At 29.3% G+C, this 48,478-nt stretch carries 77 protein-coding genes and 1 riboswitch (1 of these 78 running past the window's edge); of the genes, 5 read left to right on the top strand and 72 right to left on the bottom strand.

Annotated features, from left to right (window positions below):
- Positions 1 to 166 precede the first annotated feature (166 nt).
- The 62 genes from KGF36_RS16250 to KGF36_RS15960 all read right to left on the bottom strand — a co-directional run bounded on the left by KGF36_RS16250 (position 167) and on the right by KGF36_RS15960 (position 37,043).
- Positions 167 to 460: a hypothetical protein gene (locus KGF36_RS16250; RefSeq protein WP_227854893.1), complete on the bottom strand. Its 294-nt coding sequence runs from the start codon at positions 458 to 460 to the stop codon at positions 167 to 169.
- A 13-nt stretch (positions 461 to 473) separates the two neighbouring features.
- The gene (locus tag KGF36_RS16245) at positions 474 to 2,168 is read right to left on the bottom strand and encodes a glycine rich domain-containing protein (protein WP_227854892.1); all 1,695 of its coding nucleotides are present in this window, start codon (positions 2,166 to 2,168) and stop codon (positions 474 to 476) included.
- Between the two features lie 14 nt (positions 2,169 to 2,182).
- The gene (locus KGF36_RS16240; protein ID WP_227854891.1) at positions 2,183 to 3,184 is read right to left on the bottom strand and encodes a phage tail protein; all 1,002 of its coding nucleotides are present in this window, start codon (positions 3,182 to 3,184) and stop codon (positions 2,183 to 2,185) included.
- A gap of 1 nt (position 3,185) precedes the next feature.
- Complete coding sequence (locus tag KGF36_RS16235; protein WP_227854890.1) at positions 3,186 to 3,803, bottom strand: putative phage tail protein; 618 nt, start codon at positions 3,801 to 3,803, stop codon at positions 3,186 to 3,188.
- The gene (locus KGF36_RS16230; RefSeq protein WP_227854889.1) at positions 3,803 to 4,852 is read right to left on the bottom strand and encodes a baseplate J/gp47 family protein; all 1,050 of its coding nucleotides are present in this window, start codon (positions 4,850 to 4,852) and stop codon (positions 3,803 to 3,805) included. The genes KGF36_RS16235 and KGF36_RS16230 overlap by 1 nt, the downstream gene beginning before the upstream one ends.
- The gene (locus KGF36_RS16225; RefSeq protein ID WP_077710344.1) at positions 4,845 to 5,273 is read right to left on the bottom strand and encodes a DUF2634 domain-containing protein; all 429 of its coding nucleotides are present in this window, start codon (positions 5,271 to 5,273) and stop codon (positions 4,845 to 4,847) included. Before KGF36_RS16225 ends, KGF36_RS16230 begins: the two co-directional genes overlap by 8 nt.
- Complete coding sequence (locus KGF36_RS16220) at positions 5,273 to 5,599, bottom strand: DUF2577 family protein (protein WP_077710345.1); 327 nt, start codon at positions 5,597 to 5,599, stop codon at positions 5,273 to 5,275. Before KGF36_RS16220 ends, KGF36_RS16225 begins: the two co-directional genes overlap by 1 nt.
- Positions 5,600 to 5,612: 13 nt before the next feature.
- Positions 5,613 to 7,112, bottom strand: a complete 1,500-nt coding sequence (locus KGF36_RS16215; protein WP_227854888.1) for an NlpC/P60 family protein — start codon at positions 7,110 to 7,112, stop codon at positions 5,613 to 5,615.
- 258 nt (positions 7,113 to 7,370) lie between these two features.
- Positions 7,371 to 7,613, bottom strand: coding sequence for a hypothetical protein (locus tag KGF36_RS16210; protein WP_227854887.1), 243 nt, complete (start codon positions 7,611 to 7,613; stop codon positions 7,371 to 7,373).
- Positions 7,614 to 7,634: 21 nt separating this feature from the next.
- On the bottom strand, positions 7,635 to 7,916 hold the full coding sequence (locus KGF36_RS16205) for a hypothetical protein (protein ID WP_227854886.1): 282 nt from the start codon (positions 7,914 to 7,916) through the stop codon (positions 7,635 to 7,637).
- Positions 7,917 to 7,921: 5 nt separating this feature from the next.
- Positions 7,922 to 8,560 carry a LysM peptidoglycan-binding domain-containing protein gene (locus tag KGF36_RS16200; protein ID WP_227854885.1) on the bottom strand — a complete coding sequence of 213 codons (639 nt, stop codon included), beginning with the start codon at positions 8,558 to 8,560 and terminating at the stop codon, positions 7,922 to 7,924.
- Positions 8,561 to 8,571: 11 nt separating this feature from the next.
- Positions 8,572 to 8,769 carry a hypothetical protein gene (locus KGF36_RS16195; protein WP_227854884.1) on the bottom strand — a complete coding sequence of 66 codons (198 nt, stop codon included), beginning with the start codon at positions 8,767 to 8,769 and terminating at the stop codon, positions 8,572 to 8,574.
- A 51-nt stretch (positions 8,770 to 8,820) separates the two neighbouring features.
- A complete protein-coding gene (locus KGF36_RS16190; RefSeq protein ID WP_077710280.1) occupies positions 8,821 to 9,621 on the bottom strand; it encodes an SHOCT domain-containing protein in 801 nt (266 codons plus the stop codon).
- Positions 9,622 to 9,695: 74 nt separating this feature from the next.
- Positions 9,696 to 12,530, bottom strand: coding sequence for a phage tail tape measure protein (locus KGF36_RS16185; RefSeq protein WP_227854883.1), 2,835 nt, complete (start codon positions 12,528 to 12,530; stop codon positions 9,696 to 9,698).
- Between the two features lie 3 nt (positions 12,531 to 12,533).
- Positions 12,534 to 12,680: a hypothetical protein gene (locus KGF36_RS16180; protein WP_227854882.1), complete on the bottom strand. Its 147-nt coding sequence runs from the start codon at positions 12,678 to 12,680 to the stop codon at positions 12,534 to 12,536.
- A 26-nt stretch (positions 12,681 to 12,706) separates the two neighbouring features.
- Positions 12,707 to 13,177 carry a phage tail assembly chaperone gene (locus tag KGF36_RS16175; protein ID WP_227854881.1) on the bottom strand — a complete coding sequence of 157 codons (471 nt, stop codon included), beginning with the start codon at positions 13,175 to 13,177 and terminating at the stop codon, positions 12,707 to 12,709.
- A gap of 27 nt (positions 13,178 to 13,204) precedes the next feature.
- Positions 13,205 to 13,636: a phage tail tube protein gene (locus tag KGF36_RS16170; protein ID WP_054271802.1), complete on the bottom strand. Its 432-nt coding sequence runs from the start codon at positions 13,634 to 13,636 to the stop codon at positions 13,205 to 13,207.
- A 15-nt stretch (positions 13,637 to 13,651) separates the two neighbouring features.
- Entirely contained in the window at positions 13,652 to 14,722 is a 1,071-nt protein-coding gene (locus KGF36_RS16165; protein ID WP_227854880.1) for a phage tail sheath subtilisin-like domain-containing protein, read from the bottom strand.
- On the bottom strand, positions 14,723 to 15,178 hold the full coding sequence (locus KGF36_RS16160; protein ID WP_227854879.1) for a DUF6838 family protein: 456 nt from the start codon (positions 15,176 to 15,178) through the stop codon (positions 14,723 to 14,725).
- Positions 15,179 to 15,185: 7 nt separating this feature from the next.
- The gene (locus KGF36_RS16155; protein ID WP_083289659.1) at positions 15,186 to 15,596 is read right to left on the bottom strand and encodes an HK97 gp10 family phage protein; all 411 of its coding nucleotides are present in this window, start codon (positions 15,594 to 15,596) and stop codon (positions 15,186 to 15,188) included.
- Complete coding sequence (locus KGF36_RS16150; protein ID WP_227854878.1) at positions 15,597 to 15,947, bottom strand: hypothetical protein; 351 nt, start codon at positions 15,945 to 15,947, stop codon at positions 15,597 to 15,599.
- Between the two features lies 1 nt (position 15,948).
- Positions 15,949 to 16,293, bottom strand: coding sequence for a phage head-tail connector protein (locus tag KGF36_RS16145; protein WP_227832191.1), 345 nt, complete (start codon positions 16,291 to 16,293; stop codon positions 15,949 to 15,951).
- 28 nt (positions 16,294 to 16,321) lie between these two features.
- Complete coding sequence (locus tag KGF36_RS16140) at positions 16,322 to 16,543, bottom strand: Rho termination factor N-terminal domain-containing protein (protein ID WP_227854877.1); 222 nt, start codon at positions 16,541 to 16,543, stop codon at positions 16,322 to 16,324.
- 13 nt (positions 16,544 to 16,556) lie between these two features.
- Positions 16,557 to 17,495 carry a hypothetical protein gene (locus KGF36_RS16135; protein WP_227854876.1) on the bottom strand — a complete coding sequence of 313 codons (939 nt, stop codon included), beginning with the start codon at positions 17,493 to 17,495 and terminating at the stop codon, positions 16,557 to 16,559.
- A gap of 22 nt (positions 17,496 to 17,517) precedes the next feature.
- Positions 17,518 to 18,117, bottom strand: a complete 600-nt coding sequence (locus tag KGF36_RS16130) for a phage scaffolding protein (protein WP_227854875.1) — start codon at positions 18,115 to 18,117, stop codon at positions 17,518 to 17,520.
- 117 nt (positions 18,118 to 18,234) lie between these two features.
- The gene (locus tag KGF36_RS16125; protein ID WP_227854874.1) at positions 18,235 to 18,429 is read right to left on the bottom strand and encodes a hypothetical protein; all 195 of its coding nucleotides are present in this window, start codon (positions 18,427 to 18,429) and stop codon (positions 18,235 to 18,237) included.
- 21 nt (positions 18,430 to 18,450) lie between these two features.
- On the bottom strand, positions 18,451 to 19,095 hold the full coding sequence (locus KGF36_RS16120) for a hypothetical protein (protein WP_227854873.1): 645 nt from the start codon (positions 19,093 to 19,095) through the stop codon (positions 18,451 to 18,453).
- 67 nt (positions 19,096 to 19,162) lie between these two features.
- Positions 19,163 to 20,206, bottom strand: a complete 1,044-nt coding sequence (locus KGF36_RS16115; protein ID WP_227854872.1) for a minor capsid protein — start codon at positions 20,204 to 20,206, stop codon at positions 19,163 to 19,165.
- Between the two features lie 9 nt (positions 20,207 to 20,215).
- Positions 20,216 to 21,799 (bottom strand): phage portal protein, encoded by a 1,584-nt coding sequence (locus KGF36_RS16110; RefSeq protein WP_227854871.1) that lies wholly within the window; start codon positions 21,797 to 21,799, stop codon positions 20,216 to 20,218.
- Between the two features lie 16 nt (positions 21,800 to 21,815).
- Positions 21,816 to 23,225, bottom strand: coding sequence for a phage terminase large subunit (terL, locus tag KGF36_RS16105; RefSeq protein WP_227854870.1), 1,410 nt, complete (start codon positions 23,223 to 23,225; stop codon positions 21,816 to 21,818).
- On the bottom strand, positions 23,218 to 23,922 hold the full coding sequence (locus KGF36_RS16100) for a phage terminase small subunit-related protein (RefSeq protein ID WP_227854869.1): 705 nt from the start codon (positions 23,920 to 23,922) through the stop codon (positions 23,218 to 23,220). The genes terL and KGF36_RS16100 overlap by 8 nt, the downstream gene beginning before the upstream one ends.
- 33 nt (positions 23,923 to 23,955) lie before the next feature.
- Complete coding sequence (locus KGF36_RS16095; protein ID WP_227854868.1) at positions 23,956 to 24,588, bottom strand: queuosine precursor transporter; 633 nt, start codon at positions 24,586 to 24,588, stop codon at positions 23,956 to 23,958.
- Positions 24,582 to 25,349: a hypothetical protein gene (locus tag KGF36_RS16090; RefSeq protein WP_227854867.1), complete on the bottom strand. Its 768-nt coding sequence runs from the start codon at positions 25,347 to 25,349 to the stop codon at positions 24,582 to 24,584. Before KGF36_RS16090 ends, KGF36_RS16095 begins: the two co-directional genes overlap by 7 nt.
- 2 nt (positions 25,350 to 25,351) lie before the next feature.
- The gene (locus KGF36_RS16085) at positions 25,352 to 25,843 is read right to left on the bottom strand and encodes a ParB N-terminal domain-containing protein (protein WP_227854866.1); all 492 of its coding nucleotides are present in this window, start codon (positions 25,841 to 25,843) and stop codon (positions 25,352 to 25,354) included.
- Between the two features lie 60 nt (positions 25,844 to 25,903).
- Entirely contained in the window at positions 25,904 to 26,038 is a 135-nt protein-coding gene (locus tag KGF36_RS20280) for a hypothetical protein (RefSeq protein ID WP_255626206.1), read from the bottom strand.
- Positions 26,039 to 26,483: 445 nt separating this feature from the next.
- Entirely contained in the window at positions 26,484 to 26,984 is a 501-nt protein-coding gene (locus KGF36_RS16080) for a hypothetical protein (protein ID WP_054270880.1), read from the bottom strand.
- A gap of 153 nt (positions 26,985 to 27,137) precedes the next feature.
- Positions 27,138 to 27,566, bottom strand: a complete 429-nt coding sequence (locus KGF36_RS16075) for an ORF6C domain-containing protein (protein WP_227854865.1) — start codon at positions 27,564 to 27,566, stop codon at positions 27,138 to 27,140.
- Between the two features lie 51 nt (positions 27,567 to 27,617).
- On the bottom strand, positions 27,618 to 27,974 hold the full coding sequence (locus KGF36_RS16070; protein ID WP_227854864.1) for an ORF6N domain-containing protein: 357 nt from the start codon (positions 27,972 to 27,974) through the stop codon (positions 27,618 to 27,620).
- A 298-nt stretch (positions 27,975 to 28,272) separates the two neighbouring features.
- Positions 28,273 to 28,680 carry a RusA family crossover junction endodeoxyribonuclease gene (locus KGF36_RS16065; RefSeq protein WP_227854863.1) on the bottom strand — a complete coding sequence of 136 codons (408 nt, stop codon included), beginning with the start codon at positions 28,678 to 28,680 and terminating at the stop codon, positions 28,273 to 28,275.
- Between the two features lie 128 nt (positions 28,681 to 28,808).
- Positions 28,809 to 29,048: a hypothetical protein gene (locus KGF36_RS16060; protein WP_162274273.1), complete on the bottom strand. Its 240-nt coding sequence runs from the start codon at positions 29,046 to 29,048 to the stop codon at positions 28,809 to 28,811.
- Positions 29,049 to 29,061: 13 nt separating this feature from the next.
- Positions 29,062 to 29,256: a hypothetical protein gene (locus KGF36_RS16055; protein WP_227854862.1), complete on the bottom strand. Its 195-nt coding sequence runs from the start codon at positions 29,254 to 29,256 to the stop codon at positions 29,062 to 29,064.
- Between the two features lie 76 nt (positions 29,257 to 29,332).
- A complete protein-coding gene (locus KGF36_RS16050; protein ID WP_021370629.1) occupies positions 29,333 to 29,656 on the bottom strand; it encodes a DUF1827 family protein in 324 nt (107 codons plus the stop codon).
- 17 nt (positions 29,657 to 29,673) lie between these two features.
- Positions 29,674 to 29,847: a hypothetical protein gene (locus tag KGF36_RS16045; protein WP_227854861.1), complete on the bottom strand. Its 174-nt coding sequence runs from the start codon at positions 29,845 to 29,847 to the stop codon at positions 29,674 to 29,676.
- Positions 29,844 to 29,978, bottom strand: a complete 135-nt coding sequence (locus KGF36_RS20275; RefSeq protein WP_255626205.1) for a hypothetical protein — start codon at positions 29,976 to 29,978, stop codon at positions 29,844 to 29,846. The genes KGF36_RS16045 and KGF36_RS20275 overlap by 4 nt, the downstream gene beginning before the upstream one ends.
- Positions 29,921 to 30,568 carry a phosphoadenosine phosphosulfate reductase family protein gene (locus KGF36_RS16040; protein WP_227854860.1) on the bottom strand — a complete coding sequence of 216 codons (648 nt, stop codon included), beginning with the start codon at positions 30,566 to 30,568 and terminating at the stop codon, positions 29,921 to 29,923. Before KGF36_RS16040 ends, KGF36_RS20275 begins: the two co-directional genes overlap by 58 nt.
- A 4-nt stretch (positions 30,569 to 30,572) precedes the next feature.
- The gene (locus tag KGF36_RS16035; protein WP_227854859.1) at positions 30,573 to 30,812 is read right to left on the bottom strand and encodes a hypothetical protein; all 240 of its coding nucleotides are present in this window, start codon (positions 30,810 to 30,812) and stop codon (positions 30,573 to 30,575) included.
- A 97-nt stretch (positions 30,813 to 30,909) separates the two neighbouring features.
- Complete coding sequence (locus tag KGF36_RS16030; RefSeq protein WP_227854858.1) at positions 30,910 to 31,263, bottom strand: hypothetical protein; 354 nt, start codon at positions 31,261 to 31,263, stop codon at positions 30,910 to 30,912.
- Complete coding sequence (locus KGF36_RS16025; RefSeq protein ID WP_227854857.1) at positions 31,263 to 31,427, bottom strand: hypothetical protein; 165 nt, start codon at positions 31,425 to 31,427, stop codon at positions 31,263 to 31,265. The genes KGF36_RS16030 and KGF36_RS16025 overlap by 1 nt, the downstream gene beginning before the upstream one ends.
- Positions 31,420 to 31,608, bottom strand: a complete 189-nt coding sequence (locus KGF36_RS16020) for a hypothetical protein (protein ID WP_227854856.1) — start codon at positions 31,606 to 31,608, stop codon at positions 31,420 to 31,422. The genes KGF36_RS16025 and KGF36_RS16020 overlap by 8 nt, the downstream gene beginning before the upstream one ends.
- Entirely contained in the window at positions 31,608 to 31,931 is a 324-nt protein-coding gene (locus tag KGF36_RS16015; protein ID WP_227841834.1) for a hypothetical protein, read from the bottom strand. The genes KGF36_RS16020 and KGF36_RS16015 overlap by 1 nt, the downstream gene beginning before the upstream one ends.
- Positions 31,924 to 32,049: a hypothetical protein gene (locus KGF36_RS20270; protein ID WP_255626204.1), complete on the bottom strand. Its 126-nt coding sequence runs from the start codon at positions 32,047 to 32,049 to the stop codon at positions 31,924 to 31,926. Before KGF36_RS20270 ends, KGF36_RS16015 begins: the two co-directional genes overlap by 8 nt.
- Complete coding sequence (locus KGF36_RS16010; protein ID WP_227838816.1) at positions 32,033 to 32,482, bottom strand: hypothetical protein; 450 nt, start codon at positions 32,480 to 32,482, stop codon at positions 32,033 to 32,035. The genes KGF36_RS20270 and KGF36_RS16010 overlap by 17 nt, the downstream gene beginning before the upstream one ends.
- A gap of 103 nt (positions 32,483 to 32,585) precedes the next feature.
- A complete protein-coding gene (locus KGF36_RS16005; RefSeq protein ID WP_162274272.1) occupies positions 32,586 to 33,164 on the bottom strand; it encodes a sigma-70 family RNA polymerase sigma factor in 579 nt (192 codons plus the stop codon).
- Between the two features lies 1 nt (position 33,165).
- Positions 33,166 to 33,465: an NUMOD1 domain-containing DNA-binding protein gene (locus KGF36_RS16000; RefSeq protein WP_077745236.1), complete on the bottom strand. Its 300-nt coding sequence runs from the start codon at positions 33,463 to 33,465 to the stop codon at positions 33,166 to 33,168.
- A 14-nt stretch (positions 33,466 to 33,479) separates the two neighbouring features.
- A complete protein-coding gene (locus tag KGF36_RS15995; protein WP_227854855.1) occupies positions 33,480 to 33,737 on the bottom strand; it encodes a hypothetical protein in 258 nt (85 codons plus the stop codon).
- 73 nt (positions 33,738 to 33,810) lie between these two features.
- Complete coding sequence (locus KGF36_RS15990; RefSeq protein ID WP_227854854.1) at positions 33,811 to 34,218, bottom strand: single-stranded DNA-binding protein; 408 nt, start codon at positions 34,216 to 34,218, stop codon at positions 33,811 to 33,813.
- A 17-nt stretch (positions 34,219 to 34,235) separates the two neighbouring features.
- Positions 34,236 to 34,409, bottom strand: coding sequence for a resolvase (locus KGF36_RS15985; RefSeq protein WP_227854853.1), 174 nt, complete (start codon positions 34,407 to 34,409; stop codon positions 34,236 to 34,238).
- A 59-nt stretch (positions 34,410 to 34,468) separates the two neighbouring features.
- Positions 34,469 to 35,353: a DnaD domain protein gene (locus KGF36_RS15980; protein WP_227854852.1), complete on the bottom strand. Its 885-nt coding sequence runs from the start codon at positions 35,351 to 35,353 to the stop codon at positions 34,469 to 34,471.
- A gap of 14 nt (positions 35,354 to 35,367) precedes the next feature.
- Positions 35,368 to 35,979 (bottom strand): ERF family protein, encoded by a 612-nt coding sequence (locus tag KGF36_RS15975; protein WP_227854895.1) that lies wholly within the window; start codon positions 35,977 to 35,979, stop codon positions 35,368 to 35,370.
- Between the two features lie 352 nt (positions 35,980 to 36,331).
- Positions 36,332 to 36,646 (bottom strand): hypothetical protein, encoded by a 315-nt coding sequence (locus tag KGF36_RS15970; protein WP_227854851.1) that lies wholly within the window; start codon positions 36,644 to 36,646, stop codon positions 36,332 to 36,334.
- Positions 36,647 to 36,657: 11 nt separating this feature from the next.
- A complete protein-coding gene (locus KGF36_RS15965; RefSeq protein WP_227854850.1) occupies positions 36,658 to 36,885 on the bottom strand; it encodes a hypothetical protein in 228 nt (75 codons plus the stop codon).
- Positions 36,885 to 37,043, bottom strand: a complete 159-nt coding sequence (locus KGF36_RS15960) for an Arc family DNA-binding protein (RefSeq protein ID WP_227850566.1) — start codon at positions 37,041 to 37,043, stop codon at positions 36,885 to 36,887. Before KGF36_RS15960 ends, KGF36_RS15965 begins: the two co-directional genes overlap by 1 nt.
- Positions 37,044 to 37,186: 143 nt before the next feature.
- Here KGF36_RS15960 and KGF36_RS15955 point away from each other — a divergent pair, with 143 nt between their 5' ends.
- The gene (locus tag KGF36_RS15955) at positions 37,187 to 37,357 is read left to right on the top strand and encodes a hypothetical protein (RefSeq protein WP_021362432.1); all 171 of its coding nucleotides are present in this window, start codon (positions 37,187 to 37,189) and stop codon (positions 37,355 to 37,357) included.
- Between the two features lie 140 nt (positions 37,358 to 37,497).
- Here KGF36_RS15955 and KGF36_RS15950 read toward each other — a convergent pair whose 3' ends face one another.
- The 4 genes from KGF36_RS15950 to KGF36_RS15935 form a co-directional block, all read right to left on the bottom strand.
- On the bottom strand, positions 37,498 to 37,686 hold the full coding sequence (locus KGF36_RS15950; protein ID WP_227850567.1) for a hypothetical protein: 189 nt from the start codon (positions 37,684 to 37,686) through the stop codon (positions 37,498 to 37,500).
- A gap of 101 nt (positions 37,687 to 37,787) precedes the next feature.
- Positions 37,788 to 38,117 (bottom strand): helix-turn-helix domain-containing protein, encoded by a 330-nt coding sequence (locus KGF36_RS15945; RefSeq protein WP_227850568.1) that lies wholly within the window; start codon positions 38,115 to 38,117, stop codon positions 37,788 to 37,790.
- A gap of 67 nt (positions 38,118 to 38,184) precedes the next feature.
- A complete protein-coding gene (locus KGF36_RS15940; protein WP_227854849.1) occupies positions 38,185 to 38,991 on the bottom strand; it encodes an ORF6N domain-containing protein in 807 nt (268 codons plus the stop codon).
- Entirely contained in the window at positions 38,984 to 39,220 is a 237-nt protein-coding gene (locus KGF36_RS15935; RefSeq protein WP_054629052.1) for a helix-turn-helix transcriptional regulator, read from the bottom strand. The genes KGF36_RS15940 and KGF36_RS15935 overlap by 8 nt, the downstream gene beginning before the upstream one ends.
- Before the next feature lie 144 nt (positions 39,221 to 39,364).
- Between KGF36_RS15935 and KGF36_RS15930 the strand changes: the two genes are divergently transcribed.
- Complete coding sequence (locus tag KGF36_RS15930; protein WP_227838825.1) at positions 39,365 to 39,730, top strand: helix-turn-helix domain-containing protein; 366 nt, start codon at positions 39,365 to 39,367, stop codon at positions 39,728 to 39,730.
- A 14-nt stretch (positions 39,731 to 39,744) separates the two neighbouring features.
- On the opposite strand, the gene KGF36_RS15925 is transcribed toward KGF36_RS15930, so the two are convergent.
- Entirely contained in the window at positions 39,745 to 39,885 is a 141-nt protein-coding gene (locus tag KGF36_RS15925; RefSeq protein WP_227838826.1) for a hypothetical protein, read from the bottom strand.
- Positions 39,886 to 40,361: 476 nt separating this feature from the next.
- Here KGF36_RS15925 and KGF36_RS15920 point away from each other — a divergent pair, with 476 nt between their 5' ends.
- From KGF36_RS15920 to KGF36_RS15910, 3 genes are read left to right on the top strand one after another with little or no spacing between them, the layout of a single operon-like run.
- Positions 40,362 to 40,514 carry a type II toxin-antitoxin system HicA family toxin gene (locus tag KGF36_RS15920; protein WP_227854848.1) on the top strand — a complete coding sequence of 51 codons (153 nt, stop codon included), beginning with the start codon at positions 40,362 to 40,364 and terminating at the stop codon, positions 40,512 to 40,514.
- A 4-nt stretch (positions 40,515 to 40,518) separates the two neighbouring features.
- Positions 40,519 to 40,920 carry a type II toxin-antitoxin system HicB family antitoxin gene (locus KGF36_RS15915; RefSeq protein ID WP_074179295.1) on the top strand — a complete coding sequence of 134 codons (402 nt, stop codon included), beginning with the start codon at positions 40,519 to 40,521 and terminating at the stop codon, positions 40,918 to 40,920.
- Positions 40,921 to 40,979: 59 nt separating this feature from the next.
- A complete protein-coding gene (locus KGF36_RS15910) occupies positions 40,980 to 42,098 on the top strand; it encodes a site-specific integrase (protein ID WP_227850570.1) in 1,119 nt (372 codons plus the stop codon).
- Positions 42,099 to 42,248: 150 nt separating this feature from the next.
- Here the strand turns inward: KGF36_RS15910 and KGF36_RS15905 are convergent, their stop codons facing one another.
- The 5 genes from KGF36_RS15905 to pepF all read right to left on the bottom strand — a co-directional run.
- Positions 42,249 to 42,929, bottom strand: coding sequence for a response regulator transcription factor (locus KGF36_RS15905; RefSeq protein WP_227433687.1), 681 nt, complete (start codon positions 42,927 to 42,929; stop codon positions 42,249 to 42,251).
- Between the two features lie 49 nt (positions 42,930 to 42,978).
- Positions 42,979 to 44,994, bottom strand: coding sequence for a sensor histidine kinase (locus tag KGF36_RS15900; protein ID WP_227850571.1), 2,016 nt, complete (start codon positions 44,992 to 44,994; stop codon positions 42,979 to 42,981).
- A gap of 78 nt (positions 44,995 to 45,072) precedes the next feature.
- A complete protein-coding gene (locus tag KGF36_RS15895; protein ID WP_227841187.1) occupies positions 45,073 to 45,750 on the bottom strand; it encodes a response regulator transcription factor in 678 nt (225 codons plus the stop codon).
- Positions 45,751 to 46,325: 575 nt separating this feature from the next.
- A riboswitch (cyclic di-GMP riboswitch) is annotated at positions 46,326 to 46,409 on the bottom strand.
- 253 nt (positions 46,410 to 46,662) lie between these two features.
- Positions 46,663 to 47,496: a phosphate ABC transporter substrate-binding protein gene (locus KGF36_RS15890; protein ID WP_227828306.1), complete on the bottom strand. Its 834-nt coding sequence runs from the start codon at positions 47,494 to 47,496 to the stop codon at positions 46,663 to 46,665.
- A 256-nt stretch (positions 47,497 to 47,752) separates the two neighbouring features.
- A protein-coding gene (gene pepF, locus KGF36_RS15885; protein ID WP_227850572.1) for an oligoendopeptidase F crosses the window boundary here: on the bottom strand, positions 47,753 to 48,478 show its 3' end. The gene runs 1,059 nt beyond the window's last position; 726 of the gene's 1,785 nt are visible here — the last part of the coding sequence; the start codon falls outside the window, past its right edge; its stop codon occupies positions 47,753 to 47,755.

Raw genomic sequence — 48,478 nt, 5'->3', positions numbered from 1 at the left:
TCTTTTCCTTCTACTACTCCACTTTCTTTAATTATATAATCTTCTACTGCTTTTCTATACTCTGTATTAGTTACATCGTCTAATTCAAATTCTCGATTTTTCAAAGGGTTCAATCCTTTGTTTAGAATTCTTTCTGCTAGTATTCTTACTACAACATTATTTATCATTATAATAATCCTCCTACTTTTTCATTTTCATTGAGTAAAATCTGATTTTCTAACTCTTGCATTCTCTTTTCTTCTTCGCTTAAATAGATTGGAATATCTTTTAAAATAAGTTCTTTTGTTGTTGGATTTATAGATTCTATATATTGTTTACTATAATCTATACTTCCATATTCAATATCAATACAATGTAATTCGGTTATTGTATCATGCTCCAATACATCCCCTGTTGCTTCTCCTGTTTGCAAGAGTATTTTACCTGTTTGGTCACATATAATTCTATTTGCTCTATTCATTTTATCACCTCTTTTATATAAATTTTATAGCATACCAAGAAAAGCCATAAGTTGAAAGAGAGGTTCTACTTGCAGGTATATTAATTCCATTATTATTAATATAAGCATCTTGTTCATTGTTTATATAAAATCCTGCAGTACAATTAAAATCTCGGTCATCCATTTTGCCTCTAGTAAGCAGGAGATTAGCTACAAAATCCCTTTTATTTGTAGACCAAGACATGTTACAAGTAGCAATAATAATATTTTTCTCAATTACACTACCAGTGCTAACAGTTTCATTTTCTGCAATAAAAATATTAGGTACAAATCCTAAATTATTAATATTAATCCAATGATATGGTTCTCTAATATATGTTTGTCCATATAACCCACCATATAGATTAACACGCTTAGAACTTTGAATAACAGTGGTAGTGCCACTTGCGACTTTATATTTAGTATTTAACTGTGTTATAGTGTTATTAGCTTGTGTTAATTTATTTACTAAGTCCTGCACACTAGCGTCTGAGCTGTCAAAACTCGTTTTAATTTTCTCTGATAACTCGACTAATGTATTATTTAAACTTGCTTCTATATTTTTAAGTGCTAAAGTATTTATAATACTTGTTTTTCCAACTTTAAATCCTGTATTAACTTCTGTTAATTTTATTGATATATCATTTAAATTTACATTTTCAGGTAGTGGCATTATATTCTTACTTATACTTAACACTTTTTCTGCTGTAGCATTATTACTGTCTGTAACAACTATTTTAAGCGTGTGTAGTGCATTATCTTCTAATGTGTAGTTAATTGTTTTCTCTGTTGTTAAATCTGTTGTTATAGTTTCTTTTAATACATCATCTATAAATACTTCTACCTTAGTTAATAGTGTAGGGTCTGTGTGGTCAGCTTGGAATGTAGCCTGTGTGGAGTTATAAGATGATACATTTAAAAACGGTAATGCTTGAAGTAGCGTTATTTTAGCATAACCATGTCCTTTAGTAGTATTATTTCCAGTTGCTAGGTTAGGATTTATCATATAATATTCAGAAGTTGGTGTATATCCAGCAGGTTTATAACTATCTTTAGTTAATACATAACCACTTCCGCCGCCTGCACTACTACTAACTTTGCTACCTGCACCACCAAACCAGCCACCACCGCCACCACATTTACAATATTGAGAATAAGTAATCGTACCTCCACCTAAGCCAAACGAACCATCGCTATGGAAATCCGCACCCCTACCACCATCGTATTGTGTAGCCCCTGGCGCATGATAAGACAACGTAGAAGTACCATTATTACCCTTAGTGCCACCACCTGCACTACTATAACCGCCTGTTGGCGTATCAGAATCATGTCCACCACCACCGCCTGCAACAATTATACGAGTTAATAAACCTTTTTGAGAATCCCAATCACCAGCAATAAGTCTTATATCAGTAGCTCCACCACCAGTTGAAACTCCACCAAAACCACCACCATTAAATATAGTCCATGCATTAGAACCATCTCTACCCTGTTCACCAACATAAACACTAAGAATAGTTTCTTTTTTTAATGTAAGCTCACCTTTAGCATAACCACCTAAACCACCATTACCAGCAGTTACACCTTTTTTACCACCACATGCCCCCCAACATTCTAGCTTGTATTTGCCAGGTTTAAACCGAGTATATTGCGAGCCTCCTGTATAATTAAAATTCCATTCAGTTTGCATTTTCTCACTCTCCTTTAACAATAAGTTATCAACTCATTTACACTTGTTGCAATATTAGATAACCCACCATTTACTTTTTCTTCTATATTAACCAATCTATCTTCAATTTTCTTAGATGAATAAGTAGTCATTTCAGACACTCTGTTATCATCTACAGTTGCATTTATAAAATGAGTTTCTGCATTTCCATTTATCACATAGACATTTAATTCTGACCTTGTTTCACTTCTAATTTCTATAGAATTATCATCTATAATTTTAAAGTTTGTAACTACATTTTCTTTTGTAGTAGCATCTATAATATTTACAACTATTCTCTGTGTTAACAAACCATGTGTTACAGTTGCTTTGAATCCATTTTCTGCATCCTCCACCCAATCATCAATTGTTATCGTTTGAGTAGATGCCACATTTGAACCACCTGCGATTAATTGGTCAATTTTAATATTTTGTTTCTCATTTTCTGTGTCAATTCTAGTGTTCAGCTCTGTTTTAGCAGTTTCTAAATTATTTGTTAATTCTGTTTTAGTTGTATCTATTTTAGTGTCTAACTCTTGTATGTCTTTTAAAGTTGCTAAAATTACTGTTGGGTCTACTTTCAAATTTACACTTGAAGTATTAGAAACTACTAAAATAATTTTTATAACTAAGTCTTTTACACTCCCCGAGTCAGCAGTTGGTTTGTACGTTTCTGGATATTTAGATACTGCAATTAGTTGTTCTTTTGAATCAAATATCCCTACTTCTCTTATCATAAAGCCACCCACACTACCTGGGATTACAGTTTCTATTACTATCCAGTTTGGATTTTCTTCGTCTATCTTTACATTATTTATAGAACCTTCCCAAACTACGTTTTTTAGAGAAGTTTGTTCTTCCGTTGGATTATATTCTGCCCCTGCTCCGTCACCAAGCTGTAATTTAACTAAATCTACTTTATTGCCTAAAGCTGTCGCATTTGCAATAGATGCCTTTCCTATCGTTGTCAAAAGTGTATAATATTTTTGTTCTGCCAACCTATACCACCTCCTGTCTAGGATATAATGTTACTTTTTCCATACTTCTATCATTACCTGTAGCTATTGTTAATTCTCCAAAACTTTCAAAGTTTGTTGGAGTATATGGATATATAGTAACTGTTTCACCTGTATTCATTGTAGAACCTGTAAACATAGAGTTTTGGTTAAATAAAACCATCTCAAACCTATGTTCTAAATGTGCAGGTTTTATTTCTTCTATTTTCTTGTCTAATTCTAAAATAGTGTTATAACTACAATTATTTGTTATAAAGCTAAGTGTAAAACTAAATAGATTACTAAATACTTCTACATCAACATTAGTCTTTGTATAAGCCTCTCCTATAGCTTTTATAACTTCTATAGTAGTTGTACCCTTACCACGCATTTTCGCTTTTATATTACTTCTTCTATCTTCTATACTTAAATCAAATCTATTTTTAATAGATAAAATATTTTCCCAGTAATCAAGTCCCCAGGTGGCTGTATCAACAAAGAATTGGTCAAAAGTATCGTCATACGTTTCTCTAAGCGTCTCCAGTTCTATGTCATAAGCTTCTTGTATTTTTCTAGTAATATCATTGTTATAAAAAGAAGGTAGCTTATCAATTAATTTCATTAAACCACCTCGCTAAATTCTAAAGTTGTCACACTTGGTACTTTGTCCTCTTCAAATACTATATTTTCAGCTTTATTATTTAAAATTAAGTTGCTAAAGTCATGTAGACCTTCAATAGATGCAAGTATTGCACTTACTTTAGTGTAAATTATTTCTTTATTAACATTTATTAAATAGCCATTAATGCTTTCTAAAAAACTTTCTTTTACAAAATCTAGTGTGTATCCTGCTTCTAGTTTTATAGTTGCACTTATGCTTATATTAAGTGGCGAAGGTGTTGCGACTGTTAATGTACATCCTATTGGCATTTCTGCCTCGATATGTTCTCTACATCTCTCGATTATTTCTGCGTCTACTGCTTGATTATTTTGACCAAATAAAAGAACTTTAACTGTCCCAGCACCATTCCATCTTGGATATACCTTTGCATTATATACACCTTCAACTTCTAAAGCCCACGCTTCATAATGTGCCTTATTTCCACTTGTAGCTTGATTTTTCTGTATTTTATAGAATCTCTCTTTTAATTCCTCATCTGTTTCTATTTCTGTACCACCTTGAAATGCTAAATTATTATAAATTCTTGTTACTCCAGCTATTTCGTCTTGTAACTTAAATTCAGTACTTGCAGGCATATTATATCTAATACCAATTTCTAAAGCCTGTACAGGGCTTGTATTTTGTTCGATTTCCGAACTAATTTCTATATCTTTGATTACTACAAATAATAACTCATTGTAAGAAATTATTGTTCCGTTTGGAATAATTGTTCCAGTTTTTCCTTCAAATATTACCTCACCTATTGCCTCTGTTCCAAGTTTTCTATATACTCCAAACTCATTTACTCTCTTATCAAGAAAATCATCGAAGTTATCTTCTATAAAAGCTTTCTTATGAAGATATGAAAGTTCTATATAGAATTTTGCTAATTCACTATTAACAGGAGATATCATATCACTTAAAAAAGAGCCTTCGCCCTTATAAACATTTAGGTCTATATTGGATAGAGTTCTGTTTTTAACAACATCATATGTTTGACTACTATACATTAACTTCCACCTCCCCATAAATCGTTGAAATTTGTATATCTACACTTAGTAAATCATCTATGAATTTTGTATTTGCAACACTAACATCTAATATATATGGATTAACTAATAAAGACTCTTTTATATATCTACTAGCTTCACTTTCTGTAAGACCTTTACTATATTTCTGCCCTATTAGTTCAGATAATTCAGTTCCATAGCCCCAGCTATAAATTTCATGTTCATACCTATTGGTTTTAATACATTTGTACACCCAAACTTTAATAGCTTCATTTCCTTCAACAATCTTAAAATCTCCATTTTCTAAAACAGGCTCATCTTTTTCAAAATTCCAAGCCACTTCACGAAAAATCGGTAATTCTTCAGTTTTAGGTAAGATATAATCCTCTGGAACACCTATAAAAGGAAATATTGTACTCATTATAAGCTCACCAACTTACTTACAACAGCAAATTTATCACCTATTTTAAACATTATAACCATGTTATCTTCCTCAAAGGTATCTATAAATGGATTTTTTACTTTATGTTGGTGTTCTTGATTCGTTTCTGTGTTAAATGTTTCTATCTGTCTATCAAGCATCCAACTATCTATCAAAATATCTTCTTTTTCTAATATGATGCTATTTGTCTCTATTTTTAAATCTGGTAATTTACTTTTAATTTTTCCAATAAAAAAAGAAGGTTGATTGTGATATTTTCCTTCTTCTCTTATTATTCCTATAAATTCATTTATTGGATTAGCCACTATATCACCATCCTTATAATACTCTCCTTGCTGTATTAAAATCTTTTCTACTGCTTAATTTTCGTATTCTAACATTTTTTCCGGTTTCTGGAGCCTCAATAAACTCTCCGTTTCCAATATAAAGTGCAACATGGCTTATAGGATTTTTAAAGAATATTAAATCTCCCGCTTGTAGATTATTTTTTTCTACTTTTTTACCTTTTGTTGCTTGCTGTCTTGATGTTCTTGGCAGATTAACATTAACTTTCTTAAAGCAATATACCATTAACCCCGAACAGTCAAAATTACTAGGTCCATTTCCACCCCATTTATAAGGCTTCCCTAGGTGTTTTTTAGCTTCTGCTATTACTGTACCTGCTTTTCCTGTCGCATTTGTATATCCTGTGCCATCTCCAATTATTATGCTTCCTTTTCTTCTTCCAAAATCATAACATTCTTTTTCGCTAGACATTAGTATATCTATTTTATATACTCCATTAACTACTTTAATGACTCCTCCTCTATCCGTTACTGTATAGGTTTTACCATCTATTTTTGTCCCTGCACATTTTGCTTGAATTTTTGTCTTAAATTTAAGTTGGCTAGGTGCAGCACAAGTGTTATTACTTGGTACAAGCTTTTTATTGTCCATTGCTTGATAATAACCGCCTTGAAGCGGGTCATTTGAAGGATAATAAGCTGTAAATTCTGCTTTTACTTCTTTTCCATTCAAAGTACCTTCGCCACTACTAAAATCTGAACTTTCTTCCTTTTGCTCGTCTTGTCCTGCTGTCTTTTCATCCATAATATTTTGGAAGTTTAAATCTAAGTCTATCTCATAATTTCCGTTGCTATCCCAATTATGTTTATCTGTGTCTATATAAAATAATCCAACTAAACCAGTATAAGAATCTTTTACTTTTACCCCTCTACCAGTTATACAACTTACGTCACCATATCCTTTCAGATTGCAAGTCTGCTCTATTCCTTTAAATTCGCTTTCTATATCTACAGTACTATTTTCTTGTTGCTGTATAACTTTTTGCATGATTACTCCAACATCTTTAAAGATTTTATCGTCTACCTTTTCACTAATCTTATTACCATACTGGTCTACAACTAATACCTTGTTTTTTACATTCTCCATACTTTCTGAGAAGCTTGTGTTAATAAGATTAGCCCCTTCTTCAAACATAACATTTAGTGTAATAGTCCCTTTTTCAATGACATTAAATTTATCTATATTAGCTTCTATCATGTACTTTTTCTTAGTTGTCTTACTAGCTTCTGTATATGCACTCATTATAGTGTCATAACCAGTTACACCAATAAACATCTTAGTGTATTTAACATTAGTCTTAGGTATGTTTCCGACTGCAAGTTTATTGTCATTAAATACTTGTTTCGCAATGTCTTCAACTAACTTGTCTTTAAAGTTATATGACACTTCGCTTTGAGTAAGTAAAAACCCCATATCTTTAGATACAAAACTAATACTATTGTTGCTAGAGTCTTTAGACCTATTAATTATCATTCCTCGATAGATTTCTTTCTCATCTACGTAGAAACAAACTGTACTAGCTATAGGTATATTAATTTGCTGAAAGTTAACATCAGAAGCTGACTGTACTATAGAAAACTCTAATGTCCTTGATGGGGACTTATAATCACCTGACCAAGTTACCTTTTCTACTATGTCAGTTATATTATAGATAGCTCCATTTTTTATATGGACCTGTAATTTTATATTATTAATCTAAATCACCTTCTTGTCTTTTCGATTTATAAGTGATTAATTTATGTTAAAACCTTTAAATGGAGATAATTTTAAATCAGTCAATTTACTTAACTTTAAAAAAGTATCCCAAAAATCTGATTCTCTATTATCTCCAAAACATTTATCTAAGTATTTGCAATCTGTACAAGGGAAATCTAAGTCTTTTTCATTGTGCATGAAGCTTTTTATAGCTCCAATTTGTATAAACTTACCTATGCAATACAAGTCTTTTTCTGAAAGTTTTATTTCTTCTTGCATAATAACACCTCTTTCACATTTCTAATCTGTAAAACCTGTACCTGGACATATTCTTACTCCTGTAATTTTTGATAATTTTGTGAATGTGTCCCAGTGCGCATAACCATATCCACTTTTAAAACATTCTCTTTCATACTTGCAAGTTTGGCAAGGGTCTAATATATCATGTTCTTCTCTAAAACATCTCTTTATAACGTTTATTTGAATATGTTTTGCCATACAATATAAGTCTTTTTCTGTTAAATCCTCTTTCGTTAGACCATAGTTTTCTGGTATTATTCTTACTTTCTGCAACTCTATCACCTCGCTTAAGGAATTGTTAACACCCAACCGTCCTTTATTAAGTCAGGATTTTTAATTAACTTTTTATTAGCATCATAAATTTTCTTCCACAAATCCCCATTTCCATAATATTTTTTTGCAAGTGACCAAAGACTATCTCCTTTACCTACCTTATGAGTTTTTTGTTTATTTTTAACTTCAAATCCTTTTGTGATTGGCACATCTCTTACTGATGTTATTTTTCCATCTGAAGATTTTATGCTAGGTATCTGTATTCTTTTGTATTCTTTTAAGCTTAATGTAAAATACACATCTCCTGTACAATCTTTTTCTTCATATTGAAAATCTGTTATAATACATTCAAAATTTATATTTGTTTCTGTAACTGTAAACCTTAATATAAAACCTTCATTCATCCATCTTTGAATTTTATTTACACAGTCATATGGTGATGGGAAGCCTGTATAATCACAGTAACTTGCTTCATTCTTAGGAAAGAAACTAGATATTTCTGTAGTTCTTAAGCCTACACCTCCAAACACTGCAATTTCCCCTGTTTTCAAGACATTTGAGGTATTTACTATTGCTTTACTGTTTATTTCAAAAGAAGATGGAAAAACAGGAAATCTAAAGGTGTCATTTGCTTGTCTAATCCATATTTCCAATTACATCACCTCTATATCTTTTCTAAAGATATTAAAAACTTAGCTTCATCAATTATAGTTTTTTCAAAAGCTTTATCCAAATTTTCATACCTAGAAATATCTTCTTCATTTGAATACTCATGTATATCTTCAATTAAATCTTCTTTTGCTTGTATTAAAAAACTTAATCGTTTTAATGAGTTAATAAACTCTATATCTTTGCCTATCATAATCACCTCATAATAAAAAGCACTTACATGTTTGCAAGTGCTTTCTGTATATTATAAATTTAATAATTCTTTTTTCTTAGCATTAAATTCTTCTTCTGTTATTGCTCCCATGTCCAACAATTCCTTTAATGTTTTTATTTGCTCTAATGAACTATTACTTTCTGTATTTTTTTCTATACTATTTTCATTATTTCCATTTTGAATTATAGATAACATAGATAATATTTGTTGTGCAGAATCATATGCATTTTTATATATAAAAGAATCTGTTTTTGTTTGTGTTGTAATCAAATTGATATATACATTTGGATAATTTAAGTTATTAAGTGTTATTTTTATTTTGAGACTATTTACAACTGTCTTTGTCTTCTTTTTCCCTGTTACACCTCCAACTACAGCTCCTACTCCTCCAAATAACACTCCCCCTGCTATTGCTTTGCCTAAACCACCTTTTATTATACTTTCTTCATCTTCTACTAGTTCATATTCTACAATCTCATCAAAAGAAAAAATTTTAGGGTTTATTTTTTTCCCTATAGAACCATCTGGTATTAGACATTTTCTTTGTACTTCATCAATTTCTAAATAAACAGATACTTGTTTTGTAGTGTTGAAGTTATCTAACTCATCTAGATTATTACCTCTTTTTTCAAGAAGACCTAGAATGTCCTCCTTTGTAACTTCTTTATTTTTTTTATTTAAAAATGCTGAACCAAAAGCAGGATTAAGGACATACTCTATTCCTGTACATCTTTGCAAACATTTTTTACATACATATCCATCTTTAATTTTCAGATTTTTAGTTTTTTCTCCACATATTACACAATTTTCTTTAGAACTAAATAATGCCATATATTTATCCCCCTAAAATATAATGATATACTACGATTATAGCACATACTCACATATTTTAGAGTTCTATGTTTCTATACACCACCTGCTAAATTTAACTTTATTTCATTAACTAACATCTTAGTTAATTTAGTCATATCAGCTTCTTCTTTAACTGTAACACCACCCCAATTTATATTTATGGTAATATTATTACTTTCTTTATTATTAGTAGTTTTACTATCAGTTTTATTGATGGTATTTTGCTGAGTTCTTTGTGTTATAGCTTCTTTATACTTACTTGTATAGTCACTTTCTTCAATTTCTTGTGGTTTATACATTCTCTGAGTTAAATTACTAACTACATTGTCAATATTGCTCTTCAAACTTGGTAATTCTACTTTTATACCTTCCCAAATTCCTAAAGGAAGGAATCTACCTACTAAATCTCTTAATTTCCAAGAAGGGGAATGTACTCCAAATCCATTTTTAAATCCATCTATTACACCCTTTGCAAAATCATTTACTTTTCCTTTTAACCAGTCACCAGCTCCAGTTATACCATTCCACAACCCTTTAACAACATTTTTCCCTATGTCCAAAACTTTTTTAGGTAGTGATTTTAAAGTGTCCACCACTGTGTCAACTAACTTTTTAGCTCCTTCTCTGCCCTTAGTAGCCATTTGACTTCCCCAGCTTGCTACTTTTTGTACTGTGCTTACTAGCCAAGTCCAGATACGGCTAGGCAAAGTTTGGAAAAATACTACTATATTGTTAATAATCATTCTAGCGTAGATTTGAGCATATGCTATCATAGCCATACCCCATTGACCTATTTTTTGTACTGTGCTTACTAGCCAAGTCCAAATTTTATTAGGTAATTGTGCAAAAAATGTGCCTATATTATTAATCCATATAGGCACATTTGTAACTAGGTAAGTCCAAACAGAAATACCCCAAGATATTATTTTCCCTAATGCAAATCCTAATCCATAACCAATTTTTGCAGGTAATTGTCCAAACCACACTCCAATGCTATTAATCCACATTGGAATTGTTTGCGTGAAGAAAGCTACAATAGCATTCCAGCCATTTATAAATGCTTGTTTTATATTATTCCACATTTCTCCAAACCATTGTCCTGCATTTGAAAAACTGGTACATAAATCATTCCAAGCTTGTGGAATAGTTTGTGTAAAGAAATTACATATACCACCCCAAACTTTTGTGGCTGTTTCTTTTATATTATTCCAAGCATTTATAACAAAATCTCTAAAACCCTTGTTTGTATTCCACAAGACTACAAGACCTGCAACTAATGCGACTATAGCAATTATAGCAACACCAACTGGTCCTCCTAGTGTAGCTAAAGTAGCACTCCAAACTTGTGTTACACCTTGAGCTATAGTCATCTCTCCAGTTAAAACTCCAACTAAAACTTGAAATCCACTTAATACTGTGCCTGCTTCTGCCATGCCAACCATGTAAACCCGCACTGCCAATTTAGCCGCAACCCAAGCTTTTTTTAATGCTACAATACTTTTAACTGCACTAGTCATTATGGAAGCTGTTTTTATACTAACAAAAATACTAGCGATAGTAGGTCCATTTTTAAGAACCCAACTAAGACTCTTAATCATAGTTGGCAATGCCTTTGTTGCAACTTTTATAATCGTAGATGTTAAATCCCCAAAAGATTGTGCAATTTGAGAAACACCTGCTTTAAGTGACCCACTTGAAAATTGTTTATCTAAGTCACTTAAACATTTTATTCCTGTTTCAGTAGCATTTTTAAGAGGTTCTTTTAGTTTACTATATATCTCTATACCTAGATTTTTAAAACTTTCTTTTAATATTCCCACCTTAGATTCTAATGTATTAGACATCTTTGCATATGCACTTCCAACAACATCAGCTTGAGTGGACATAGCTTTTAAATTGTTCGTATATTGCTCTGAATTTTGACCACTAAGTGCGAGTGCAGCTTTCCCTGCTTCAATACTGCCAAACATATCTATTAAACTTTTTTTATTCTTTTTAGCACTTCCATCCATGAGATTTAAGATTTCATTAAGCGGCACTCCTGCTTGCATTAATTCTTTAAAAGATTTTCCTGCGTATTTAGTTCCTTTTGTAGCATCTAATAAAGACTTATTTGCTACTGTACCAGTTTTTCCAAGTTCCGCAAGTAAACTATTTAATTGTGTTGTAGCTTGTGCTGTTGGTGTTCCTTGTGCTGTCATATTGGCAAGTGATGCTCCTACCTGTTCAAAACTAAAACTCATTGCAGATGCAGTTGGGGTTACTTGTGCTAATGTTGCTCCTAATTCTCCAACCGTAGTGATACCTTTATTTTGTGTCTGCATCATAATTTTGTGAACTCTATCAGTTTCAGATACATCCATCTTGTAAGCATTTAATACTTTTGCTGTTGCTGTTAGAGCTGTGTCTATATCTGTAAATCCTGATTTAGATAATTTAGCATTTTTAGTCATGAAGTCCATTGCTGAACCCATATCTTTTGTAACAGGAATGCCCGAAGATAAAGCATTATATAGACTTTCTCCAATAGAAGATGCCGCAATTCCTGTATTTTTAGATAACTCTAATACTTTATTATTCAAGTTTTCTGTATCTACTTTAGTGTCTCCAAACATTGTCGAAGTTTTTGTCATTGCAGTTTCAAATTCTGCACCTGCTTTAGATGCAGAAACTAATCCTGCTCCTATTCCAGTCACAATCCCTACTCCTGCTATTTTAGCTGCATTGCTTACTTTTCTAAATTGTTCTTGTAATCTTTCTTGTGCTTGTGATGTTGTATTAGTTTGACTTTGAAGGGCTCTAGTAGCATCTCTAACTTGTCTTAGCGTCCTACTAGCTTCATCTCGCATTCTTATAACAGCTTCTAAAGCTCTACTACCTGCTGACATACTCTACAGCCCCTTTCCAAAACTCTCTATTTCTTCTATTTTTTCATCTATTTCTTGGTGCATAAAAGCTTTAACTATGTGTTTTTCTCCATATTTAACTCTATAAAAAACAGATGGCATCATTCCTTTGTACTTAAATAATAAGTACATTAAATTAACTTCACCATCTGTTTTTATTAGTTTTTTATTTTTTCTTCTATTCTTTTATCTTTTTCAGAATTAGATTCGCTATATCCGTTTAACTCACATATTTTGTTATATAAATCATTTATTTCACCTGCCAACAACATTTTTCTTAGTAATTCTCTTGGTGTTGGAGATTTAAAATGTTTTAATAATTCTTTATCTTTAAATGTTTTGCAAGAAGCTAATATAATATTTGTTTTCATTTTAAAGTTATCCAAATCCTTTAACGAACCATTTTCTATTTTTAATCCACTTGACTGTAATTCGTCAAACGTTTCGGGTTCTAATGCTGTGCATTCAAAAGGTAACTCTATACCTACTTTTTTGCAAAATATTTTGTATGTCATGCTTGGCATTTTAATTTCGCCTGCATCCATTTTAAGCAGTAATTCTACTATATTTTTTACTTCTGCTGCTTCTTTTTTATCTACCATTTCTTTTTCTAATTTATTTTCACTCATATCTTTTTCTCCTTATTTAATAATTTTTTATATTTCATCTAAAAATTCATAATCCTCAAATGTGAAAGAAAATTCTTTTTCTCCCTCTTTTCCTAATTCCCAATCTATAAGTGGTAGGTTATCAAAGCTTACACCAGTTACACAAACTCTTTCTGCTCCTTTTGCATCTGGGTCAGCAAGTTTACTAATGACAGTGAATTTTAATTCTTTTCCTTCTTTTATAACTTGAGTCCCATATTTTAATAACTTTGAGTCTACATGATGCATAGTTAAAGACCCTTCTGCACTAGCATCTATTACTTTTTGACCTTTAATCATTTTTCGTGGTTTAGCTATTTCAGCTTTATTAAACTTTATCTCAGCTTTCATACCCTTACATTCAGCTAACTGCACATCATCCAACCAAACCTCTCCATAAGTCCCATTTATAACATTTTTACTTTCAAAACTTGTAGCCATATTTTCACCTACCTTCTACATTTGAACTCTTATATTTATATCTTCCATTGCATCAACCAGTTTTAGATTTATTAGGTAAAATCCGTTTGAGCCAGTATTAGCTTCTTTTATTTCATTCTCTTTCATTTTACTAACATCTACTTTTTTGCTTTCTAAGTATTCTTTTTGCTTCTCTAAATCAATTTCAACAGTAAAGTTAGAGTCAATTAACTCTTGTTTTGCTAATTCAGTTAAATAAGATTGTACAGCAACAATAAATAAACATTTGTTGTCATAAGTGTTTGGACATTTACGCAAATACTTTTCTACATAAATATTTTTTATATCTTTGCTTATTAAATCTTTTATATCAACAAGTTTGATTTTTTGAAACATTTCTCCTTTTTCTGCTGTTAGAGTTGTAAGAGAATTTACACCTCTAGCAACCCTTATAGCCCCTGACAATCTTCTTAGTATTAATTCTCCCGATTGTACTTTAGCGTCTGCACTAGCTTTGTCTATCTTTGTAATAGATTCAACTTCATCAAGAGGTGCATAAGTAATTGACTGCGTACTTGGAGTAGATGCTATAAGAGAAGCGATACGTGGTGTATATTTCTCTGCTGTTATTTCCTCCCCACTAATTGTTACATTTTCAGTAAAATTTATGACTGCTTCATTATCAGCTTTAATATTTGCTAATACTGCCTTAGCTTCTGTACTTTCTTCTTCTCTTATCTTCTTTATCCAAGTTACAATTTTTGTTTTTTCTGCTTCTTCTGACTCGGGCATACATAAGTAATTAAATTCTACAGATTCTAATTCTTCTAGTATATCCTCAACTTTTCCATCCTCTGTGAAAGTACTTATAATAACTTTACTTGGTCTTAACACCTTCTCATTATCAGTAGCCCCTACAAATCCATATTTAACATATTTTTTATTATCATCACTTAATGAAGTTGGTATATCATCTTCGCTTGTAAGCTCTTTATACATCTTTGTTGTATCTTTCAATATAATTGCTACTATTCCAGCTCTGGAACGCTGTATAAAGCTCGTAGCCAGTTCTTTAAATTCTATATTTATATTAACTAATCCAGCCATTTAATCACTCCTTCCTTTAAATCTCATATTTAGTTCTTCCATTAATTCGTGTTTTTCTTCTTCAAAATAAATTTGTTCATAATAATTTATAGATATAAGAAATTGAACATAATTTCCTATTTCATCTTTTTCTATACTTCCATTTTTCTTACTGAAAGTTAAATATCTATCTTTTATTTTTATATTTCTAGTGAATATGTTCTCTAATTTATTTAAAATATCAAATAAATGTGTTTTTTTCTTTTTCAAATTAGGTAAATATTTTATATCAACTAAAAAGCTTTTTATATCAGTTCTTTTAGTCGCTATTTGTGTTTCTTCAGGTATTATCTGCACAAAAAAATAAGGCTCTTTATTGTCTTTTATGTTATATTCTCCTGCAACTATAGTTTCTTCAAAATTATTATCTATAGTTTTAGTAAATGAATCTAGTATTTCATTATAACTTAGCAACACACCACCTCTAGTTCCAAAAATCTATTATTATCTGATTTAATTCATCATCAATTATACTACTCATTTCATCAACGCTTCTTGCCAACATAAATACACCTGGTACAAAGCTAATTCCGTTAGGCTTAGGTCTATAGTTTTCGCTAGTTCCTGTTCCTTGCCTAGTTCTATGACCATATTCTAAATGATAAATGTATTCAACATTATTTGATACTACACCCTCAAATAGATTAAGCTCTTTATACTTCCAGCTCTTTCTAGCTGTTCCTCCATCAACTTTAGCAACTGGTGTTTTAGGTTTTACTTTTCTAAGCAGTTTATTACCTATATTGTTCTTAGCCCTTCTTAAGTTCTTTGACATTTCCCTTCCTTCTCTTTCTAAATCTCTTATTAATGTGTCTAGACTGTTAAATTCTATCATTTAATATCTTTCCTTTAGGGTCAAATTGACTTGCAAGTGGCTTGAATAAGGAAATGGTTTAGATGCAATAAAAGTTTCTACATTTCCATTTTCTAAAGTTATATCAAGTATATCTCCAACTATCAAATCTACTTCGGGTCTGCAATATAATTCAAACGCTGAAATAGAATTTGTTATATCTGTATCCACGATATTAGGTATATTTCCATTTAAGCCACAAGGCACACCTTCTGCAATTACAACATTCTCGTTAAAATCTGTAACTCCTGTGTCTTCATTTTTAATACTTATACATCTTCTTATTGTCATTTTACAAAAGTAAGTCAATGCTAATATATCTGCTTCTGCCATGTTACCACTTCACTTTTCTAAAATTATTTAAAATATTCTTATCCTTTTGAGATAGTTTTATTTCCATTAATTCATCTGTTGTTTTAGCTGTTGCAACATTATAATTTACAGAATAACCACCACGAGAAATTGAGCTGATTTTTCCATTATCAGCACTACTAACTAATACAGTCTCTTTTAACTTAACAATAACTTTATCCTCTACAATACCTTCAAGAGTAGAATTAAGTGTTTCTATATTGCAGTATGCAAGAACTAGAGTAGTGTATTTTTTAATGTACAACTCTATTAAACTATCATAAGTATCATCTTTTAAATTTAAAATTAATTTTATATTATCTAGCATTTAATCACCTCAAAATAAAATAGAGAAACTAAATACTATTTAATTTCTCTATTAATTCATCTTTTTTTAGTTTTGAATAACCTTCTATGCCATTTTCTTTTGCTATGTTTCTTAATTCTTCAAGAGTTAAATTTTCTGTATTAATACTTTTCTTATCTTCTAGTAACTTAAATCCATCATACATTAACTTTTCTTTTTCAGATGTATCATTAACTATTCTTTCTATGTTATCTCTTATTAATCTATACATAATTTATCTCCTTTTAGGCTGTTGGTTTAGCATCCTTAAAGTTAGCATATACTAAATTAGAATTTAGATTAGTAACCCATAACTCGTGGTATCTTCTATAATCCATAGCCCAAGAATTACCACCTTGATAAGTTAAAGGGTCAAATATTCTCATTTGGTCTTGCTTTGTAACAGCGATAGGTACATCTCTTCCTGCTATTATAAAATTACAATCTAGTGCTTTGCTACCTTTTACATATCCACCTTGCTTTTGACCTTCTGATTTTCCATCATATAATGTTATTGATGAATACATTCTATTCTGAGGAGTCGCTATAAGCGGACAAAAATCTATTGTTGGTACTTTTGTAGTTATTCCACCTTTGCTAAAATCAATAGCCATTAATTTTTCTAATGTTTTTTCTTCAACTGCTGTTAATGTATCATAAGTTAAATGAATTACAAGTTCACCAGTATATCCCGTTTCCCTTATTGTTGTTATTCCTTTTTTTATTTTACTTATAACAGTATCTTTATGTGGTGCATATCCATATTCTACATTAGTATCATTTTCTACATTCATAGCTACAGTAGCTAGTTTACTTAATCTATAAGCATCAACTTCTGGAATTACTTTTGTCCTTTGGAATTTTCCCATAATTTCACTTGCAGTTAATGTGAAATTAGTTTCATCAACATCGTTTGGGTCTATTGTAAATTTTCTTCCTCTATCTTGTGTCATTGTTTTTGTTTCATAACTAAACTTTATATCTCCATTTGCATATCCATCTGATGAACCTCTGTTATAATCCCCTAGTCCATCAACTTCTAGAGAAGGTATTTTTATTTCCTTACCTCCATTATATATCGCTTTTCCCGCATTAGCATCCATCCACCCTGTTAGAAGTGTTTGTATTGCTGAATCATCAAGTGCTTGCTGTATAATTGGTGCATATTCTATTGTATTTGCCATTTTAACATCTCCTTTATTTTAATTATATTTGTCCTTTTACTGCTGCTTTTATTTGTTCTGCTGTAATTTCTGATGAAGCTTCTCCACTACCACCTGGTACATACTTGTAAAAAGATTGTGCATTTGTTTGTTTAGTAGTTTCAGTAGTGCTAGTTTCAAACAAATCTTTGTAACTCTCTTGTAGTGTTTTTAACTGTTCTTCTATACCTGCTACCTTCCCATCTTCTCCTACAGTTATCTTTTCTAAATCAAACTTATTTGTTAATAAATCAACGTGTTTGGCTTTGTTAGTTAACAAGGTTTTCTCAACAGCACTTAATTTTCTTGTCTTTAAACTTTCATTTTGCATTTTCTCAACTTCTATCTTATGATTTTCTTCTATTTTTTTTATTTGTGCTTGATGTTCTGTTTTTATCTTTTCTAAATCTTCTTGAGTCATTTTACTATTAAAGCTTTCAATAGCTTTGTTAGCTTCTTTCAATTGTTCATTTGCTTTGTTAAAAGTTTCTTTAGGTACTGCATACTTGGGAAATTCAGTATTAACACTTTTTAATATTTCATCAACATCAATTTTATTTTCTTCGATTTTAATACTTTCTAATATTTTTCTTAACCATTCCATTTAATCATCATCCCTTCTTATTTCTCCATAGATTTTTATAGTTGCCCTCCAACTAAAGGAGTTACTTTGTTCTTTATGCTCTGCAACTTTTTTAAAAAGAGCAAAATAAAAAAGTCCTTATAGACTTTTATCTAACGATTTATTTAGTTCTTCTTTTACCTTCTTTAAAATTTCATCATAAACTTTATCTATATTAGCTTTATTTTCTTTTTTTAATTTATTGCAAAGAATACCTACATTAACATTAGCAATACAATTAATAACGATTTGTACTACACAAACTACAACTATAACTTGAGTTAATATACACATTAAAATCACCTACTTTTTTATCTAATAATTTATCTTAATTTTCCCTTCTTTAGCAAAACGTTCTTTTATATCTTTAGATGCTATCTCTCTTATATACTCCAAATCCTCATCAGAAAGTTGTTTTGTAGGACTTTTTATTTTTATTTCATTAATCTTTTCTCTTCCAAATACTCTATTTAAATTTTCTTCTAATCTATATACTACTTCATTAAATGTTTCAATTTCTTTTGTAGCACTTTTTATATTTTCTTCAAAATCTTTTGTATCTAGCTCCAACTTAGCTGAAAGTTCTAATTTACTTTCCTCATCCTTTTCTTCATCAACACATCTATGCCCTTGTTCTAAATTTTCAGCATAGTTTCTTGTATTTTCAATAGTTACAGTATATTCAACCCTTTCATATAATTCCTCAAATTCTCGAGCATTATATGGATATATTCCACCATCTTCTCTTTGCACAATGTAATCACCTATATTAGCTTGGTGTATACCTATAATAGTTTTTACAAACATTATAGGTTTTTTATCTTCATTACTATCAACTGCAAACCAAATATCTTGACTCATAATTGCTTTTATTATCCAAGTTGGTAACTTTGTTTGTTTTGTATCACCAATCCATTTAAAAGCTTCTACTTCTTCTGATTTCTTTTTAAACTTAGCCATATTATTTATTCCTCCTTAAATTTTTACACAATAAAAGCACTTACCATTTAAACTTAACAAGTGCTCCCTATACAACTTCTATATTTTTTATTACATGTTCCTTGTACCATTCATTATAAGTCAAGTTTGCTGGAACTTCATAGGTTTTACCTTTTGGCAGTCGTGCTGTTCTTGTTTCCTCTTGCTCATGTGGGAAATATGGTATAGTCGTACACCTGCAACGTGGATGCATTGGAGGATAATTTTTTGTTTCTATAGCGTCCTTAACTAAAAATACTTTCATATCTACATTTCTACATTTTTCACAAGTATTCCCCTGTAATGTAGCCAAGAATTGATATTTATCTACGTTTTGACTTTCGTATGCTCTTTTATCAGCTTCCCCCATAAAATGTCCATGTTCAGTTTGAACTAATCTTATTGCATTTTCATAGCTAGAGTCCATTCTCTGAGATACTCTATTAGCAATATTTTTCATGCTTTCCCCTCTTATGGTCATCTGAGTAATTTCTTCTTTGATAACTTCACTTAATAAATCTCTGTTTTTCCATATCCTTTGAGAAAAGTTTTTACCACTCCAAGGATATGTAATTATATCCTTTAAAGCTTCTCTATCAAGCTTAGTGAAGCTTACCCCAACACCAACGTGTTTTTGAGTTTCATATATACTCTTATAGTAACTATCTTTCACAGATTCTTCTAATAGCTTTTCTACTCTATTATTTTGAATGTCGAATGTATTATTTATCTCTTTAGATATTTGGTAGAATAGTTCTTCTAACCTGTTTATTCTGCTTTTCATAGCTAATGTATTAAGCTCTAACAGTAATCTTTCATCCTTTGTTTTTTCTATTAACTTAATATATTGCTTAATGTCCATACGCCATGCTTTAAACTCATTGTTAGTTAAATATTTTTGCGTTTCTGCATATGTTAATTTATTCTGTTCAGCATATTTATAAAATAAATTAGCAATTTCTTTCTCTATATTTTTCATTGCAATTTTATATTGCTTATCCAGCTCCTTCAAGACTTCTTTTTCATCTTTCAATCTTGCATTTAGCCTTTGTTTTTCTCTTTCTTTCCAATATTCAACATTATTATTTTTCATATTAAATACCTACAATGAACCTTCAAGTATTTTTTTAGCTTCATCTTTTGTTACACCTATAGCTATAGATATTACATTTATAGCTTGACCTAGTGTTAATGTTCCTGCTGAATATTGAGACAATACACCTACTAGCGATTGCGTCTGAGCACCATTCAAAGTTTTTCCTGCAACTTCTTCTGCATTGTCTATAGTGTCATTTACACTTTCTTTTTCTTCGACATTCTCTTTTTTATCTGGTAAATCGTCAAAGTTATAATCATCAGAAACCGAAGCTGCTTGTGCTTGTTTTTCTTCTAAATAAAGTTTCTCAGCTTCCTCAGGGTCGTCGACCCAAGGATGATGTCTAAAAATAAGTTTAGTTGGTATTATTCCCATGCTTTTTGTTGCTATATCTGCATCCTCTAAATCATTTGACATCATATTTCTTGTATATGTCTGTTGTATCTTTTTATAGTCTGTAACTCCTAAAAAATATAGTATAGTTTTTATTAGCTTATCAAAAGAGGTTCTAAACTCGGTTTCAAGAAGTCCAGACTTTAATTCTAGCTTTCTATAAAAGAATTTAAGTGCTACACCACTTGCATTCCCAAAGTTTTCAGTATCCTGTTGTAACCCTTGACCGCTTTCATATATTTGTTTTTTCAAGATTTCAAGTATTATTTTTCGAGCTTCTGTAGGTATCTCTATTTGCATAGTTTTAAGACCACCAGAATCACCTTCTGAATCTGTTTCAGTCTTTATAGTTTTATATCTCTTTAATTCCTTCAAGAACTCTGATGTATCTTCTCCACCAAAATTTTCAAGTATATAGATTATTTGTTGTATATCTTCTAAATCATTGGCAAAACCACTCATAACTCGGTCGTATAGGTCTAATATTTTTTTATACTTAGATAAGTCACTTTGTTTTTTTATATTGTTAGCAAATTCTATAAAAGGAACTGAATTAAATCTGTGCAATATTGTTATATGCTCGATTTGAGAACCACAACACGATACTCCAAAAAATTTATATTTATCTAATATTTTATCTGTCCAAAATTCAACATAAGTATATGCCTGCTTTTGTATTTGACCTTTTACATCTTCTAACTGAACATAATATCTTATAACAGCTTCTAACTCTCTTTCAATTCCATTTCGATATATAGGAATAATTTCTTCTGTATTCACTACACCATATTTAAATGTTTGAGCAATTATCTGTTCCTTACTATATTCTTCATCTATCCAATAATGGAGCCATGCAGTACCACAATTACTCGCTTCTATTGCTAAATTCTTAGCTTTTCTAGTAAACTCATTCCCTAGAATATCTGTTACCTTCTCATTCAATTCTTTGTTATTATCAATGTCGAACAAAGTTGGATAAGTAAACATATAAGAAGCTTTTTCATCTACTAGTATTTCATGAAAGTTATGACTAATTCTATTGTCAGCGTTCCTAAGCGGGTTCTCATCTCTATTTTGGACAACTACTCCTTTTTTCAATATATCATTTTCATTATAATAATATGATTTAGCCTGTAATATCTCTTGCCTTCTAGCTATATCAGCACTTATTATTGCTCTTATTTTTTCTAACTCCACATCACCACCACCTATATTACTTAAATACTGATAATCCTTGACCTTTTAGTGCCTTTTCTGCAACTCCTGTTATAGCATCTGGCGCATCATCATGTTTATTCTTACCTTCTCTCTGATAAGATGTCATAGCCTTATAAAACTCTGTCCATTTATCTCGCCAATTCGACGGAAAATATATATGTTCCATTACCCAACTGCTATTAGATAAGATTCTAGCATTTTTATTTTTAGACTGGTGAAACCATTTTATTGTTGTTTTATTGCTGTTAAATTTCTCTTTTAATATTCTTTGAACACTTCTTGCAAAAGCTCTGCCACCATTATTTGACTCTATATCTGCTTTATTAACTTCATTATCATAGAACATCTTAGCCGTTTTATACTCTGTTATTTCCATGCTTTCTTTTGTATATAAAACGTCTAATACATATACTTCTTTGTTATATACTCCATATACAATCGAACATAAATAGTCTGCCCCTTCATCTGCCGTATCCACATAAGCTTTAATAGATGTAAATAGTAGATTGCCTTTATCATCAGCAGGAAGCTTGTTATATGTCTTAAATCTAGTGTATAGGCATCCTTTAAGGTCAATAGGCTCTTGTTGATAGTTAGCACTTGCAATGTCTTCGCCCATCGCTCTTACTTTTGACTTATAACTATTTAGAGATAAGACTTCTTCACAAAGCATGTTACCATCTTCCTGTAATGCTTTCATATTAATATGTTTTACTTTCTTACCTTCTTCTTTGTAATGTTCTAATGCTCTGCCAGCTAAGTCCTTACTAGACCATCTAGTCATTATAATTATTATTTTCCCACCTTCTTCAAGCCTTGATAGCATAGTATTAGTAAACCAATCCCAATGTTTTTCTAAAACATTCTCATTATAAGCTTCCTCTGCATTTTTAATTAAGTCATCTACAATCATCAAAGAACATCCAAAGCCTGTTGCTGTACCACTTGGAGATGTTGCCAAATAATTATTATAACCACCTTCCAATGACCATAAATTCATAGCTCCATCACCATGTTTAATTTTTGTGTTAGGAAATATATCGTTGTAAATGATAGTGTCTATATCGGCTTTTTCTTCTTGAATAGCATTTCTAACATTCTTTGAAAACATCGTTGAAAGAGTCTCATTATAACTACCAGTCATTATTTTTTCATTTTTATTTTTACCTAAAATCCATTCTACGAATAAACTTGCACTTCTACTTTTCCCATGTCTAGGTGGCATATTTATAATTAAAACTTCATCATCCGAATAATAAAAATCTTGAAGCTTATTGCAAGTCTCAACTAAATAATTTCTATCTTTTTTATAAAAGTTTGGAGCTAATAAATTGCAAAAATAAAAGAACTCACGTCTTGCAAGTTCCTTCTTAGCTTCTAGTGCTATTAACTTATTATCAATCATCTAAATTCGCCAACTTTTTCAACTCCTCTAAAGACAGCTCTTTAAACATATTTTCACTTTCATTTTGACCTAGATTATTATTTTCTAATTCAAATTTCTTTCTATCTATCTTCATTTTCTCTAATGTCTCAATACACTTTCTTTTTTTATCTTGAATTTTAGTTAATTCAGCTTCTAGCTTTTGCACTCTTTCAAATATAGAAACAGCCCTTGTGACAGTCTCTGTCTGTGTCTGTTCATTATCTTTAAGTAAATTACCTTCTATCTTTAAAGTTCTTTTGTCTATGCTTTCTAATGTAATTTTATCAGCTTTTTCTTCATACTGCTTTATTCTTTTCATATGTCTATGTTCTCTAACTGTAAGTAAACTTATTTCTAATTCAAGTCTGTGTATTTCATCTTTATTTTCACTTTTTATCAATTCAATTTCTTCATCTGTTAGAGTGTTAAAGAATATTTTTTCATATATACCATCTTTTAAAGCATTTTTATTATTCTTTTGACCACCCTTTTTCTTTGTAGTACTACATTTATTTGTTTGCAGTACTACATTCCAGTTATCTCTACATTTCCAATTACTTATTGTTTTCTCATTTTCATTTAATAACTCTGCTATCTCTCTATTTGCAATATTTCCATTATGCTCTTTAAATATATCAAAAGCTTTATCTCTGTTTGGACTTCTAGCCTTTGCCACATCACCACCTCGTTATTCGTTTTTACTTTTTTATTATGAAGCTTGTTTATCTACTTTTGTTTCTTCTCTTGTCAATAAATAAAAGAATGGAGTATCTAATAAAGCTAAGAAGAACTTAACTACATATTGACTCATTATCATAGTTATTAAACTTGGTACAGTACCCCAAAACCCGATTGTAATAAATATAGCTGTATCTATTAGTTGACTCAACATAGTACTAGCGTTGTTTCTTAACCATTTATGCTTTCCTCCAAACTTTTCTTTTAGCTTATGAAATATAAATACATCATTTGATTGAGCTAATATATAAGCGGTTAAACTAGCTAATACAAATCTTACATTCTGCCCTAATACTGCTTTTAGATTGCTTGAATACTCTGTTGCAAAACTTGCACTTGGAAGGGCTATCGCTATTGTAATCAATAAAAGACTAAATAACTGCATTAAAATACCTCTTTTGACTGTTCTGTTAGCTTCTTCTTTGCCCCATATTTCTCCAATGACGTCTGTACATAGAAAAGTAATAGGATATGCTACTACTGCGGCAGGAACAATTAATCCAAACACATCAATCACCTTTCCAGCAACAATATTAGAAATCACTAAACTTGTTACAAATACACAATTTAATAATGTTAAATTTCTTTCTGTCCTTTTCACCATCTCACTCCATCCATGAATTTTTGATATTTAACCCATTCGCACATACTATGAGCTACTAATTTTTTTAAATCTGTTTTCTTATTACCTTCTTTTTCTAACCTTCTTATATGTATGTCTCCATCTTTAAATGTATATAATTGTTGTCCAATACTTGCTCCTATAGTCCAACTACTGCTATCAACACTATAAAATTTAAATGACTTTAATATCTTTGTCTTAGTAAAGCCTAGTCCATGTACTTTTACATTTCTAGCATAAGCATAAGCAACCATTTTTCTTATCAAATCATATTCCTGTTTTTTTATATCATTTATTGCGAATCCACCAACTGCAATATATTTATATGTTGCACATAGCTTTTTCCAGTATTCCACTCCCCGACTTTTATGCCATACAGGAATACATTGTCTACCTACTTCACTTTCTATTTTTTTAGTCCACTTCTCCACCTGCTCTAGTCCAAATATCACATCTACATCAACTTCAAAGAAATATTTTATATTGTAGTCTTTAATAAACTTTATATATCTATCAATATAGTTTTCCATTTCTTCTTTCGAGATTTCTGTACCATTCATAAAAGAAAAAGCCCCCGAATCTAATAAGAAATTCTCATTTCCTACTATTTGCAAAGCTTCCAAACACGCTTTTTCTTTATTAAAAAAAGTTTCTAAGATGTATCGAGGTTTACATTTTTCTATTGTTTCTAATCTTAATTCTTTATTCATTCCACTTTTTGTTGCTGCTAAAAATATCCTCATTTTTACATTTCAAACTCCTCGCCACAACATGGGCATTTTACTGTTTTTTCTTTTTTCTCTTTTTCTTCTAATTCTTCATCTAATATAAAATCTGAATCCATTACTCCTAAATCTTCGAATGTTAATACATTAAATCCAAAGTTGCTCATATCAATATTTTGTATCTCAGCCAACTCTTTTGTTAATTTGTCAAACTCCCAATCTGAAAACTCTCCTGTTTTATTATCGGATAGCCTATATCCTCTTATCTCTTCCTCTGTTAAATCTTTTAAAATTATACATGGTACTTGCTTCAAATCAAGTATTTTGGATGCTTCGTACCTTGTATGTCCTGTTACAATTACATAGTTTTTATCAACTGTTATCGGATTATTAAAACCAAATTTTTTGATTGAATTAACTACTTTTTCAATAGCATTGTCATTAATCCTCGGATTATTTTCGTATGGTTTTATATCTTCTAAATTAAGATAAACAACTTCTCTTTTGTTCAATTTAAGACCTCCTTTTTTATTTTTGAATATAATAAAAGAGCCACCTACAAAGATGACTCTTTAAACTAAACACTCATATTTTTCTTTAAACTCTTTTACAGCTTCATTCCATGCCTCTTGCTCTGTTACGCCTTTTTCTCTTGAAATTCTCTGCGCTATATCTCTAATTAATTGAGCACCTTCTAATATCCCCATATTACCTCACATCCTTTTTTTATTAATTTATACGACAATTAAATTCATTTTCCTTCTTTTAAAAAATAAAAGGCTAAGTTTACCCTAACTCAGCCTTTTTATGGGGGAGGTATATATTATGTTGCAAGTTCTAAGAATCGAACTTAGATTAAACACCAGTACCTGCATGTTGAGTGAGGTTACCAAGCCCCACTCCTTTAGACATTTGAATTAAATTCCGTTTTAATCCAGCATATCTACATATAGTGTATTAATACCTTTTGAACATAGTTAGAATTGAACTAACAGCGTCCTCACGCCCTACCTAGTCTGTTCATATAAGCTAGAGTAATCCCTTAACCCTAGCCTAATATATATTTAGTTTTGAGAGGGAAATCTTTATTTCCACAATATTATTATCTCATGTTTCAAGACTTCATGTCGGACATAAAACGGACATAACCTCTTATTGTATTTCTAATAAATTGAATATTGGTTCTTGTTCTGTAAGTGCTTGTCTGCCAAACATAGCTATTGAAATAGATGCTATAGCTATATCCCTTCTTCTTCTTAATTGTCTTTCTTCCATAAACAATTTATCTGATATTTGAAACCATTCAAATTTATTTATATATCTAAATTTTATTATCTCTCTTTCTACATATCTTAAATTATTTATAGCTATGTCTAAAGTCTTTTTTATTGCCATCATTGTATATAATTCAATTTCCTTTTCAGTTTTTTTATCTTCAATAGAAACTAATTTATCCTCAATTTTGTTATTTATATTATAAGTTTTGCTTGTAGGAATGCTATCATAGCTTATTGCCTTGGTTAAATCTCCAACAGAACATTTATCTAAATTATAAATATCCCCTTTCAGTTTGTTTATATTAGCATCCATTTGATTATATTCTTCAAGAAACTTCTTAGTTGCATTAAAAAACTCTTTTTTAGTTTTAGACATACTCACACACTCCTATCAATTATTTATGTTATAATAATATTTGCATATAAAAGTTTTATATTTTTGACAAGTGGAGTGTGAAAGCACTCCTTTTTCTTTTTTAATTAACTATTGAAGGTTTTACCTTTTAAAAGATAAAAGTCAATTCATTCTTTAACTCACTATTGATAATTGACTATTTAAAAGTCTTATTTCATCCTCAAACACTATAGGTAACTTATAATTGTTTACAATCTCTAATACTTTATCTAACTGGCAACGCTTTATAGCCTTATAACTTTCTACTCCAAACTCTCGTTTAATCTGATGATATATATCACTGTATACTTTACCTCTTAAAGATTTATTTTTATAAGCCTTACTTCCATGCCCACCAAGTGATTTTGTTGCTACCCTCTTAACCTCTTTAACAATACACTCACACTCAACGTTAAAAAGTGGTGCATCATCCATAAAATTCTCTAATTTTTCATTGACACTCTCTATTTTAGTTTCTAAGACTTCTTGTTTCTTATCTAGCATAAATATAGCTTGTAACTCTTTTGATGCACTTAAAAGAGGATTATTTAATTCTTTTCTCATAGAAAAATATCCATCAACTATCTTTTCATATTGCTCCTAAGCTTTATCAGCTTATAATATCTTTAGTAGTTTTGAATAACCTCTTTCAGATAACAAATATATGTTATTTGCATTTGCATAAGATTGATTAGAGTATCCCATTTCTAAGCTAAGTGATTTTAAATAACTTGGTCGCTCTGAACGACTCACTTTTATATCTAAAATATCTATACCATCTTTAAATCTTTTTATATTATTATTTATAAGCTCATTTACATGTTTAAGTTCTCTATTATGTATCTTAGCTATATCTTTTACTAGCATTGCTTTCTTATGTTCTCCAAATCCACCCTCTATATCATGAAACTTCATTCCCTCAACTTCTAAAGTTCCAAGTACTGTTATTTCTTTATTTATATTTTCATTCATAATCTATCTCTCCTTTTCTTTTTTGAATAATTCATTTCAATTTATTTACAGTTCTGAAAAATCTATTGTTATTATTAATATCTCATAGTATCCTAACCTTAGGAGGAATTTATGGGGAATTTAATAGTTTTCTTAATAAAGCTTTGTATTTATTTTTTACTGGCATTTGCTGCCCAAAAACTCAATAAGACATATCCACTCAAAAAACATATATTTATATGGGTCTGTTTAATTATCTTAATATCATTTTTTATAGAATATATTAATAATTTTCTTGTGACTTTTATTTAGATTCTTTTTATATAATATCCTCTAATATAACCTCAACCCTTGGCTTATCACTATAATATTTACTAGCTACAACCTCAACAATCTGTGTATCATCCTTATAAGCTATCTCATTGAGTGAATCAGCTATAATCTTGACTACATTATCAATATCGGGTTTCTTGCTAGGTCTTAACACATTATTTCTTTTCTGCTCTTTAACCTTTTTACTGTTACTTTTAGCTATAGAATAATAGCATCTTAAAGTCATTTTTATATAGCCAGTAAAATGATACTTAACTTTAGATTGATATAGCCATTTTATTAGGTCCTCATAATTTTTAGTCTTATTAGGTGTATAGGTCCTTTTAGTTATAGAGTTCATTCTAGGTCTTTCTTTACCAACCGGTTCTCCATCTATTACAAGAAAAACTTTCATTTTTTCACCTTCTTAGCCTTTTTCCTACATTCCTTACAACAATAAATATCCTTAGATTTTTCATCAAGATAAAATAATTTGCCACACCAATTACATCTTCTTCTTTTCACAGAATCACTTCCCTTGATTTACTCAACTACTCTCATATTCACTTTTCCATTTTTAAAAAGTTTTATTTGATATTTTTTTCCACAATGGGGACAAGTAACTATCATTTTTTTAAACTTAGCTAATGTATAGAAATTCCTACCACATCCACCAAAACATTTACCTCCATTAAATATTTTAAATTCTCCATAGTCTCTATCTAACTCATCTGCTTCATCTCTATGTTCATTAACTATATATTTATATATCAGAGTATTCATTAAAAACACCTACCTAATCTATTTCGATTTCGACTATAGCTCTACTTAAAAGCTTCACATTATAATTTTCTTTTATATTTTCCTCATCTTTTTTAAAAGCTCTTGCTTCTTCTAAATCAGTAAATATAGAGCTGTATACGTTCCCTTTTTCCCATTCTCTTGTTGTCTGCCAAGTCGCTTTAAATTCTGTAATAACTATATTGACCACTCCTTTTTATAAGTCAAAGTAAGTCTATAACATTCTAGTTTCATTCATAAACTTACTTTGACTTTATTTTTATAAATTACTTAGTCGGAACTGCATTATCTTCTATCTCCCAAAGATGAAAGCAATTTTCATGCAAATTTATATATTCTTCTTTTGGTGGTAGTATTTGTACTATGGTCTTATTTGGTTTCATGAGTTTGTATCTAACATACTTAATTTCATTCCAATTAGGAAATCTTTTTTCATTTGATATAGTTAAATGTTCTTTGCCATTTTCTACTGAATATATAACATTACTCCCAGTATCCATGTTGTATATTTTTACATTTTTAGCCCCTAATTTTTCAAGTGATTCTTTTGCAAGAATAGACCTATCATTTTTATTCTCAACTAATAACATTTTATTCCCTCCAAATTTTATAAATAATTTTCTGCTTCCTTCTTCAACCATATTTTATGTGCTGTATCACAATCTTTACTTTCACAATCTCCTTTATCATTTATACAACTAGCACAAATCTCTTTCCCAAAACTCTTATATACTTCTCTTTCATCAAGATTCTTTGACTGACACATTTCTTTATTAGTCATATACTCACCTTCTCTGTTTGAAAGAAACTTATCTGTCTTTCATTTTCTATATCTTCATTTCTAAATCGCTTTTCTAAGTCATGTACTGTAGTTCCATCAGCTTTAAAAGGTACTGGACTATCCTTATCCAATTTAAGCATCCCCCCCACAAATCTGGATAATATCTTCTTAGCGTTCTAAGGCTTTGTAAGTTTTGTTTAGGACATAAGTAGCAACCAGTTCGCTTAAATCTATGATGAATCTCATAGTAAAAACCTTTTTCTTCTAAATACTTTAAGCAATCTTTTTCAGTCATTTTCTCATTGTAAAGTGGTGCTATAAAGTTTTTTTCTAGTCTTTTATATCTATTAGGTTCATCATAAGCAATCCCAATGTACCTCTTATGCTCTCCTAATTTATTAAAATATTTATTAGCAGGAGCAATCTTTAATCTACTATTACACCATGCCCCTAGAGTGTATGGAAAACCCCATATCTGCCCCTTACGCTTGCCTTTTTCATTTACTGTATAAAAGTATTCTTCAAAGGTTTTTTCTGCTTTAATTCTTGTTATTTTAAAGTTTATTCTTTTCTCAAAATCATCTATTATGTCATAAATTTCTTTAAATTCTAGTCCTGTGTCTATGAAAACAATCTCATTTAATGGAAGCTTTTTTTCTAATATTAGAAGGAGCATTGCAGCAGAATCTTTTCCTCCACTAAAACTTGCAATATGCTTCATAAAATCACTCCTTGCATTTTCTAAATGATTCAACCACCATTTCAGTCTCTCCACAAGTATCTTCTGTAAAATCTATTTGTCTCCCATTAAATTCTCTTATATAATCTGCTATATCATATATTCTTTGGCATTTATGTTCTATACAATAGCAAATATCTTTTATATTTATTTCGTTTGGAATTTCAACTATAACTTCATGTTCTAAAATTACTTTTTCTTCAAATTTAATTTTATATTTCTGCAATTTAATTCCACCCCTTATTTTCATTTTCAAGAGTCACAAAACACTTCAACAATAATTCATACTAAAAGACATTTTGCAACTCTCTAAACTGTTTTAATTAGATATTTTGCATATCTTTCATGTATTTACTTGTAAGTTTGCAAAGAACTTCATGCAATGCTCTTCTTGCTAATTCGAACTCTTCTTCTGTCGCTTCTTCATGTATGCTAAAATTTGTATATCCTTCTGTAAAATTAGAAAAAACTATTTTTATTACTCCATCTCCATGTGTTCCTGCATAAAGAAATTGACTTTGCTTAAATGCATGCTCTTTTTTATGTTTCAATTCTTCATATTTCTCAATTTTTTTCGTTATATTTTCTTCTGTACGCTTTAATTGTTTATACTCCTCAAGTTTTTTTATTATATCCTCTCTTTCGCACTTTAATTGTTCATATTCTTCTTCACACATTATTCTTCAACCTCCATATCAAGCCACTTTTTGCATCCATCAAAACATTTATAGCCACAATGTTCAATTTCATAAACACAATACTCGCAAATACAATCAGTACTTCCAAGAAAATCAGCCATTCCGTCCTCATCCAAACTTTTTATCATTTCAAAATTAGTCATTCTTAGCACCTTCTTTATTTTTACAATAGTTTTTTATTCCAAGATTCCAACAATCCTCACAAACGCGTATGTCTATATATCTAAGTAAGCTTGTATTACCCTGCTCTTTATTAATAAAATATTTTTGTTTCTCAACATTAATTGTCTTCTTACAAAAATCGCACTGTATGAGTTCGTTCATTACTCTTCCACCTCATTTTCAACCCATTCTCTAATTCCTGCCCTGCATTTTTTTTCGTCATCAGAAACAAACATACAATCACAAGCACAACAGTCACAAATCTCATGTTCAAACAAAAAGTCTATTAATTTATCCTTAAATCTTTTAGCATTTTCTACTTTCTCTATTTTCCCTTTAATGAATTTTTCATAACAAGTTGGGCATATGTGTTTATCCATCCCAAGTACTCCTTTGCTACAATCCTTTTTATATAGCTCAATACATTCTCCATTATATTTTTCAAATATTTGCTTACAAAAATCACATTGTATAACTTTACTCATTTTTAAATCCCCCCATATTATCGCAATTTTCACACTCTTTTAGGTTCAATCTATACTCATAAACTCTACCAGCTATAAAACTTCCTATTACTAATATCGCACTAGCTAAGACATTCATTCTCAAGACTCTCCTTACGTTCTAAGAACTCTTTTCTAATTTCCTCTAAATTCTCATATTCATTACCAACTACTTTGTAATCTCTACTATGATATATTTCTGTTTTATCTATAATCTCTATCCATTCTCCTTCAAACTTCTTTAAATAATGCCATTCCAAGTATATTTTAATACTGTCAACATCCCTTTTTACAACTCCATATTGGCTTGTGTCATGGAAATTATCATATCCTTTCAATATATCCCCTTCACAAATTTCTTGATTGTTTCTAGCCCATTCTCCAGAGCATACCCCAACATTAGATACTCTTTGCCATTCACAATTCTCTTTTAGCATAAATAAACAATCTACTGCATCACTCCACTTTATAGTATTTGAATAAATCCATTTCTCATTTTCAAAATCATAACCTCTGTATTTAATTAGACTCATTTAATCATCCCCTCATATTCATACCTACTCAATATTTTTATAGCTATATCAATAGCTTTATTTACAGAACACTTTTTTCTTATTTAATATCTTTTCAGCTAATTTAATTACTTGCTCCACATTTGCTAATACCATTTACGACCCCTTCTTTAGTAAGAATATTTCTATATTGTTGTATTCTTCTACTCACTTGAACTTGGGAAATACCAAGTATACTTCCTAATTCCAATTGTGAATATCCTGCTATATACATACTGATTATAAATTTTAAATCTTTAATATTAGATGTTTCAGCTTTTTTTAAATAGTAATTTAAATCAAATCCTATGTTTTTGTCTTTTATTGCAATGTTATCTTTTAATGTTATGTCATTATTATCACTGCTCTCATATATAGTTTGTTCTAAGCTAACAATGTTTTCTTTATAATGCTTTCTGGCATATCTACTTGCAAACTTATACAAACTATTATGTATACATTTACATGCTATTGTTGTAAATTTCCCTTTTTCTGAATCATAAACTTTAGCTGCTTCAAAAATCCCAATACATCCTTCTTGAAATAAATCTTCTCTCAAATATGGATATTTCAATAAGAATCTTTTAAAATTTCTATTTATATAATAATGTACAAGATTTATATTTTCTTCAACTAATCTATTTATTTCTTCTTTACTATTCAAATTAATTTACCCCCTTAACATCCTCTAGCTTCCATATTTTTTTATAAATTTTATTATTTTTTAACAAAAGAGTTATATAACTTTGAGCTGTATTTAAATACACAGAAGCTTCTTTTCTACTCTTAAATGTTTTTACTTCTCCAGTTTTCATGTTTTTAAGTTTTATGCCTTTACGTTTTGACTTATTTTCAACTTCATCTATTCTAATTTGCATGTTTTGAGCTAAATTATCTATAAACATATCCTCTAAATCATATATTTTATTCAAGTTTTCTCCTGCATCCATCCAAACTTTAGCCATGTTAAATCTCTCCCTTATTTTAAAATACCTAAAATTTTATATCTCATTGATTTTGCTACACCTGCTGATAAATGCAATATCTTAAGCCACAACATTTCTCTTTGTAGATACTCCCATCCAGATACTATTTCAAAAGTCCCTTCATATTTTACTCGCTCAAACGGATTGTCTATTTCTGCACTCTCGAACGTTACTTCTTCAGTTCTTGTATCATTTATCTCAAAACTTCCCTTATCGCATTCCAAGAAAGCTTTCTCGCATTCATATTTCACTTTTAGACCTCCAATATTTTTTAACCTCTAGGAAGTAATATTGTATAATTACTCCCTAGACTATTTAACTTAATTAAAAAGGTATATCGTCATCATCTATTGCTTGAAAACCTTGAGGGTCTAATCCTGGTGGTACATATTCTTGTTTAGCATTATTATCATTTTTACTAGAAAGTAGTTCTAAAGCATTTACATTAACCTTAGTAATAGATTTCCAGCAACCATTTTCATCTTTGTAATTATCTATATTTAACTCTCCAACAGCATAGACAGGCTTACCTTTAACAAGATATTGCACTAGATTCTCTACATGTTTTCCTAATTGCTCACATTGAATAAAATCAGTTATTTTATTTCCATTTTTATCTTTAAACCTTCTATCTACTGCCATTGAAAAGCTTATTTTTGGAGTACCCGAATTTGGAAGGTACTTCAATTCTGCATCTGCAACTAATCTTCCAACTAAAGTTATTGTATTCATTTAACTAAACCCCCTTTTTATTTTTCTTTCTGTTCTTCTGTGTACTCAACAAAATAAGTATAAGTTGTCTTACTATTTTGTTTCTCCTTACCTATTCTTACTGTATATCCAGCCTTACCAAGTAATTTCAATAATTCTAATCTATCTTGAATATCTAAACTCCCACATTTCTGTGCATATATTCTTGCCATTTTATACCTCCCCTTTCTAGGAAGTGATAATATAGTATTTACTTCCTAGAAGTTTAATTTTATTTAAATTTTTCCTTCTGACTTTTCTTAATAATGTCGTCTAGCTCATCACTTGTATACTTAGTAAATGTTTCATCAAAATTATGAAAGTTAGTTTTTTTAATTTTACTAGGAGCATTAACAACCTTATTACTAGACTGTTTCTTTTCCTGTTTACTCTTTTTCTTCCTCTCAAATTCATTTTGATACTCTGTAAGTTCTAAACTAGTTTTTACACCTGCTTCTATCCAGTTATTTAATATTGTTTTGATATACTTATAATTCTTAACTCCACTGCCTACAGCTTCATCAACAGCTCTTATGATAACCTCAGCTTCCATTCCGTCATCTAAATAACTTGTTAGTTCTATGAAATTATTAGGTGTAATTAAACCTATATAAGTTTCATAGTATTTTTTTATCTTTATGTAAGTATCCTGTTGTGAGTTAGGAAGCTTATCAATAGTAGTAGTAATATTACTTAGTTTAAGTTCATTATTTAGTAGTGACGGGTTTTCCGTATATCGGATTTCCCGTATATCGGGTTTTCCGGTTTCCGGAGAATCAGTTTTTCGAGATTTTAATTCTTGTGGGTGCTCAAGTGGTATTTCATAAACTTCATAATCATGCCCACCTAGCATTTCATTAGTTTCATTATTTCTACAAGCTGTTCTTGTAATATATCCAGCCTTTATAAGTTCTCTTAGAATGTTAGCTGTTGAATCTCTCCCATTTTTACTCCTGTTTTTTAAATCAGCTATATAAATCTTCCAATCGTCAGGCTTACTTATTAAGTATGTGTGCAATCCTTTTGCTTGCCAACTTAACTTTTCATCTTCCAAACAAGTTTTATTAAGTATTACGTATGGATTATCTTTATCCTTACTCACTCTTATAATTCCCACAATATCACCTACCTTTATTGCTTCTTATTTTCATAAGCATTGCATATTGAGTCATATTCTTCTTTAGTTAAATCCCTTATTTCCTTTCCATATCGTTTAAATACTTTATCCTTTAACTCATCTTTGCCAACACCTGCGCTATTAGCTATTGCATATACTCTGCTTAATTGTTTATCTGTCAAAGTTTTATTATTAGTACTTTTATTTTCTTGAGCATTCTTATTATAATTATTCTTAGCTGTTTCTTTTCCACTTACTGCGTCAAAACTATCATTCTCAGTTATGTTAAGTAACTGAATGTATAAATATCTAGTCTGATAGGTTTCTATCCCTCCTAGTGCTTGTAATTCATTAGAACCTTTAAGTTGCAAGTCCCTCATTGGAGAAGTGAATACAATCTGTTCTGTTGGGTTTTCTCCATTGATTAGTGTTAATGTAGCATAGTCATTTGTAAAGGTTATTATAGGGCATAATTTAACTTCTTCAAGTAGTTCAGTTGCTTGTGGTAAAAAGTCTGCTAACTCAAAATATTTAAAGTTAGAGTACTTATTCTCTCCGCTTTTCTTTAAATTCAATTTACTTAATTTGACTCTAACATCCATTAATTTAATGTAAATATTATTCACTTCCAACAAGTTCACCCTCCATTTCCCTTATATTTCTTTTTAAAACTCCTTCCCATCCATCTATATAATCTCCATATAATCCATCTGATTTTTGTTCTTCTAAATCTTTTTTAAACTGCTCTATTGTCCAATTTTCTTTATGCCTTTTTATACAATATTCTAATCCTGCAATACTTCCTAAAGCTTGCTCTGCTTCTATTCATTCAAATCTAGTAAACTTTAATATAAATAATCTATCTTCTAAATCCTTAATTATTTCATTTCTTGTTTTCATTTCTTCCTCCTTGTGCTATAATATAGCTACATAAATTTGATTTACCTTTTGATTAGAGCCAGTCGTAATGGCTCTTTTCTATATCTGAACATCTATAGGTCTATCTCTTTCAATCTCTTCTAAAAACAATTCAAATCTCTTGTAATCCTCGCTTTCCTTATGTTCTTTTGTTTCAATCTCTGTATTTATACCGCCTAGAATATTTTCAACAGCATACTTTACTCTTTGCCATGCAACTATTTCTCTTAGATAATCTCTCATGTGCATATCATCTATTAAATCTCTATCCTTATTTCTAAGTTCCTCATAAAGCTCATTATTTTTGCTTATCTCTAATTCAGCTAAATCTAATTGGTTTTGCACCATTTTTTTTACTTTTTTTAAACTTTCCATAACAAAGCCTCCTAGTTTAAATTTTCAACTTCATAATCATTATCTTTAATATCTTCTGTTGTTAATGCTTGATACTCCATGCAACCTCTTTCTTTGTCATAGTATGCTAAATTTAACTCATTTTCTGTTGCTACTACTACAATGCAGTTAATTTCAAACTTAAATCTTTTACAATTTACTTTTACTGCATTCCCTACTTTAATTGTTTGTAAATCAAATTTTTTTGCTAATCCAACCATTATTCAACCTCCTTATTTTCTATTTCTTTTATGTAATCCCAAAGTATGTGTAATATAAGCGAATTCATGGAACTACCTTCTATTGATGCTCTATCTTTCATTTTTTCAAGCAATGGTGCTGGTAATCTAAATGTAAATCTAACTCTTTCATTTGTCATATATTTGACGTCAACTCCCTTCTTGTTTTAATAATACCACGTCATATATTTGACGTCAAGCATTTTTGTTGACTTTTCTTTTATATTATTTTATTATTAAAGTGTCATAAAGACGTCAAATTTAATGTAAGGAATGATAAAATATGTCTAATAAAGATATTTATACTCGTGAAGAAGATAAGAGATTTACACTAAGGATTAATAAACTTCTTTTTGAGAAAATTGAACAACTTGCACAAAAAGATAAACGTTCTATAGGTAGAGAAATTGAATTTATTCTTGAGAAATATTTTGAAGATAATCCTTTAGAATAAAAACTATCATATCTTTTAATGTATATCCTTTAACTTTTGCCTGTTTTAGAAGCTTGTCTTTAAGTTCTCTAGGCAGGCGTATTGTTGTTTGTTCTATTTGCATCTAATCACCTTTCTCTTTAATTACTTATAGATTAAACTCATTTTATTTTTAAATATGCTGGTAAATACAAGTTAACTAAATCTATATCTCTTGTTAATGCACTTCTTTTAACTTTCTTATCTCTATTAAACTTCTTGTTACTTTTCTGCTCATCATAGTATGTAATCTTATACAACTCTTTGTTTTTCTCTACCTTATAAACTTTGTTTTTATAGATTATTTTCATGATGTTATCCCCTCGTTGTATTTTCTAAGACCGTCAAAACTTGCTTTCTTATTATATTGCTTACAGAACTGTACATAAGCTATTAGCACCTTTACACTCAACTAAATCACCCCCTTTCTCTTTTTTAATACATCTTTATCTTTCATTGCATTTTTCATAATAAATTCTTCGAATGATATTCTATCAATCATGTATTTTCTTCCCATTTTAAAAACAATAAAATCCTTTGTTTTCATAGTTTCTCTTGCCATATTTCTAGCTGTTACATCAGATACTTTTAAGTAATCACAAAATTCTTCTATAGTCATTAACTCCATTCTTTTAATTCCTTCTCTATCTAAAAACATCTTGATGATGTCTGTTGTATCATCTCTTCGCATTAGCTCTTGCACTAAGTCTTTTGTATCTATGAATTGTAATGCTACATTCATTTTCAAGCCTCCTTTATATAATTTGAATATTCTGTATTTAGTTTTCAAGGTGCTGTCATGATTTAACCTAATTCTTGCTTAAATCTGATATTCCATATTTTAGAGCCATATCTTTTATAATAGATACGTAACCCTCTATGAGTTTTTTATCATCTTGTATTACATCTAAATTATTCACTTTCTCTCTTTTAGATTCAGATACCCCTTCTTCTGCCATCTTTCTTCTTTTATTGATTAATCTTCTATGCAAATCAACTCCAAATCTCTTATTTAATAATTCATAACTTTCTGTTCTAAGCATATTTATATGTTCAAAACCACCTTGTTTTTTTGCTATTCTTGCGATTAGTTGATGTGTATCTGTTCTCCAACTAGTTGAGTCTAATGAAACTACATCTTTTATACTTTGTATTTCTTGTTTAGTTTCTGTTATCTCTTGTTTTATTTGCTTTTGCTCTATTTCTTGTTTTGCTACAGTATCAAATATTTGTTTAAACATTTGTAATTCCGGACTTAATTGATTTGTAATTAAGGTATCTTTCTTTTTGTTAAAGTAAGACTCTTCTAAGTTATCAAACTGCTCCCAAGCTTTGTCAGTATCCAATATTTTGCAGTGTCTGTTTGCTCCTCTTTCAGTCCAAAGGTATAATTGACTAGAATGTTTTGAAACCAACTGACTATTAGTAGGTTGGTTCTTAAATTCTTTCAAATAATCGCCTTGTAATAAAAAATAGTGTACATTCTCTTTGAATCTCTCTTTGTTTCTATTGAAGTTAGTTTGTATATTGTTTACATCGGTTTCATAAACATCTGCTAATTGCTGTGTAGTTAAAACTCTTTCGTTATTTCTTTCTATTACTTGTAAGTTATTCATATTTTTCAACTCCTTTTTCTCTTAATGTACTTTTAGTACAGTTACTTTTCAAAAAAATATATTCTATTGAAGTATTGAAATAAGCTGCTATTTTTACAGCTGTATTTAGAGACGGTACTCTTTCGCCATTCTCTAAGAAAGCTATATACCTACTTGTAAGTCCTAATTCAGCTCCCAATTGATTCCTGCTTAATCCTTTTTGTATTCTAAAATCTTTTAGTTTATTCATTTTTTCACCTTCTTTTATTTTTTCTTATGTACTAATAGTACAGTACTATTAGTACATTGTCAATAGCTTTTTTAAAAAAAATGAGCTATAATTGTTAATTAAGAACTAATAGTTCAATATAAATATAAAAGGTGGCTAAATAACATGATTGGATATAGAATAAAAGAATTAAGAAAAGAAAAAGATATTACTCAAAAAGAACTTGCAACTTTTTTAGGGCTTACACCTAAGATGATTTCTTTTTACGAGAAAGAAGAAAGATTTCCTCCTCATGATATAATTTTAAAACTATCAGATTTTTTTGATGTATCTACAGATTACTTACTTGGAAAGGTCAATGTAAAAAATGTAGACAATCTTAGTGAATTGGAACTAATTGAAAATCTAAATTTTTCTGGTGACATAAAAGAAGCTTTAAAAATGATTAGTGAGCTAAGTCCTGCATCACAAGAAAAAATGTTCAAAATAGCAAAAGTTTTCCTTGAAGAAGAAATTAATGAGAAAAAATAAGAAAGAGGAGAAAATCACTCCCTTTCTTTTTTATTTTCTTGTTTACAATATTCTTTTAGCAACTCTATGTATTTTTCAAATTTCTCATCACTAATTGTTTTTATTTCGTTTAATGCATCCCCTGTATCGATTAGTATTCTTTTTGATTTTTCCACATACTTTCCCCCTATCGCAAGAACTTACGTTCTTATTTTTAGTTAAAATTTCCCAACAAATTTTAATAAAATCATATGATTATGTATTTTCATTTCTAGAAATGTTTTTAGACTATTCAGAATTGTCTTTGATAATTATCTTACTTACATAATAATACTTTTGATTTGTTAATGCAATAAAAAAACCGTAATTGTAATAAAAAAATCGAATTTTGTAGAGACTTGGAAGTTTTTTCCATTTTGTATGTATTAATAATCGTGTTTTTTATTATATTTTTTTATATTTCCTTATTTATATAATTTTTTTTATAATGTATTATTATTTTATATTTTTTATTAAAAGTATATGTCGATTTAAAATATTATTCTATAGTATTGTTTTTTATTAATTTCATGTTTAAATTTATATTTTAATTTACCTTCCTCTATTTACACGTATCTAAATACGTGTTATAATATGATTGTAAGGAGGGAGTATGAAATCTTATTCTTCAAGAGAAATTTTAAAAATACTCAATGCAGATGGATGGTATGAAGTAAATTGTGTTGGTGGTCACCAACACAATTTAAACAAGCAGGGATTAATATTAGTTAATCCCTCTCTCCTTACAAAAACTTTAAGGAGTTGATAAAATGAAAAAAGATATATATGTATATCCAGCTATATTTAGCTATGATGAAGATGGTATTTCTGTAGAATTTCCCGATTTACCAGGTTGTTTTACATGTGGAGATACAACAGAAGAAGCCTTAAAAATGGCTAAAGAAGCTCTAGGACTACATCTGTATGGTATGGAAGAAGATAACGATACAATACCAAGTGCAACAACTATAGATAAATTAAACTTAGAGAAAAATCAAATACCTACTTTGATAGAAATATATATGCCGATTCACAGAAAAGCTATAGAAAATTACTCTGTTAAAAAGACTCTTACTATTCCGCAATGGCTTAACAGAGAAGCTGAGAAACATAAGGTTAATTTTTCTCAAATACTTCAAGAAGCTTTGAAAAAACATCTTAATATTCATTAGATATAATTAGAGCAGTATAACTGCTCTTTTATATAAAAACTTATAAAGGGAGTGTACATATGAACATCAAATCAGCTTTTATAAGAAAAAGAGGGGGGAAATTCTATGTATATGTGGAGTACATAGAAGAAACAACTGGTAAGATAAAACAAAAAAGTTATGGAAGCTATGAAAAGAAAAAGGATGCTGAAAAACATTTAATTGAAATAAAGTCAACTATAAACAATAATAAGTTTATTGCTCCAAGCAAGACAACTCTTGTAGAGAGGTGTTATAAATACATAATGTCAAATGAAAAAAAATGGTCTCCTTATACAACTGTAAATAGAAAATCGTGGGTTAAAAATTATATAGAGCCTTTTTTTAAAGATACAATCTTGATAGATGTAAACCCTAGCCTTCTTCAAATCTTTATAAATAAAAATTTTGACGGTTCTGCCTCAACAACCGCAAAAGTTAGATATAATTTTCTATCTTCTGTTTTAAAAGAGTCTTATAGACTAAAAGAAATATCTGAAAATCCTTGCGATTTTGTAAAATTACCAGCTCAAAACGTTACATCTGAAATTGAAATATATAATAGAGAAGAAACACTGTTGTTAATAGAGAAGTTGAAAGATAGTTTGATAGAGATACCCATTCTCTTAATGTTGCTGTTAGGTTTAAGAATCGGAGAGGTAGCTGGTCTTAGATGGTCTGATGTTGATTTAGATAATAGTATAATAAATATTAATCAAATTCTCATATATGCAAATAGTAAAATAACTTTTAAAGAACCAAAAACTGCAAAATCAAAAAGAACTTTATCAGCTCCAAAGGAATTAATTGAAAAATTAAAAATAGAAAAATTAAAACAGAACAAAATGAAATTGCAAGGCACACTTGAAAATGAAAATAATTTAGTGTGTTTAAATACAAATTTAAATCCATGGATACCAGCAACATTAAGTAAAACTTTTCATAACTTTATTAAAAGAAATAATTTAAGAAATATTAGAGTACATGATTTGAGACATACAAATGCAAGTTTGCTTTTGTTGGGGGGTACTAACATGAAAGTGGTTTCTGAAAGATTAGGTCATACAGATATAAAAATAACTATGAATAGATATTCTCATGTTTTAGAGGAAATGGACAAAGAAGCTTCTGATAATCTAAGTAAACTTCTATTTAAATAATGAAAACTGACTGTCAGTTAAATGTCAGTTAAACCTAAAAAAATAGGTTTTGTCAGTTAAATGTCAGTCAGTTATTTTATAATAACTTATTTTAAATATCGCTAAAACTGCACGTTTTAACACTTATTTATGTTTGTTTATACGTATTTATTATTCCTTATTAAAGTAATATCCTGCTCCTCTTATTGTTATGATTTTTTGAGGATTTTTGTAATCTTTCTCTATTTTCTTTCTCAGTCCATTTACTGCAACTACTACACTATAATTATCCTCTAGATAATCATTTAACCATACATGTTCATATATCTCTTTAGTAGTTAAGGTCTTTTCCGGATTCTCTATAAAATAGTTCAACAACTTATTTTCTGTTGGAGTTAATTTTATTATTTTATCTTCTAATTTTATTACTCCACTTGTTCTATTGTATTCTTCTAATCTTGTATTACTTTCATTGTTATTTATGTATGAATTTACTCTTCTTAAAATTGCTTTTACCTTTGCATATAGTATTTCTAAATTTAAAGGTTTAATTAAATAATCATCACCACCAGAATTTAAAGCATTTAAAATACTTTGGTCTTCATTTATATAAGTCATATAAACAATCGGGCACGTAGTTACATTTCTAATCTTTTTGCATAAAGTCCATCCATCACCATCAGTTAAGATTATTTCTAAAAATATCAAATCGTATTTATTGCTAAATATTTTTCCAATAGCTTCTTCACAGTTATACGCCAAATCTACATTTATTCCTTTTTGCTCCAAGAAATTTTTTAATTCCTGGCAATTATTCTTGTCTCCATCTATTATTAATATCTTAGTTTGCATTATAATCACTCCTAAATATCATTATTCTTTTATATTAAATAACCATTTATTATAAAAAACATAAACTTAATTTTATTGTAAAAACAGTTCCTTTTCCCAACTCTGAATCTACAAAAATCTCTCCATCATGTTCTCTTATAATGGATTTAACAATATATAATCCTAAACCTTGGCCTTTTGAAGTACTATTGTCCCTTTCTGTAAAGAATCGGTCAAATATCTTTGGTATATTTTCTGCTGGTATCCCTTTGCCATTATCAGAAATTTTAATAATTGCAAATCCATCTTCTTTATTCACTGACAAAATTATTTTCCCATCAAATGGAGTAAAGCTTAAAGCATTGTAAATTAAATTTTCAAATGCTCTAGCCAATCTTTCTTTATTTACTTTTGCATATATTTTTTTATCTAATATATAAACTTCAAAATTTACACCACATGCTTGTGTATCTGGTAAATTATTTTCATATACCTCCTTAATAAAGTCATTTAGGCATATTTTTTCACTAAGGCCAATTTTTTTGTCTTGTGATGTAAATTCTTGTAAACTACGTACTCTATTTTGCACTTCATTTGATTTTTGGTTTATGGCATAAAGATAGGTTTTTGTCTCTTCATCTACATGAATATTCCCAACCTTTATTAAATCTATAAATGCCTGTATAGCTGAAACAGGTGCCTTTAAATCATGTGCTACGTCTGCCAAGAATTTTTTACGTTCATTTAATAGTGTTGTAAGTTCATTAGTTCTTACTTCAACTTCATGCTCAAGATTTTGTGTGAGTTTTTCATTTTCTTTTATTATTATTCTATTTCTATTTATCATCATAATAGAAAATAAAATAACTATTAAAAACCCACAGTATTCTGTTTGCCATCCTGTAAATATAGGTTCAAACCTATTACTAGTCACTACATCAAATAATATACTGACACCAAACACTATGTCTGCTGAAACTAAAATATAGGAGCTTAATTGCTCAGAGTATGTTTTTTTATAAATTGAAACTATTGAAGACATCAATATATAAATAAATACAACGTATTTATATATGTCTATTAATTTTCCATAGATATTAACAAAGTATATATCATATGGAAGAAGAATAACTGGTATCACAATGGATATGATACACATAGTAATTCCTAATGGTAAAATTAAAAATCTATATACTTTATTTCTCTCAATTTTGGATATGTTTCCATTTATACAAATAATACATAAAACTGCTATAAAATATGATGAATCTTCAACTGCATATGTAAAATTCACTAAAGGAAACCCCATTAAATGTATAAAAGGGTATGACACATGTATAGCAAAAAAAATACACATACATCCAAAGTATAAATATAGCTTGCTTTGTTTTGAAAGTGCCCAAACAGCTAGAGAAAATATAGCTATTGCAATAGTTGTAAAACAAATGATACTATAAAAAAGTAATCTATAAAATATCATATTACTTACATCTTTTGTTTTTCCTAATGCAGGTGGATAATACAAACCGCTATAATAATGTGAGAAATTGGACACATTGATTATAATTTCTGTATCTTTCTTTGCAACAAAACTTACTACTGTATTTTTAATTTTAGGTCTATATCTTTCTGTACCTATATCTCCCAATTTAGAGACCATCTCACCATTTATCCAAACTTCACTTGAACAAAAAATTTCTGGAAGTTCTAGGCTTAGTACTTTGTCTTTACCTTCATTTTTTATCCTCATGCGATAAGTTGCATTTCCATATGGCGACTGTTTTTCTTTTCTCATAGAAAAATCTGGATATTGTCCTATAAAAATGTATTCTGGTTTTATGTGTTTCTCTATAAAATCTTTTGGCTTAAATATCTTATGGTTGTAAAATTCCCAATCATCTATTAAAAAAACAAGTTTATTTTTAGAAAAGGTATCCTCATCTATAGTTAAAATTCCATCACTCGCTCTAATAGACTTATATGTATATTTATTATCATATTTATACAGAAAATTTAATCCTGTTATTGCCAACAGAGAGACTATCAATACAATGAGAGTTCCTTTTAATACATTAGACTTTTTCATTGCATTAACCACATCTCTTTCTTTTGTAGTAATATTAAATGATAAAACAAGAATTATTTATTGCTTACATTATCTTGCTTATGGTACAAACTTATATCCTTTTCCCCATACGGTTTGAATATATTGATGCTCTCTGCTTAAAGAATTAATTTTTTTCCTCATCTGTGCAATATGAACTTGTACAGTATGTTGGTCTCCAACATCAGGCATTTTCCAAACTTGATTATATATCTCTATTTTTGAAAATACTTGTTCTTTATTTTCAGCTAAAAATAATAGTATTTCAAACTCCATGGTGGTTAAGTCAATACTCTTTTCATCAAATGTTACTTTTCTTGAATTTACATTTATTACTAAAGATGAAAACTTTAATACATTAGGAACTGATGTAATGTTTTTATATTGCCTCATTCGAGCATAGATTCTAAGTTCAAGTTCTTTTAAGCTATACGGTTTTGTTATGTAATCGTCTCCTCCAGATAAAAAACCTTGAACTCTTTCCTCTTCATGTTCATAATTAGATAAAAATATTATAGGTATGTTAACCTTTTCTTTTATAGCATTACATATTTTATATCCATCTAAATCTGGTAATGCAATATCTAGTATTATACAGTCTAAAACTATATTGTCTACTATCTTCATTGCACTTTTGGCAGTCTCTGCTGTGTATACATTAAAACCTATGTTAGAAAAGTAAATTTGATTTATGTTTAAAATATCAACATCATCATCTACAACCAATAAGTTATACATTACACCACTCCATTCAAAAATATTTTAATCATAATCTAAAGTTATAAGTATTACAAATTATAATGTTTTACCTTTTATCTAACTAATATTATTATTTTATAATATCTTTACAAACTAGACTATAAAACTTAAGTATTTTTGAATAATTCTTGAACATTGTCTTAAATATTAAGCATTCATTATTAAATACTAATCAAAGTCTCCGATTGTTGGAAAATGGAACTTAAAGTCATTATATATCATCAAGATAAGATATTTATAGAAACTTGTCCATTAGCCAGCTTGAGTATTGATTTATACGGTTTATATGGTTATAATATAAAATAAATTGTATTATTTTAGTAAATATATTGTTATAAAAAAATTATATTATGTATTTTAATTAATTATAAAGTTTTTATCATTTCATTATAATTGCATTATATTTTTTTAAAAATATCCCTTTTCCAACAAAGGGCTACTTTGGCTAAATATAGCCATTTATACATATAAGTAAAGTTATTAATACTTATCATTTTCAAATTTTATATCAATTATGTTAAATTTAAAACAAAAAAAGCTATGCAATATAAAATTATATTCATAGCCGGTTGCACCACTAACTCCATATACCTCTAGATGCCCAATAATAAGGTATACTTCTCAGTTTCTAAAATATTTTCATTAAACGTGTTTAAATTGTCCTGATAAATTTCCTTTCTATTCTAACATTGTAATATTATCTTGTCAATATTTACATATTTTTTAAATATAATGTACTAACTGTATATATTTTTTACTTAAAAATGTTTATATTTCTATCATCAATAATAGACAATACCCTGCAAGTTATAGTAGCATTTTTATAAGCTCACTTTGCAGGGTATCATATATTTTTTATGTTAAATTTTTATCTTAATGATTAACTTTATCTTATTGATTAACTTTAATGAATCCTTTTTCTGAGACAAGTGCTTGTCCTTCATCACTCAATATATAATCTATCAAAGCTTTACCTTTTTCTGATAAGTTATCTTCTTTATTAACTAATATAAATGGTCTTGATATTGGATATTTATTAGCTATTACATTAGCATCAGTTGCATCAACATCATTTACTTTTAAACTATTTACTTTCTCATCAACATATCCAAATGATATATATCCTATAGCATTTTTATTTCCTTCAACTGTAGTTTTTATATTTCCTGAACCATCACTTATTTGTGCATCTTTAGTTAATTCTTCTGACTTGAATCCTACAATTTCTTGGAATCCATCTCTAGTTCCTGAACCTTCTTCTCTTGATACTATTACTATTGGTGCATCATTTCCGTTAACTTCTTTCCAGTTAGTTATCTTTCCTGTGTATATACCTTTTATTTGGTCCATTGTAAGATTTTTTACTGGGTTGTCCTTATTAGTTATTAATGCTATCCCATCTATTGCTATCTTAGTTTCCTTTAATCCAGCACTTTTTTCTTCATCCTTTAAATCTCTTGAACTCATACCTATTTCAGATGTTCCTTCTATTGCATTTTTTATACCTCCAGAAGAACCAATTTGTTGTACTTCTACACTAACACCTTGATTTTTTTCCTGAAACTTCTCTCCGATAGTTTCCATAAGAGGACCTATTGAAGTTGAACCTGAAACAGAAACTTTACTTGAGTCTCCTGAACCTCCAGAGTCAGAACCACATCCCACTGCTAAGACTCCAACCAATATTGTACTAGCTAAAAGAACTCCTATTTTCTTTTTGAACATTTTACTTACCCCCGCTTATATTTTAATTTTTTTGTTTTCATATTTGCTATATTTTAATAATACATATTTTTTGTTAAGTGAATATTAGAGCGAGGTTAAGTAAATGTAAATATTGTTAAATGCATGTAAAGATTTAATTTTATATAGTATATTTAAAATTAGATTAATTTTTTTAAGTAATCTTCAATCAATACTAGTATAATACATCGTATAATATTCTCATATTTTTTTATCTAATCTATTAATTTATCATATTTTATAATTCTTTTTCTAGTTTATTAACTAAACTGGCAAACACATTTAAAGCTTCTTCTATAGATTGTTTTTTCGTCATGTCTACACCAGCAGATTTCAATTGTTCTAAAGGATACTCTGACCCTCCACTTTTTAAGAAGTTTATATATCTATCTACAGCAGTACTATCTTCCGAAAGTATCTGTTGACTTAACGCACTTGCAGCAGAAAATCCTGTAGCATACTTATACACATAGAAATTTGAATAAAAATGTGGAATTCTTGCCCACTCTATCCCTATTTGCTCATCTACTATTGCAGATTTTCCATAATACTTCTCATTTAATTTATAGTATATATCAGTAAATTCATCAGCAGTAAGAGGCTCTCCACTTTCTACTCTTTCATGTACAATTTTTTCAAATTCAGCAAACATAGTTTGTCTATGAACTGTAGTCCTAAATTGCTCTAAATAATAATTTAATAGATATATAGTTTCATCTTTAGACTTGGAATTTTCTAATAAATAATTTATAAGAAGTAATTCATTTAATGTAGATGCAACTTCTGCAACAAATATTTTATAATCTGAATATAAAAATGGCTGACTTGTTCTCGAATAATGGCTATGAACAGAGTGACCTAATTCATGAATTAATGTAAATAGAGAATTAAGGTCATTTTTATAACTCATTAGTATATAAGGATGCGAATCATAGCTTCCCCAAGAGTAAGCTCCTCCTTTTTT

The organism is Clostridioides sp. ZZV14-6009 (assembly GCF_020658095.1).
GTDB lineage: Bacteria > Bacillota > Clostridia > Peptostreptococcales > Peptostreptococcaceae > Clostridioides.
Note: the sequence above shows the minus strand (reverse complement) of the source record. Positions and strands in the feature narration are given on the sequence as shown.

Bases quoted from the DNA above. Each gene is read 5' to 3' on its own strand.
- KGF36_RS16250 (WP_227854893.1), bottom strand. From the start codon at position 460: ATGAATAGAGCAAATAGAATTATATGTGACCAAACAGGTAAAATACTC.
- KGF36_RS16245 (WP_227854892.1), bottom strand. From the start codon at position 2,168: ATGCAAACTGAATGGAATTTTAATTATACAGGAGGCTCGCAATATACT.
- KGF36_RS16235 (WP_227854890.1), bottom strand. From the start codon at position 3,803: ATGAAATTAATTGATAAGCTACCTTCTTTTTATAACAATGATATTACT.
- KGF36_RS16230 (WP_227854889.1), bottom strand. From the start codon at position 4,852: ATGTATAGTAGTCAAACATATGATGTTGTTAAAAACAGAACTCTATCC.
- KGF36_RS16225 (WP_077710344.1), bottom strand. From the start codon at position 5,273: ATGAGTACAATATTTCCTTTTATAGGTGTTCCAGAGGATTATATCTTA.
- KGF36_RS16215 (WP_227854888.1), bottom strand. From the start codon at position 7,112: ATGATAATTAATAGGTCTAAAGACTCTAGCAACAATAGTATTAGTTTT.
- KGF36_RS16210 (WP_227854887.1), bottom strand. From the start codon at position 7,613: ATGCAAGAAGAAATAAAACTTTCAGAAAAAGACTTGTATTGCATAGGT.
- KGF36_RS16195 (WP_227854884.1), bottom strand. From the start codon at position 8,769: ATGATAGGCAAAGATATAGAGTTTATTAACTCATTAAAACGATTAAGT.
- KGF36_RS16190 (WP_077710280.1), bottom strand. From the start codon at position 9,621: ATGGCATTATTTAGTTCTAAAGAAAATTGTGTAATATGTGGAGAAAAA.
- KGF36_RS16185 (WP_227854883.1), bottom strand. From the start codon at position 12,530: ATGTCAGCAGGTAGTAGAGCTTTAGAAGCTGTTATAAGAATGCGAGAT.
- KGF36_RS16180 (WP_227854882.1), bottom strand. From the start codon at position 12,680: ATGTACTTATTATTTAAGTACAAAGGAATGATGCCATCTGTTTTTTAT.
- KGF36_RS16175 (WP_227854881.1), bottom strand. From the start codon at position 13,177: ATGAGTGAAAATAAATTAGAAAAAGAAATGGTAGATAAAAAAGAAGCA.
- KGF36_RS16170 (WP_054271802.1), bottom strand. From the start codon at position 13,636: ATGGCTACAAGTTTTGAAAGTAAAAATGTTATAAATGGGACTTATGGA.
- KGF36_RS16165 (WP_227854880.1), bottom strand. From the start codon at position 14,722: ATGGCTGGATTAGTTAATATAAATATAGAATTTAAAGAACTGGCTACG.
- KGF36_RS16155 (WP_083289659.1), bottom strand. From the start codon at position 15,596: ATGATAGAATTTAACAGTCTAGACACATTAATAAGAGATTTAGAAAGA.
- KGF36_RS16150 (WP_227854878.1), bottom strand. From the start codon at position 15,947: ATGGCAGAAGCAGATATATTAGCATTGACTTACTTTTGTAAAATGACA.
- KGF36_RS16145 (WP_227832191.1), bottom strand. From the start codon at position 16,293: ATGCTAGATAATATAAAATTAATTTTAAATTTAAAAGATGATACTTAT.
- KGF36_RS16140 (WP_227854877.1), bottom strand. From the start codon at position 16,543: ATGTATAGATTAATAAGAGATAACATAGAAAGAATAGTTAATGATACA.
- KGF36_RS16135 (WP_227854876.1), bottom strand. From the start codon at position 17,495: ATGGCAAATACAATAGAATATGCACCAATTATACAGCAAGCACTTGAT.
- KGF36_RS16130 (WP_227854875.1), bottom strand. From the start codon at position 18,117: ATGGAATGGTTAAGAAAAATATTAGAAAGTATTAAAATCGAAGAAAAT.
- KGF36_RS16125 (WP_227854874.1), bottom strand. From the start codon at position 18,429: ATGTGTATATTAACTCAAGTTATAGTTGTAGTTTGTGTAGTACAAATC.
- KGF36_RS16120 (WP_227854873.1), bottom strand. From the start codon at position 19,095: ATGGCTAAGTTTAAAAAGAAATCAGAAGAAGTAGAAGCTTTTAAATGG.
- KGF36_RS16115 (WP_227854872.1), bottom strand. From the start codon at position 20,206: ATGAAAAATAATAATGTTGAATATTGGAAAGAAAGAGAAAAACAAAGG.
- terL (WP_227854870.1), bottom strand. From the start codon at position 23,225: ATGATTGATAATAAGTTAATAGCACTAGAAGCTAAGAAGGAACTTGCA.
- KGF36_RS16095 (WP_227854868.1), bottom strand. From the start codon at position 24,588: ATGGTGAAAAGGACAGAAAGAAATTTAACATTATTAAATTGTGTATTT.
- KGF36_RS16090 (WP_227854867.1), bottom strand. From the start codon at position 25,349: ATGAGGATATTTTTAGCAGCAACAAAAAGTGGAATGAATAAAGAATTA.
- KGF36_RS20280 (WP_255626206.1), bottom strand. From the start codon at position 26,038: ATGGGGATATTAGAAGGTGCTCAATTAATTAGAGATATAGCGCAGAGA.
- KGF36_RS16080 (WP_054270880.1), bottom strand. From the start codon at position 26,984: ATGTCTAAAACTAAAAAAGAGTTTTTTAATGCAACTAAGAAGTTTCTT.
- KGF36_RS16075 (WP_227854865.1), bottom strand. From the start codon at position 27,566: ATGAGAAAAGAATTAAATAATCCTCTTTTAAGTGCATCAAAAGAGTTA.
- KGF36_RS16070 (WP_227854864.1), bottom strand. From the start codon at position 27,974: ATGAATGAAAATATAAATAAAGAAATAACAGTACTTGGAACTTTAGAA.
- KGF36_RS16065 (WP_227854863.1), bottom strand. From the start codon at position 28,680: ATGAAAGTTTTTCTTGTAATAGATGGAGAACCGGTTGGTAAAGAAAGA.
- KGF36_RS16060 (WP_162274273.1), bottom strand. From the start codon at position 29,048: ATGAATACTCTGATATATAAATATATAGTTAATGAACATAGAGATGAA.
- KGF36_RS16050 (WP_021370629.1), bottom strand. From the start codon at position 29,656: ATGTTATTAGTTGAGAATAAAAATGATAGGTCTATTCTTGCAAAAGAA.
- KGF36_RS16045 (WP_227854861.1), bottom strand. From the start codon at position 29,847: ATGACTAATAAAGAAATGTGTCAGTCAAAGAATCTTGATGAAAGAGAA.
- KGF36_RS16040 (WP_227854860.1), bottom strand. From the start codon at position 30,568: ATGAAGCATATTGCAAGTTTTAGTGGAGGAAAAGATTCTGCTGCAATG.
- KGF36_RS16030 (WP_227854858.1), bottom strand. From the start codon at position 31,263: ATGTGTGAAGAAGAATATGAACAATTAAAGTGCGAAAGAGAGGATATA.
- KGF36_RS16025 (WP_227854857.1), bottom strand. From the start codon at position 31,427: ATGACTAATTTTGAAATGATAAAAAGTTTGGATGAGGACGGAATGGCT.
- KGF36_RS16020 (WP_227854856.1), bottom strand. From the start codon at position 31,608: ATGAACGAACTCATACAGTGCGATTTTTGTAAGAAGACAATTAATGTT.
- KGF36_RS16015 (WP_227841834.1), bottom strand. From the start codon at position 31,931: ATGAGTAAAGTTATACAATGTGATTTTTGTAAGCAAATATTTGAAAAA.
- KGF36_RS20270 (WP_255626204.1), bottom strand. From the start codon at position 32,049: ATGAATGTCTTAGCTAGTGCGATATTAGTAATAGGAAGTTTTATAGCT.
- KGF36_RS16010 (WP_227838816.1), bottom strand. From the start codon at position 32,482: ATGAGTCTAATTAAATACAGAGGTTATGATTTTGAAAATGAGAAATGG.
- KGF36_RS16000 (WP_077745236.1), bottom strand. From the start codon at position 33,465: ATGGCTAAAGTTTGGATGGATGCAGGAGAAAACTTGAATAAAATATAT.
- KGF36_RS15990 (WP_227854854.1), bottom strand. From the start codon at position 34,218: ATGAATACAATAACTTTAGTTGGAAGATTAGTTGCAGATGCAGAATTG.
- KGF36_RS15985 (WP_227854853.1), bottom strand. From the start codon at position 34,409: ATGGCAAGAATATATGCACAGAAATGTGGGAGTTTAGATATTCAAGAT.
- KGF36_RS15970 (WP_227854851.1), bottom strand. From the start codon at position 36,646: ATGGAAAGTTTAAAAAAAGTAAAAAAAATGGTGCAAAACCAATTAGAT.
- KGF36_RS15965 (WP_227854850.1), bottom strand. From the start codon at position 36,885: ATGGTTGGATTAGCAAAAAAATTTGATTTACAAACAATTAAAGTAGGG.
- KGF36_RS15960 (WP_227850566.1), bottom strand. From the start codon at position 37,043: ATGACAAATGAAAGAGTTAGATTTACATTTAGATTACCAGCACCATTG.
- KGF36_RS15955 (WP_021362432.1), top strand. From the start codon at position 37,187: ATGTCTAATAAAGATATTTATACTCGTGAAGAAGATAAGAGATTTACA.
- KGF36_RS15950 (WP_227850567.1), bottom strand. From the start codon at position 37,686: ATGAAAATAATCTATAAAAACAAAGTTTATAAGGTAGAGAAAAACAAA.
- KGF36_RS15945 (WP_227850568.1), bottom strand. From the start codon at position 38,117: ATGAATGTAGCATTACAATTCATAGATACAAAAGACTTAGTGCAAGAG.
- KGF36_RS15940 (WP_227854849.1), bottom strand. From the start codon at position 38,991: ATGAATAACTTACAAGTAATAGAAAGAAATAACGAAAGAGTTTTAACT.
- KGF36_RS15935 (WP_054629052.1), bottom strand. From the start codon at position 39,220: ATGAATAAACTAAAAGATTTTAGAATACAAAAAGGATTAAGCAGGAAT.
- KGF36_RS15930 (WP_227838825.1), top strand. From the start codon at position 39,365: ATGATTGGATATAGAATAAAAGAATTAAGAAAAGAAAAAGATATTACT.
- KGF36_RS15920 (WP_227854848.1), top strand. From the start codon at position 40,362: ATGAAATCTTATTCTTCAAGAGAAATTTTAAAAATACTCAATGCAGAT.
- KGF36_RS15915 (WP_074179295.1), top strand. From the start codon at position 40,519: ATGAAAAAAGATATATATGTATATCCAGCTATATTTAGCTATGATGAA.
- KGF36_RS15910 (WP_227850570.1), top strand. From the start codon at position 40,980: ATGAACATCAAATCAGCTTTTATAAGAAAAAGAGGGGGGAAATTCTAT.
- KGF36_RS15905 (WP_227433687.1), bottom strand. From the start codon at position 42,929: ATGCAAACTAAGATATTAATAATAGATGGAGACAAGAATAATTGCCAG.
- KGF36_RS15900 (WP_227850571.1), bottom strand. From the start codon at position 44,994: ATGAAAAAGTCTAATGTATTAAAAGGAACTCTCATTGTATTGATAGTC.
- KGF36_RS15895 (WP_227841187.1), bottom strand. From the start codon at position 45,750: ATGTATAACTTATTGGTTGTAGATGATGATGTTGATATTTTAAACATA.
- KGF36_RS15890 (WP_227828306.1), bottom strand. From the start codon at position 47,496: ATGTTCAAAAAGAAAATAGGAGTTCTTTTAGCTAGTACAATATTGGTT.